57 protein-coding genes, 1 tRNA gene, 3 pseudogenes and 1 riboswitch are annotated in these 55637 nt (G+C 59.3%); of the genes and pseudogenes, 35 read left to right on the forward strand and 26 right to left on the reverse strand.

Going from position 1 to position 55637, the window contains the following annotated elements:
• The 17 genes from QLG12_RS02545 to QLG12_RS02625 form a co-directional block, all read left to right on the forward strand.
• The coding region (locus tag QLG12_RS02545) for a hypothetical protein (protein ID WP_282473821.1) at positions 1-233 on the forward strand (233 nt) is incomplete at its 5' end.
• On the forward strand, positions 230-4936 hold the full coding sequence (locus QLG12_RS02550) for an RHS repeat-associated core domain-containing protein (RefSeq protein ID WP_197871546.1): 4707 nt from the start codon (positions 230-232) through the stop codon (positions 4934-4936). The genes QLG12_RS02545 and QLG12_RS02550, both read left to right, overlap by 4 nt.
• A gap of 16 nt (positions 4937-4952) precedes the next feature.
• Entirely contained in the window at positions 4953-5567 is a 615-nt protein-coding gene (locus QLG12_RS02555; RefSeq protein WP_119429147.1) for a hypothetical protein, read from the forward strand.
• 17 nt (positions 5568-5584) lie between these two features.
• The gene (locus QLG12_RS02560) at positions 5585-6202 is read left to right on the forward strand and encodes a hypothetical protein (RefSeq protein ID WP_197871548.1); all 618 of its coding nucleotides are present in this window, start codon (positions 5585-5587) and stop codon (positions 6200-6202) included.
• A 23-nt stretch (positions 6203-6225) separates the two neighbouring features.
• On the forward strand, positions 6226-6711 hold the full coding sequence (locus tag QLG12_RS02565) for a DUF4265 domain-containing protein (protein WP_197871629.1): 486 nt from the start codon (positions 6226-6228) through the stop codon (positions 6709-6711).
• Positions 6712-6804: 93 nt separating this feature from the next.
• Positions 6805-7068 (forward strand): PAAR domain-containing protein, encoded by a 264-nt coding sequence (locus tag QLG12_RS02570; protein ID WP_282473822.1) that lies wholly within the window; start codon positions 6805-6807, stop codon positions 7066-7068.
• Between the two features lie 15 nt (positions 7069-7083).
• The gene (locus tag QLG12_RS02575) at positions 7084-7599 is read left to right on the forward strand and encodes a hypothetical protein (protein WP_282473823.1); all 516 of its coding nucleotides are present in this window, start codon (positions 7084-7086) and stop codon (positions 7597-7599) included.
• 249 nt (positions 7600-7848) lie between these two features.
• Positions 7849-8901: an isopenicillin N synthase family oxygenase gene (locus tag QLG12_RS02580; protein WP_282473824.1), complete on the forward strand. Its 1053-nt coding sequence runs from the start codon at positions 7849-7851 to the stop codon at positions 8899-8901.
• 27 nt (positions 8902-8928) lie between these two features.
• The gene (locus QLG12_RS02585; protein ID WP_282473825.1) at positions 8929-9738 is read left to right on the forward strand and encodes a MetQ/NlpA family ABC transporter substrate-binding protein; all 810 of its coding nucleotides are present in this window, start codon (positions 8929-8931) and stop codon (positions 9736-9738) included.
• Positions 9735-10535, forward strand: a complete 801-nt coding sequence (locus QLG12_RS02590; protein WP_282473826.1) for an ATP-binding cassette domain-containing protein — start codon at positions 9735-9737, stop codon at positions 10533-10535. The genes QLG12_RS02585 and QLG12_RS02590 overlap by 4 nt, the downstream gene beginning before the upstream one ends.
• Positions 10532-11203, forward strand: a complete 672-nt coding sequence (locus QLG12_RS02595; RefSeq protein WP_011333762.1) for a methionine ABC transporter permease — start codon at positions 10532-10534, stop codon at positions 11201-11203. Before QLG12_RS02590 ends, QLG12_RS02595 begins: the two co-directional genes overlap by 4 nt.
• Positions 11204-11211: 8 nt before the next feature.
• On the forward strand, positions 11212-12768 hold the full coding sequence (locus QLG12_RS02600) for a sugar ABC transporter ATP-binding protein (RefSeq protein ID WP_282473827.1): 1557 nt from the start codon (positions 11212-11214) through the stop codon (positions 12766-12768).
• On the forward strand, positions 12761-13786 hold the full coding sequence (locus QLG12_RS02605) for an ABC transporter permease (RefSeq protein WP_282473828.1): 1026 nt from the start codon (positions 12761-12763) through the stop codon (positions 13784-13786). Before QLG12_RS02600 ends, QLG12_RS02605 begins: the two co-directional genes overlap by 8 nt.
• 31 nt (positions 13787-13817) lie before the next feature.
• Entirely contained in the window at positions 13818-14873 is a 1056-nt protein-coding gene (locus QLG12_RS02610; protein ID WP_282473829.1) for a substrate-binding domain-containing protein, read from the forward strand.
• A gap of 9 nt (positions 14874-14882) precedes the next feature.
• Positions 14883-15548 (forward strand): sulfite oxidase-like oxidoreductase, encoded by a 666-nt coding sequence (locus tag QLG12_RS02615; protein ID WP_282473830.1) that lies wholly within the window; start codon positions 14883-14885, stop codon positions 15546-15548.
• A 389-nt stretch (positions 15549-15937) separates the two neighbouring features.
• Positions 15938-18325 (forward strand): TonB-dependent receptor, encoded by a 2388-nt coding sequence (locus QLG12_RS02620; protein WP_282473831.1) that lies wholly within the window; start codon positions 15938-15940, stop codon positions 18323-18325.
• A 42-nt stretch (positions 18326-18367) separates the two neighbouring features.
• A complete protein-coding gene (locus tag QLG12_RS02625) occupies positions 18368-19726 on the forward strand; it encodes an APC family permease (RefSeq protein ID WP_282473832.1) in 1359 nt (452 codons plus the stop codon).
• Between the two features lie 2 nt (positions 19727-19728).
• On the opposite strand, the gene QLG12_RS02630 is transcribed toward QLG12_RS02625, so the two are convergent.
• The gene (locus QLG12_RS02630) at positions 19729-20190 is read right to left on the reverse strand and encodes a DUF3574 domain-containing protein (RefSeq protein ID WP_282473833.1); all 462 of its coding nucleotides are present in this window, start codon (positions 20188-20190) and stop codon (positions 19729-19731) included.
• 390 nt (positions 20191-20580) lie between these two features.
• On the opposite strand from QLG12_RS02630, the gene QLG12_RS02635 reads away from it, so the two are divergent.
• Positions 20581-21090, forward strand: a complete 510-nt coding sequence (locus QLG12_RS02635) for a hypothetical protein (RefSeq protein WP_007955499.1) — start codon at positions 20581-20583, stop codon at positions 21088-21090.
• 65 nt (positions 21091-21155) lie between these two features.
• On the opposite strand, the gene QLG12_RS02640 is transcribed toward QLG12_RS02635, so the two are convergent.
• The 4 genes from QLG12_RS02640 to QLG12_RS02655 all read right to left on the reverse strand — a co-directional run bounded on the left by QLG12_RS02640 (position 21156) and on the right by QLG12_RS02655 (position 23436).
• A complete protein-coding gene (locus QLG12_RS02640) occupies positions 21156-21746 on the reverse strand; it encodes an XRE family transcriptional regulator (protein ID WP_165369529.1) in 591 nt (196 codons plus the stop codon).
• A gap of 53 nt (positions 21747-21799) precedes the next feature.
• Positions 21800-21961 carry a hypothetical protein gene (locus tag QLG12_RS02645; protein WP_197871576.1) on the reverse strand — a complete coding sequence of 54 codons (162 nt, stop codon included), beginning with the start codon at positions 21959-21961 and terminating at the stop codon, positions 21800-21802.
• Between the two features lie 146 nt (positions 21962-22107).
• Entirely contained in the window at positions 22108-23139 is a 1032-nt protein-coding gene (locus tag QLG12_RS02650) for an NAD(P)-dependent alcohol dehydrogenase (protein WP_282473834.1), read from the reverse strand.
• 51 nt (positions 23140-23190) lie between these two features.
• Positions 23191-23436: a hypothetical protein gene (locus QLG12_RS02655; RefSeq protein ID WP_085655376.1), complete on the reverse strand. Its 246-nt coding sequence runs from the start codon at positions 23434-23436 to the stop codon at positions 23191-23193.
• Positions 23437-23599: 163 nt separating this feature from the next.
• Between QLG12_RS02655 and QLG12_RS02660 the strand changes: the two genes are divergently transcribed.
• From QLG12_RS02660 to QLG12_RS02670, 3 genes are all read left to right on the forward strand, one after another.
• Positions 23600-24247, forward strand: coding sequence for an ATPase (locus QLG12_RS02660; protein ID WP_282473835.1), 648 nt, complete (start codon positions 23600-23602; stop codon positions 24245-24247).
• A gap of 86 nt (positions 24248-24333) precedes the next feature.
• Entirely contained in the window at positions 24334-24675 is a 342-nt protein-coding gene (locus tag QLG12_RS02665) for a hypothetical protein (protein WP_007955484.1), read from the forward strand.
• 154 nt (positions 24676-24829) lie between these two features.
• Entirely contained in the window at positions 24830-25222 is a 393-nt protein-coding gene (locus tag QLG12_RS02670) for a DUF1801 domain-containing protein (protein ID WP_282473836.1), read from the forward strand.
• Positions 25223-25273: 51 nt separating this feature from the next.
• On the opposite strand, the gene QLG12_RS02675 is transcribed toward QLG12_RS02670, so the two are convergent.
• The 6 genes from QLG12_RS02675 to QLG12_RS02700 all read right to left on the reverse strand — a co-directional run bounded on the left by QLG12_RS02675 (position 25274) and on the right by QLG12_RS02700 (position 30516).
• Positions 25274-25348 (reverse strand) — tRNA-Gln (locus QLG12_RS02675).
• Between the two features lie 226 nt (positions 25349-25574).
• Positions 25575-27038: a GDL motif peptide-associated radical SAM/SPASM maturase gene (locus QLG12_RS02680; protein ID WP_282473837.1), complete on the reverse strand. Its 1464-nt coding sequence runs from the start codon at positions 27036-27038 to the stop codon at positions 25575-25577.
• A 103-nt stretch (positions 27039-27141) separates the two neighbouring features.
• Positions 27142-27720 (reverse strand): DUF1842 domain-containing protein, encoded by a 579-nt coding sequence (locus tag QLG12_RS02685; protein WP_064381944.1) that lies wholly within the window; start codon positions 27718-27720, stop codon positions 27142-27144.
• Positions 27721-27759: 39 nt separating this feature from the next.
• On the reverse strand, positions 27760-28386 hold the full coding sequence (locus QLG12_RS02690) for a DUF1842 domain-containing protein (RefSeq protein ID WP_197871586.1): 627 nt from the start codon (positions 28384-28386) through the stop codon (positions 27760-27762).
• 34 nt (positions 28387-28420) lie between these two features.
• A complete protein-coding gene (locus QLG12_RS02695) occupies positions 28421-28606 on the reverse strand; it encodes a DUF1843 domain-containing protein (protein ID WP_085688342.1) in 186 nt (61 codons plus the stop codon).
• A 572-nt stretch (positions 28607-29178) separates the two neighbouring features.
• Positions 29179-30516 carry a 2-hydroxycarboxylate transporter family protein gene (locus QLG12_RS02700; protein WP_282473838.1) on the reverse strand — a complete coding sequence of 446 codons (1338 nt, stop codon included), beginning with the start codon at positions 30514-30516 and terminating at the stop codon, positions 29179-29181.
• A gap of 131 nt (positions 30517-30647) precedes the next feature.
• Between QLG12_RS02700 and QLG12_RS02705 the strand changes: the two genes are divergently transcribed.
• On the forward strand, positions 30648-31565 hold the full coding sequence (locus tag QLG12_RS02705) for a LysR substrate-binding domain-containing protein (protein ID WP_197871590.1): 918 nt from the start codon (positions 30648-30650) through the stop codon (positions 31563-31565).
• Between the two features lie 38 nt (positions 31566-31603).
• On the opposite strand, the gene leuD is transcribed toward QLG12_RS02705, so the two are convergent.
• The 3 genes from leuD to QLG12_RS02720 form a co-directional block, all read right to left on the reverse strand.
• Positions 31604-32212, reverse strand: coding sequence for a 3-isopropylmalate dehydratase small subunit (gene leuD / locus QLG12_RS02710; protein WP_236194704.1), 609 nt, complete (start codon positions 32210-32212; stop codon positions 31604-31606).
• A gap of 3 nt (positions 32213-32215) precedes the next feature.
• Positions 32216-33637 (reverse strand): 3-isopropylmalate dehydratase large subunit, encoded by a 1422-nt coding sequence (gene leuC, locus QLG12_RS02715; RefSeq protein ID WP_282473839.1) that lies wholly within the window; start codon positions 33635-33637, stop codon positions 32216-32218.
• A 122-nt stretch (positions 33638-33759) separates the two neighbouring features.
• Positions 33760-34164, reverse strand: coding sequence for a RidA family protein (locus tag QLG12_RS02720; protein WP_236194797.1), 405 nt, complete (start codon positions 34162-34164; stop codon positions 33760-33762).
• 146 nt (positions 34165-34310) lie between these two features.
• Between QLG12_RS02720 and QLG12_RS02725 the strand changes: the two genes are divergently transcribed.
• Both QLG12_RS02725 and QLG12_RS02730 read left to right on the forward strand, forming a co-directional pair.
• The gene (locus tag QLG12_RS02725) at positions 34311-35258 is read left to right on the forward strand and encodes a LysR family transcriptional regulator (protein WP_197871596.1); all 948 of its coding nucleotides are present in this window, start codon (positions 34311-34313) and stop codon (positions 35256-35258) included.
• 69 nt (positions 35259-35327) lie between these two features.
• Positions 35328-36488 (forward strand): radical SAM protein, encoded by a 1161-nt coding sequence (locus QLG12_RS02730; RefSeq protein ID WP_282473840.1) that lies wholly within the window; start codon positions 35328-35330, stop codon positions 36486-36488.
• On the opposite strand, the pseudogene QLG12_RS02735 reads toward QLG12_RS02730, so the two are convergent.
• The 5 genes and pseudogenes from QLG12_RS02735 to QLG12_RS02755 form a co-directional block, all read right to left on the reverse strand.
• A pseudogene (locus tag QLG12_RS02735) lies at positions 36470-37020 on the reverse strand (LysR substrate-binding domain-containing protein); the annotation flags it as partial. The gene QLG12_RS02730 and the pseudogene QLG12_RS02735 sit on opposite strands and share 19 nt — an antisense overlap.
• 20 nt (positions 37021-37040) lie before the next feature.
• Positions 37041-37703 carry a glutathione S-transferase family protein gene (locus tag QLG12_RS02740; protein ID WP_282473841.1) on the reverse strand — a complete coding sequence of 221 codons (663 nt, stop codon included), beginning with the start codon at positions 37701-37703 and terminating at the stop codon, positions 37041-37043.
• 30 nt (positions 37704-37733) lie between these two features.
• Entirely contained in the window at positions 37734-38141 is a 408-nt protein-coding gene (locus tag QLG12_RS02745) for a RidA family protein (protein ID WP_282473842.1), read from the reverse strand.
• 24 nt (positions 38142-38165) lie between these two features.
• Positions 38166-38660: a PaaI family thioesterase gene (locus QLG12_RS02750; RefSeq protein WP_282473843.1), complete on the reverse strand. Its 495-nt coding sequence runs from the start codon at positions 38658-38660 to the stop codon at positions 38166-38168.
• Positions 38661-38771: 111 nt separating this feature from the next.
• Entirely contained in the window at positions 38772-39056 is a 285-nt protein-coding gene (locus QLG12_RS02755; protein ID WP_064381929.1) for a DUF4880 domain-containing protein, read from the reverse strand.
• 214 nt (positions 39057-39270) lie between these two features.
• On the opposite strand from QLG12_RS02755, the gene QLG12_RS02760 reads away from it, so the two are divergent.
• Positions 39271-41178, forward strand: coding sequence for a tyrosine-protein phosphatase (locus QLG12_RS02760; protein WP_282473844.1), 1908 nt, complete (start codon positions 39271-39273; stop codon positions 41176-41178).
• A 30-nt stretch (positions 41179-41208) separates the two neighbouring features.
• Here the strand turns inward: QLG12_RS02760 and QLG12_RS02765 are convergent, their stop codons facing one another.
• The 4 genes from QLG12_RS02765 to QLG12_RS02780 all read right to left on the reverse strand — a co-directional run bounded on the left by QLG12_RS02765 (position 41209) and on the right by QLG12_RS02780 (position 45148).
• Positions 41209-42183: an AraC family transcriptional regulator gene (locus tag QLG12_RS02765; RefSeq protein ID WP_236194699.1), complete on the reverse strand. Its 975-nt coding sequence runs from the start codon at positions 42181-42183 to the stop codon at positions 41209-41211.
• A 142-nt stretch (positions 42184-42325) separates the two neighbouring features.
• A complete protein-coding gene (gene mntP / locus QLG12_RS02770; protein WP_197871610.1) occupies positions 42326-42889 on the reverse strand; it encodes a manganese efflux pump MntP in 564 nt (187 codons plus the stop codon).
• Positions 42890-42897: 8 nt separating this feature from the next.
• Positions 42898-43067, reverse strand: a riboswitch (yybP-ykoY riboswitch).
• Between the two features lie 30 nt (positions 43068-43097).
• On the reverse strand, positions 43098-44489 hold the full coding sequence (locus QLG12_RS02775; protein WP_197871612.1) for an ATP-binding protein: 1392 nt from the start codon (positions 44487-44489) through the stop codon (positions 43098-43100).
• Positions 44486-45148: a response regulator gene (locus tag QLG12_RS02780; RefSeq protein WP_197871614.1), complete on the reverse strand. Its 663-nt coding sequence runs from the start codon at positions 45146-45148 to the stop codon at positions 44486-44488. The genes QLG12_RS02775 and QLG12_RS02780 overlap by 4 nt, the downstream gene beginning before the upstream one ends.
• Before the next feature lie 170 nt (positions 45149-45318).
• On the opposite strand from QLG12_RS02780, the gene QLG12_RS02785 reads away from it, so the two are divergent.
• The 5 genes from QLG12_RS02785 to QLG12_RS02805 are packed head-to-tail and all read left to right on the forward strand — an operon-like array spanning position 45319 to position 50116.
• Positions 45319-45585: a PepSY domain-containing protein gene (locus QLG12_RS02785; protein WP_114882494.1), complete on the forward strand. Its 267-nt coding sequence runs from the start codon at positions 45319-45321 to the stop codon at positions 45583-45585.
• Complete coding sequence (locus QLG12_RS02790; RefSeq protein ID WP_282473845.1) at positions 45585-46130, forward strand: cytochrome b/b6 domain-containing protein; 546 nt, start codon at positions 45585-45587, stop codon at positions 46128-46130. Before QLG12_RS02785 ends, QLG12_RS02790 begins: the two co-directional genes overlap by 1 nt.
• Before the next feature lie 51 nt (positions 46131-46181).
• A complete protein-coding gene (locus tag QLG12_RS02795) occupies positions 46182-47477 on the forward strand; it encodes a sialidase family protein (protein ID WP_197871618.1) in 1296 nt (431 codons plus the stop codon).
• Positions 47477-48079: a hypothetical protein gene (locus tag QLG12_RS02800; RefSeq protein ID WP_197871619.1), complete on the forward strand. Its 603-nt coding sequence runs from the start codon at positions 47477-47479 to the stop codon at positions 48077-48079. Before QLG12_RS02795 ends, QLG12_RS02800 begins: the two co-directional genes overlap by 1 nt.
• Before the next feature lie 3 nt (positions 48080-48082).
• On the forward strand, positions 48083-50116 hold the full coding sequence (locus QLG12_RS02805; RefSeq protein WP_282473846.1) for an LTA synthase family protein: 2034 nt from the start codon (positions 48083-48085) through the stop codon (positions 50114-50116).
• A 35-nt stretch (positions 50117-50151) separates the two neighbouring features.
• Here the strand turns inward: QLG12_RS02805 and QLG12_RS02810 are convergent, their stop codons facing one another.
• A complete protein-coding gene (locus QLG12_RS02810; protein ID WP_282473847.1) occupies positions 50152-51828 on the reverse strand; it encodes an MFS transporter in 1677 nt (558 codons plus the stop codon).
• Between the two features lie 405 nt (positions 51829-52233).
• Here QLG12_RS02810 and QLG12_RS02815 point away from each other — a divergent pair, with 405 nt between their 5' ends.
• A complete protein-coding gene (locus QLG12_RS02815; RefSeq protein WP_282473848.1) occupies positions 52234-52467 on the forward strand; it encodes a hypothetical protein in 234 nt (77 codons plus the stop codon).
• 50 nt (positions 52468-52517) lie between these two features.
• Here QLG12_RS02815 and QLG12_RS02820 read toward each other — a convergent pair.
• Positions 52518-52652, reverse strand: a pseudogene (locus tag QLG12_RS02820) (transposase); the annotation flags it as partial.
• 249 nt (positions 52653-52901) lie between these two features.
• On the opposite strand from QLG12_RS02820, the gene QLG12_RS02825 reads away from it, so the two are divergent.
• On the forward strand, positions 52902-53153 hold the full coding sequence (locus tag QLG12_RS02825; RefSeq protein ID WP_197868341.1) for a hypothetical protein: 252 nt from the start codon (positions 52902-52904) through the stop codon (positions 53151-53153).
• A gap of 56 nt (positions 53154-53209) precedes the next feature.
• Here QLG12_RS02825 and QLG12_RS02830 read toward each other — a convergent pair.
• Positions 53210-53713: pseudogene (locus QLG12_RS02830) on the reverse strand (transposase).
• A 295-nt stretch (positions 53714-54008) separates the two neighbouring features.
• On the opposite strand from QLG12_RS02830, the gene QLG12_RS02835 reads away from it, so the two are divergent.
• The 3 genes from QLG12_RS02835 to QLG12_RS02850 all read left to right on the forward strand — a co-directional run bounded on the left by QLG12_RS02835 (position 54009) and on the right by QLG12_RS02850 (position 55553).
• Positions 54009-54275 (forward strand): hypothetical protein, encoded by a 267-nt coding sequence (locus QLG12_RS02835; RefSeq protein WP_197868340.1) that lies wholly within the window; start codon positions 54009-54011, stop codon positions 54273-54275.
• 714 nt (positions 54276-54989) lie between these two features.
• A complete protein-coding gene (locus QLG12_RS02845; protein WP_282473849.1) occupies positions 54990-55223 on the forward strand; it encodes a hypothetical protein in 234 nt (77 codons plus the stop codon).
• A gap of 39 nt (positions 55224-55262) precedes the next feature.
• Entirely contained in the window at positions 55263-55553 is a 291-nt protein-coding gene (locus QLG12_RS02850; RefSeq protein WP_197868337.1) for a hypothetical protein, read from the forward strand.
• The last annotated feature ends 84 nt before the right edge of the window (positions 55554-55637 follow it).

Here is a 55637-nt window from a genome sequence, read left to right on the forward strand (position 1 = left end):
TGGGGGCGATGCAGACCGCGCAAGGTGCGATGCAAACGGCGCAGCAGGTGAAAGGTGTGATGCAGGGCGGAGCGGCCGGACTGCCGAAGCTGGCGAGTGCGGCAATGCCGAGTGCGTCGGGGATTCTCGGGGCGGCGAGCAAGGCGGGCAAGTTGCCGAGTCTGCCGGCACCGGCGCTACCGAAATCCTCGCTTAAAACCCCTGGGCTGATTGCAAGTGAGATGCTGTCATGACTACCGCAAGCGCAACACAAAGCCGAGAGTCTCAAGTTGCTGTCGTGCCACTGAATCAGATTCAAGTAGCGGATGTCGGACGCGATGCTGCCAAGTTCGATGCATGGCTGCAGGAAGTCAGTGGCGGTTACGTCACCCTCGAGCGAATCAAATATGTCGCCGGAGCCCTGCCGGTAGTTGGCAACATCATGGCGTTGGTCGATGTCTTGAATGACATCGCTGTTTTATCCCGTAGTGAAAAGCGTGATCCGCTGGATTGGGTCAGCCTGGGCATCGACCTTATCGGTGTAATACCAGTGCCTGCGAATATGGCTGCCGCACGCATGAGCCTTCGACCCACGCTTTATCTGGTCCGGCAGGAAATGAAGGTGGCTGGCAAGGCTCTATTGGGCGATGCATTGATCAATGTGATTGCCGGTCACCTGAACGCAACGATTGTCGGAGAGATTGATCACTTCGTTAAGACCGCCCAATCCGCATTGCCTGATCTGCTGGATAAAGCCGGGCAAAAGGGTGAAGAGTTCCTCAAGCAGATTGCCACGGGATTGAACGCTGTTGTCGATGCTGAACTTGATGCTGGCGCTGACCTCAAGCGAGCAGGGAAAAAAATGGACGGTGTCGGAGGCCAACTCCTGCACGATCCCGGCAAGGCCATCAGCAATATTTTTGACGCAGCCTTCGATGTCTATAAGGCCGCGGGAAAGGGCGTAGTCAATAGCGCTGCAAAGCATCTGTTGCCTCGGGAAGCCAAGAAGCTCGTTCACGATCAAACCAAGATACTGGTTGCCATGGGGCCGGAGCTAAAGGCTCAACTGAAAAAGCTCAGTAATCCGAACATGCCGTTTTCCATCGGCGCGCTGCTGATCGTACTGACAAAGGCTGTCGAGGCCTGGAATCTGCGTAACAGGCGTGGTGTCGCCGGTCACGTGAAAGTCGGCGGAACGAGCCAGGCCAAACACAGGGCAGGTGAGGGCAGAACCGAAGTCAGGAAAACGGAAGTCCCGGCGAAGAAGAAACCCAATGCCGAAAAAAACGGTACCTGCCCGGGTACCTGCGACAGCATCAGCTTTGCAGTGGGCTCCGAAAGCATTGCTCACACGGATTTCAATCTGACCGGCCCGTTCCCGATCGAGTGGACGCGTATCTACAGCTCGGATCTGGATGCCTATGACCAAGGCGATTTGGGTGCACGATGGATCACTTCGTTCACCACACGATTCGACCTCGTTGACGGTGCCTTGCAGTTCCACGATGCGGATGGCCGCAGCCACGACTATCCATTGCCTAAGGTCGATCTGTTCCATTACGACGCGATCGAAAACCTCACGGTTGTCCGTGTCAGTGACGACAAGCTGTTGCTCTGCCGTGGTTTCGAGCGCAAGGAAACCTATGTCCGTCGTGGCCAGCGGTTTCTGCTGGTCGGTGTGGAGTTGCGCAGCGGCGCCGGCATCATGCTGCATTACGAGCATCGCTACGGTGACCGGACAGTACTGTCCGACCTGATTACGTACGAGGGGGATCCGGGCAAGGTGCATCTGCACCTCGGCACGATGATTGATGGACAGGGGCGCTTGACCGGGCTCTGGGAAATCCGTGACGGTGAGCCACTGCGTCAGCTTTGTTCCTATGTTTACGATTCGGCGGGGGATCTGGTTCAGGCACAGGATGAAAACGGTGCTGCATGGCGTTATCAGTACCAGCATCACCTGATCACCCGTTACACCGATCGCACCGGGCGCGGCATGAACCTGCAATGGCTGGGTCATGGTGCAGACGCCAAGGCCGTTCGTGAGTGGGCGGATGACGGCAGTTTCGATACCCGCCTGGAATGGGATGAAAACATTCGACTGGTGTACGTCACGGATGCGCTCGGTCATGAGACCTGGCATTACTTTGACAGTCTGGGTTACACCTACCGTATTCGGCACGCCGACGATCGCTCTGACTGGTTCTTCCGTGATAACGCAAAAAACGTGATCCGCCACGTCCGTGCCGATGGGCGCTCGGATCGCTACAGCTATGATGAACGAAGTAATCTTCTGGAACACATTCGCACCGATGACACGGTGGTCCACTTCGCCTACGACGATCTCGACCAACTGATCAAGATCAGCGATGCCGAGGGCGGGCAATGGAAAAGGGCCTATGACGACGCTGGCAACCTTGTCGAGAGCGTCGATCCACTGGGCAACAAGACCGAATACGTTTACAACCCGGCCGGGATGCCAACCTCGGTCAAAGATGCCAACGGCAATGAAAAGAAACTGGCCTACAACGCTTCCGGACAATTGGTGGAGTACGTCGATTGTTCAGGCAAGACCAGTGCCTGGGAGTACAACGAACGCGGCCAGATGATTTGCTTCACGGACGCTGCCGGCCACAGTACCGAATACCGATACAGTGCCGGGCAGTTGACGTTGATCATGCACCCGGACAAGACCGAGGAGCGCTTCGAGCGTGATGCCGAGGGCCGATTGCTGGCCCATGTCGATGGTCTGGACCGTTGCACAACGTGGAAGTACAGCGCGGCGGGGCTGATCGCCGAGCGGGTGGATGCGCTGGAACATGCCGTTCGTTATCGCTGGGATAAGCTCGGTCGACTGATTGCACTGGAGAACGAGAACGAACGTCGTGCTCACTTCAACTACGACCCGGTCGGTCGTTTACTGGAAGAAACAGCTTTTGACGGACGTTCAACCCGTTATTCGTACGAGCCCGAAACCGGGCGGCTCGCCAAAATCCACAACGGTGAACATTGCGTCGAGGTGCGTTTTGACTCAATGAATCGTTTGATCGAACGCAGAGCAATTTTGGGTGATCAGCAGCAAAGCGAAACATTCGATTACGACGGCAACAGCAAACTGATCATGGCGTGCAATGCTGATAGCCGCTTGCAGTGGTTCCATGATCCGGCGGGCAACATCCTGCGTGAGCATCAACACTATCTGGGCTTGGAAAGCCCGATGGTCGCCATATGGCAGCATGAGTACGATGCACTCAATCAACGCGTTGCAACCCTGCGTCCTGATGGACATCGAGTCAGTTGGCTGACCTACGGCAGCGGACACTTGCTGGGATTGCGTCTGGACGACCATGAACTGGCCGGATTCGAGCGTGATGACCTGCACCGTGAAGTCGCTCGCCATCAGGGAAACCATCTGCTGCATACGCAGAAATGGGACCCGGCCGGGCGCTTGCAAGCGCAAGTTCTGGAGCGCAGTGCCGATAAGTCCGTGCTGCTCAAGCGTGACTACCAATACGATGCCGCTGGCCAACTTACGGACATCAATGACAGTCGTCGGGGCCCGCTTTCCTATCGCTATGATCCTGTCGGTCGTTTGATCAGTGCCGCTACGCGTCTAGGGGTCGAAACCTTTGCGTTCGATCCCGCCGGGAATCTCCTGGATGAACGAGCCTTTGAAATCCGCCGGCCTCTGGACCAAGAGCCGGCGCGAAGCAAGCTGCCGGATAACGTGTTGCGTGAGTACGCGGGCACGCATTATGAGTACGACGAACGCGGCAATCAGATCAAGCGCTGGAGTAACGGCAGTGTCTGCGAAATGCGATGGGACCTGTTCGATCGCCTGGTGCATTTCGAAGATGATCGTCTGTCGGTGGATTATGCGTACGACCCGCTAGGTCGCCGCTTGTACAAAAACTCTCGGGCGCACTACAAGCACCGTCCAGAGGCAGGTTCTCTGTGGAACCGTAATGAACATGCCCGCAAACAGCGTGAGTATGACTGTGGCTTCACGATGTTCGGTTGGGATGGTGACAATCTGGCGTGGGAGAGCAGTCCCCCGCAGCTGGATGGCGATACCGGACGCACGGTTCATTACATTTACGAACCGGGTACCTACAACCCGGTGGTACAGGCGCTGAGTCAGCAGCCCGTTCATCTGGTGCCTCAACCCGAATACGGTGACGTTTACGCTGCGGACGAAGATCCACTGTGGAATCACACTCCGGTTCCGCACCCGTTTGATGCGATTGCCTGGTATCAGTGCGATCACCTCGGTACACCCCAGGAAATGACCGATCAGCAAGGCAATGTGGCTTGGAGCGCACATTACAAAGTATGGGGGCGGGCGGTTGAACAGCGTTCATCATCAGCGCTGCTGCAAGGATTGAAAAACCCTATTCGCTTCCAGGGTCAGTATCACGACCACGAGACAGGACTGCATTACAACCGTCACCGGTACTACGATCCAGACGTCGGTCGCTTCGTTTCTCGTGATCCGATCGGGTACGCGGGTGGTATCAACTTCTATCAATATGCAATCAGCCCCACCCAGTGGGTCGATCCGAACGGTCTTTGCAGCACAGCACTCAATCGGGCACTGGGCGGAAAAACCCATGACAAGATGCAGGCCCATCACCTGATTCCCGAGGAAGTGTGGGGACGGCAGGCCAGCTTCTTCTCGGATATCGGGATGGGTGGAGAACGCGATAAAAAGGAAAACGGCTTGTTGATGCCCGACAGTGCCGATCAGGCCAAGAAAACCAAGCGTGTTTTTTACCATTGTGGGTCGCATGGTAAGGTCTACAGCCCGATGGTTAACAACATGGTAACGACCGTCAGAAGCAAATATGAAGCTGGTGTGATTGACGAAGCGCAGGCGCGAACTCAGATATCCGCGATACAGACAAGACTGAGAGCCAGTCTTTCCGTACCTGGCACAACACAGCGCAGACTTAGATAAGCAGGGAGAAGGGATTATGGAATACTTTGTGCTTTCTCAAAAAGAAGAGTCCGGTTGCCCGGTCGGATTCTTGCAGGCGGATCTTTACGATAAATTCTATTCAGATACCAAGGGCGTCGAGCATGGTTTTTTTCCGTGGTATGCGGAGAAAATTCATTACAAAACTCACACGCCTTATCCAGAAGGCATGGTGCTCATTTCCAAAGACAAGTTCTATGACTTTGATATACGTAGCATTGCCCGCTTTTATATAGTCAGTGACGAATTTATGTCTGTTTGCAGCGAGTTGGATGTTGCTGTTACTGATTCGGTGCCAATCAAGGTGGTTTCCAAAGCTGGAGAAAGTATTTCATCCAGAAACTACAATGCTGTTCTTTTTGAGGAATTGGATGCGCGCTCGCAGACTGACCCGGCATCTACTTTTATAGAGGAGGATGGATTGATTTTCAGATTCAAAAAGCTTGTATTGCCAGCAGGCTTTAATCGGAATCTGTTCAAGTTCAAGGGGCTGATTTCAGGTAGTAATACGCTTATCTGTTCCAGTGAGTTCAAGAAGCTCGCGGAGGGGATCAAAGGGGTGAACTTCACTCCTCTGAAGGATGTGATCTGGTCGGGCGTGAGACCTATTTGACTGCGAGCACAGAGTTTATGAATTTTTATGTGCTTTCACAGAAAGAGGAGCAAGGCTGTCCTGCCGGGATTTTACATGCTGATCTTTTCGACAGATATTATTCCTGCACAAGAGATGTTGAATTTGGTTTTTTTTCCTGGTACGCGGAAAGGGGGAAGCCCGGGCCGCGTACACCCTTTCCGGAGGGCATGGTTTTAATTTCCAAAGATGAAAGCTATGAATTCGATATTCGCAGTGTTTCGAAATTTTTTTATGTGGTGAGTGACGAATTTTTAGCCGTCTGCAATAGCTTCAACGTGAATGTGGTTGATAGCGTCAGGATTGACGTGGTTTCGAAGGGCGGAGAACGCATTTCCTCAAAGCATTACAATGCTGTGCTGTTCGATGAGTTGGATGTGCGGACAAACTGCGATCCAGCCTCTACGTTTGTAGAGGAAAAGGGCAGACCAATCAGGTTCAAAAAATTAATTCTCGGTAATGATTGGAAACTCGATCTTTTCAAGTACAGAAGACAGGTATCAGGAAGTGATAGCTTGATCTGCTCTGAGGCGTTCAGGAACGCGGCAATCGATTTCAAGGGTATTGATTTCACCCCTTTGGAAACGGTTGTCTGGTCAGGGATTAGACGAATATGAAAGATGTAAAACCGGATGTTCGCCTGGTCGATAAAACCAATCCTGTTCATATTCAGGTATTTGCAGGTAATAGCTCTGATGGCCCGGTGTACGAGGAACTCCCGGCTCGTCATGTAGGCGCGACAGCCTATGAACTGCTGTCCTCACCCGGGCTGGCGCTGAATATGGCTCGCGGAGACGTCATATCGATCAAAAACAAAAGCACCCATGCGGTGGTGCTTGAACGAGGTGGTAACTTTTGCATTCACATCTACGCCGATTCCATTCCTGCTGCGGATATCGCTGAGCTGGAAGTCGATGTGCGGCGTGAACTGGGTGGAACGCTGGACGGCGTGTTTGAGGGCAATCTTTCGTTGGCTGTTCCAGCGAGCAACGGGATGAACAAGATCAACGAGGTTTTTGACCGATTTCGCGATAAAACCGGGATTCAATGGTATTACGCCAACATCTATCAGAACCTGGATGACGATGATGACGAGACGCTGTTGAACTGGTGGCTCGAAGGCTGACGACCCCGCGCCACGGGCGCAAAATTCATCATCGATACCCAAGGGTACGAAGACGTGTGGATGGCTGAGTAACCAGGTCAAAGGAGAGACAACATGAAAGACGCAATCCGCCTCGGCGACTCCACCACCCACGGTGGCAAGGTCCTCGAAGCCTTCTCCCAAACCAACCTCAACGGCAAGCCGATTGCCGGGGTCGGTCACAAGGTCAGTTGCCCATTGTGCAAAGGGGTATTCCCGATTGCCGAGGGCAGCAGCACCTACACCGTCGATGGTGTGCCCATCGCGCTCGACGGCATGAAAACCGCCTGCGGTGCAGCGTTGATCGCCAGCGGTCCGAAAGGGGCCGTTATCAGCTGAACCCATGTTTGTGCATTGATTGCCATCTCCATGACGCGGACTATTCGGCGCGTCATTTCAACAAGGCATGCTTCAACTAAAACATGCTTCACCTCAAAAAGAGCTCAAAACCCTCCAACATTTAAAGGAATAAATATGAAGACCGCTTCTTTGATTCTCGCCATGGCCGCCGCTTTTGGCACCTGCACTCTCGCCCAAGCTGAAGGGCAGGACGCCGCCACCCTGAAAGGGATATACGACAACGGTCGCAACATGTCAGGCCTGATCAAAAGCTGTGTCGACAAGGGATTCCTGAAAGCGGACAGCACCGAGAACGCCAACAAGATGGCTGCATTCGTTAGCAACATGCCGGGTGATTTCGACAAGCGTGACGGCGACAAGAACGAACAGTTTGGCCGCAAGGGCGAACTGTTCACGGAGGGGGAATACAAGAGCCTGGCAAGCAATCTGCCACCGAACCTCACCCTCAAACAATGGTGCGAACAGGCGGATCAGGGCATGCGCGAAGGGTTGAAGCGCGTCGGTTTGTAGCCGTCAGCTGATTCAGGGCCGACGGTAACGGCAAGCCGATTGCCGTGGTCGGTCCTGAGGTCAGTCGAGCCGCTCGATAGACCGAACTAAGCTAATGCAAAAAAGATATTTGTTCGGTGTTTTTAATATCGTTTAGTTTTGTTTCATAGACGAATCAAAAGCATCAAACCGACAGACCCCCGATTGCCATGACGGCACACGCTGAATCGATCACAGGCTCTTCAGGTTTGATTCACACGGGAGTGAATCATGCCGCACACCTCAGATATCACCGCATTACCCATCCTCGACCTGTCCCTGCTCGACGGTACGCCGTCGCAACGCCAGGCCTTTCTTGATGACCTGCGCCATGCTGCCCGCGATGTGGGTTTTTTCTACCTGACCGGCCATGGCATCGACGCCGGCCTGCTCGAGCAAGTGCAGGACTACGCACGCCAGTTCTTCGCCTTGCCCGACAGCGAGAAAAACGCCGTCGGCATGATCAATTCGCCGCACTTTCGCGGCTACAACCGCGCCGCTTCCGAGATCACCCGTGGCCAGCCCGATCAGCGTGAGCAATTCGATCTGGGCGCCGAGCGCGACGTCTTGCCGTTGAACGCTGACAGTCCGTTATGGGCGCGGCTGCAAGGGCCGAATCAATGGCCCGGAGCGTTGCCGCAACTCAAGCCGCTGTTGCTCGACTGGCAGCAGGCGATGACCCAAATGTCGCTGCGCCTGCTGCGCGCATTCGCTCAGGCGCTGTCCTTGCCGGAAGACGCTTTCGACCGGTTGTACGGCGACAAACCCAACGAACACATCAAGCTGATGCGCTATCCGGGGCAAGCCTCGACCGCGAGCAATCAGGGCGTCGGTGCGCACAAGGATTCGGGTTTTCTCAGCTTCCTGCTGCAAGACCAGCAGGCCGGGCTGCAAGTGGAGATCGAAGAGGGGCGCTGGATCGATGCGCTGCCTCGGGACAACACCTTGGTGGTGAACATCGGCGAGTTGCTGGAGCTGGCCACCAACGGTTACCTGCGCGCCACGGTGCATCGTGTGGTGTCGCCACCGGTGGGCAGCGAGCGCTTGTCCATCGCGTTTTTCCTCGGCGCGCAACTGGATGCAGTGGTGCCGCTTTATCCCTTGCCGACGGCGTTGCTGCGTGAGGCGCGTGGCCCGGCCAGTGATCCGCTCAATCCGTTGTTTCGCGATGTCGGCTGGAATTACCTGAAAGGCCGACTGCGCTCCCATCCCGATGTCGCGCAGCGCTTTTATGCCGATGCGTCGAATACCAGCACACCGCTTCGCAAGACCGCCAACGCCTGATCCATCACTCGCAGAAGGACTCTTTCCATGTTGAAAAAAGCAGGCTTGACCCTGGCCGTCCTCGGCGCGCTGGTGACTTCGTTCAGTGCCCAGGCGCTCGAACCATTGCGGGTTGCAGCGGACCCGGTGCCACACGCGCAGATTCTGGCGTACATCCAGAAACTCGATCCGCAGCTCAACCTCAAGGTGATCGAAATCCCGCAGGGCGTGAACTCCAACGAACTTTTAGTGCACGGCGATGTGGACGCCAACTACTTCCAGCATCTGCCGTACCTGCAATCCCAGGAAAAGGCCCTTGGCGAAAAACTCGCGGTGGCCGCCACGGTGCACATCGAACCGCTGGGCATCTATTCCCATCGCCACAAAACCTTCGCCCAGGTGCCAGACAAAGGTACGGTCGCCGTGCCGAACAACGTCACCAACCTGAGCCGTGCGCTGTACCTGTTGCAGGACAACGGCCTGATCAAACTCAAGCCTGGCTTCAATGACCCGGCGGCCGATCAGGCGACGCCCAAGGACATCGCCGAAAATCCGAAACAGCTGAAGATCCTCGAAATCGAATCGCCGCAACTGCCCCGTGCGCTGGATGACGTGGACCTGGCGGTGATCAACGGCAACTACGCGCTGGAAGCCGGGCTGGTGCCGGCCAGGGATGCGCTGGGGCTGGAGAAGGCCGAGCACAACCCGTACGCCAACATTCTGGTGACCACGCCGAAACTGGAAAACGATCCGCGCATTCAGCAACTGGCCAGGGACCTGACCTCGCCGCAAGTCGCCAAGTACATCGCCGAGAACTTCAAGGGCTCGGTGATCCCGGTGGCGGATGCCAAGCCATGATCGTCGTCGAGCAGTTGAGCAAGACCTATCCGTCAGCGTCGACCCCGGCGCTGGATCAGGTGTCGCTGAGCATTCCCGATGGCGCGATCTACGGGATTCTCGGGCGCAGCGGCGCGGGTAAATCAACGTTGCTGCGTTGCCTCAATCTGCTCGAACGCCCGGATGCCGGGCGGATTCTGTTGGACGGCGAAGACCTCACCGCGCTGTCCGACCGTGAGTTGCGCCGCCAGCGTCAGCGCATCGGCATGATCTTCCAGGGCTTCAATCTGCTGCATTCGCGCAACGTGTTCGACAACGTCGCGGTGCCGCTGGAAATCGCCAAGGTTGCCAAGCCACAGCGCCATGAACGGGTTCGGGAACTGCTGGATCTGGTGGGGCTGGGCGACAAGGCTGAAGCCTTTCCATCGCAACTGTCCGGCGGGCAGAAGCAGCGGGTCGGGATCGCCCGGGCCTTGGCGGCGCGGCCGGCGTATCTGCTGTCGGACGAAGCCACCAGCGCCCTCGACCCGGAAACCACCGCGTCGATTCTGGAACTGTTGCGCGACATCAACCGCCAGCTCGGTTTGACCATCGTGCTGATCACCCACGAGCTGGACGTGGTCAAGTCGATCTGCGATCACGCCGCGTTCATGGCCAATGGAAAACTGGTGGAGGCGGGACCGGTGGCCCGATTGCTCGCCGATCCGCAGTCCGCCCTCGGTGCTTCACTGCGCCCCAGTTGCGGCTTGCCGCTGGGGCATGACGCGCCCGGTTTGAGTTTTCTGCGGCAATACGGCGTACGGGCGGTCCACTCATGAACCGCGTGATCGACTGGAATGAGATCCTGCAACTGGTGCTCAACGCTACCGGCGAAACCCTGTACATGGTGCTGCTCGCCGGGCTGTTCACCTTGCTGATCGGTTTGCCGCTGGGGGTGTTGCTGTTCATCAGTCGGCGTCAGGGCCTGTACCCGTTGCCGAGGCTCAATCAAGCCTTGGGCGCGATCATCAATCTGGGGCGTTCGCTGCCGTTCGTGGTGATGCTGATTGCCCTGATCCCGCTGACCCGGCTGGTGGTCGGCACCACCCTGGGCAGCACCGCCGCCGTGGTGCCGATCACCATCGGCGCCTTTCCGTTTTTTGCGCGGATCGTCGAGAACGCCCTCGACGAAGTCGAAAAAGGCCGGATCGAAGCGATCCTGGCCATGGGCGGTGACATCCGCCACGTGATTTTCAAAGTGCTGTTGCCCGAAGCGCTGCCGGCCTTGCTGGCGGGCGTCACCCTGACGCTGGTGATGCTGATCGGTTTTTCTTCCATGGCCGGGGTCATCGGTGGCGGCGGGCTGGGCGATCTGGCAATCCGTTACGGCTATCAACGGTTCAACAATGAAGTGATGGTCGCCACCGTCGTGGTGTTGGTCATCCTCGTCCAGGGCGTGCAAAGCCTGGGCGATCGACTGGTGCGTTCGCTGGCTCATCGACGTTAAGGAATTTTATGGGTGCGCCTGTCGCCGGGGTCTCCGAGCCACTGATTCGTGTACGTGAACTGAGCAAGACCTTTGGCTCGAACCGGGCGCTGGACCGGGTCAGCCTGGATATTTTTCCCGCCGAAGTGGTGGCGCTGCTCGGCGCCAACGGTGCGGGCAAATCGACGCTGGTGAAGATCCTCGCCGGCAGCCAGACCCACGATGGCGGCGAGATCCGGATCGATGGCCAGCCCCGGCATTTCAGTTCGCCGCTGTCGGCCCGCCGCTTCGGCATCGTCGCGGTTCATCAACAGATCAATGAAGGCATCGCGCCCGGATTGAGCGTGGCGGAAAACCTGCTGCTCGATGAACTGTGCCGCCCCGACGCCGACTTCTGGCTCAACCGCAAACGCCTGCTGGAACGCGCCGCGAGCATCGCTGCCGGGCTCGGTCTGGTGCTGCCGCTGGAGCAACCGATCGAGCACCTCGGCCAGGCCGAGCGGCAACTGGTGGTGCTGGCTCGCGCCTTCGCCCTGCAACCGCGCCTGCTGATTCTCGACGAGCCGACAGCGGCCCTGTCGGACGCCGAAGCGCAGCGTCTGTTCGGGCTGATCGACACCTTGCGCAGCCGTGGTGTGGCGATTCTGTACATCTCCCATCGCCTGTCCGATCTGCAACGAGTGGCCGACCGCGCCGTGGTGTTGCGAGACGGGCAACTGGCCGGTGAGTTCAGTGCCCGGCAATTGCCCGAGGCACTGGAAGCGATGCTTGGTCAGGCGCTGGAAGCCCACGTCTACACACCGCGAGCGGCGGGGCGCGAAGTACTGAAACTGCGCGACGTGAAAATCCTGCCGCGCACTCAGGCTTTTGATCTGTCCCTGCACGAAAACGAAGTGGTGGTGCTGACCGGGTTGCTCGGCGCCGGCAAAAGCGAGATCGCCGAAGTGCTGTTCGGGCTGCGCAAACCGTTGTCCGGCTCTCTGCAACTGGACGGCATCGAGTGGCAACCGGGCTCGCCCCGTCAGGCAATCCAGAATGGCGTGTTCTTCGCCGCCGAAGATCGCGCGAGCCAATCGCTGGTGGCGGACTTTTCATTGCGCCGAACTCTGACCTTGCCGTTCCTCGAACGCTTCACCCGTGGCGGTTTCATCCGCAACCGCGCCGAAGCGGCGGCGGTGGAGGCGCAAGTCGCAGCGCTGGGAATCAAGACCGCCGGCATCGATGTGCCGATGAGTGCGTTGTCCGGCGGCAATCAGCAGAAAGTCGTGCTCGGTCGCTGGCTGCTCGGCGAGGGCCGGGTGCTGATCCTTGACGAGCCGTTTCAGGGCGTCGATGTGCGTGCCCGGCGCGAGATCGGCCAACTGCTGCGCGACAGCGCCGCTGGCCGCGCCACGTTGGTGATTTGCTCGGACGTCGATGAAGCGCTGGAGATCGCCGACCGGATTCTGCTGGTGCGCGCTCACGCGGTGGTGGCCGAGTACCCGCGTGCCGGGCTGGATCGCGCCACCCTGGTCGCCGCGCTGGCCGGCAGCGATCCGCAAAATTCTATTGTTCACGCCGCGCCAAGGAGTAGAGCGAGTGCCTGATTCGAGTTCCCTGTTGTCATCCGCCCCGGCGCCGTCCGAGCGCTTCGTGCAAGCGCTGATCCGCTACGGCCTGCTGTGGGTGCTGGCGTTGATCGTGGTGTTTTTCAGTGTCGCGGAACCGGCGTTTCTGCGGGTCGGCAACCTGTTCAGCATTCTGCAGTCGGTGTCGATTGTCGCGCTGTTGGCGTTGGGCGTGACGCTGACCATGGCTGTCGGCGGGCTGGATTTGTCGATCGGCGCGGTGGCGGCCATGAGCCTGATGATCGCCAGTTACGTGATGGTGGTGCTCGGCTGGGGCGCGGTGCCGGCGGTGCTGATCAGCCTGGCCGGTGGCGCGCTGGTGGGGCTGCTCAACGGCTGGCTGATCGTGAAGATGCGCGTGCCGGACATTCTCGCCACACTTGGCAGCATGTTCCTGGTGATCGGCGTGCAACTGATCCCCACGGGCGGCCGCTCGATTGCGGTGGGCATGACCTTGCCCAACGGCGATGAAGCCGAGGGTTCGTTCAGTACGCTGTTTCTGGCGCTGGGCCGTGGACGACTGTGGGACATCGTGCCGGTTCCGGTGTTGATCACGGCGCTGGTCGCGGTGGCGGTGTGGCTGTTTCTCGAACGCACGCGCATCGGCCGGTTGTTCTATGCGATTGGCGGCAACGAGCAGGCGGCGCGTCTGGCCGGTGCGCCGGTGCAGCGCTTCAAGTTGCTGGCTTATGTGCTGTCGGCGCTGCTGGCCTCGCTGGGCGGTTTGTTGCTGGCGGCGCGATTGGGGCGCGGCGATGTCAGCTCCGGCAACGGTCTGGTGCTCGATGCACTGGGCGCTGCGCTGATCGGTTTTGCCGTGCTCGGGGCGAAGAAGCCCAACGCGTTCGGCACGCTGGTCGGCGCATTGCTGGTGGCTTCGTTGCTCAACGGCCTGACCATGCTCAACGCGCCTTACTACGCACAGGATTTCGTCAAGGGACTGGTGCTGGTGCTGGCCCTGATGTTCACCTTCGGCCTCGCGCATCGGGCGCGCTGAGCCGGTTCATTGATGCTTCTAGGAAAGATCCATGCACGGTTCAATCAAGCAGTTCGCACGTCATTACCTTGCCGGGGCGTTGCTCTCGGCGCTGGCGCTCAATGCGCAGGCCAAGGCCTTGCCCGGCGCACCGGCGCCGTTCGATAAAGGTCAGGTACAGATCGCGCTGGTGGGCTATCTGTTTTCCGGGGATTTCCCTGAAGCCTACCTGCGCGGTGTGGAGAAACAGACCGAAGCGCTGGGCGCCAACCTGCGGGTGTTCGACGCGCGGCAACAGGCGGCGAGCCAGGGCGAAATGATCGATCAGGCCGCCGACCTCGGTGTCGACGGGATCATCGTGCAACTGGGGCTGGCGGAAACTCTCAAAGGGCCGATTGAGCGGGCGCTGGCCAAAGGCATCAAGGTCGTTGCGTTCGACGTCGACCTGAACACGCCGCAAGTGACTCAGGTCGAGCAGGATCACCATGCACTGGCGCGACTGGCACTCGATCAAGCGGTGAAGGACAACGGCACCCGTTTTGATGCCGGTTACGTCTACATCAGCGGTTTCACGCCGATGGAGCGCCGCGACGAGATCTGGAGCCAGGTCAAGGCGAGCAATCCGGGGATCATCGAGAAGGCGCGCTTCGGCACGCTCAATCCGCCGATTGCCAACTCGGTGGCGGATCAGACCAGCGCCGTGCTGCGGGCCAATCCGGGGATCAGCGTGATCTTCGCGCCGTTCGACGAGTTCGCCAAAGGTGCGAAGATCGCCGTCGATGAGGCCGGTCTCAGCCGCAAGGTGAAGATCTACAGCGCCGACATTTCCACCGCCGACATCCAGATCATGAAAGAGCCGGACAGCGCCTGGGCCGCCACCGCGGCGGTCAATCCGCAAGTGGCCGGGGCGATCAGCGTGCGCAGTCTGGCGATGCTGATTGCCGGGGAAAATCCGGGGCACAAGGTGCTGGTGCCGCCGACTCTCATTACCCGCCAGCAACTACTGGATCTGGACGTAAAAAACGTGCGCGACCTTGGGCAAAAACTGCCGGCCTTCGGTGACACCGCCAATGTCGCGCGGGCACCGTGGATTCCCGTGGCGAACTGAGGAGCCGACATGCACGACAAGGCTGCGCGTCTGCGCAAGAGCTGTTCGCCGAAAGCCGATGCGGCGCTGGGCGAACGCCTCCCGCCGGGGCAGGTGCTGACGGAGCGCTTCCCGATCCTGCACGAAGGTGAGGTGCCGGCCTATGACCTGGCGACGTGGTCGCTGCGCCTGTTCGGCACCTTGGCCAACCCGGTCGAGCTGACCTACGCCGATCTGCAAGCGCTGCCACAGCGCCAGTTGCAATGCGACATTCATTGCGTGACACGCTGGTCGAAGTTCGACACCCGCTGGAGCGGCGTGCACCTGCAAGACCTGCTGCAGGCGCTGGACATCCGCCCGACGTCGTCCTTCGTCATGGCCCATGCCGATCACGATTACCAGACCAACCTGCATCTCGATGACCTGCTGCACCCTGACAGCCTGCTGGCCACCCATTACGACGGTCAGCCGCTGACCGCGCAACATGGCTGGCCGCTGCGTCTGGTGGTGGCGGGGCGGTACTTCTGGAAGAGCGCGAAATGGCTGCGCGGACTCGGATTCACCGATCAGGAACAACCGGGATTCTGGGAGCGCAACGGCTTTCACTTGCATGCCGATCCGTTCATTGAACAGCGTTTCAGTGGTGATGCGCTGGACATTGCCGAAGATGCCTGGCGGGAAAAGGACTTCGACTGACGGCATCTAACTTCGCACCGAAAAAAACCACAGATTAATAACGCTCTCTACAACAACGTGGAGTGCGTTTTTGTGCGTGATTAGTTGTTGGTTAGTTGGGTGTTCATGTTGTTGCGCAAACACAAGTGTTGCTCAGGAAACACTCCGTTCGTCGGGCATAACCTAAGCGTTATTGGTTCTTTTGCGGCAGGCGACCGCTCGTCTAGCATCGGTAATCAGGGGGTTCTACTAACTTTGGGGTTCTTGCGCTCTAACAGCCGATAGTTGCTCAACACACTTGGCTGCCTTTCTGAATATCAAAACTACAGCAGAAATTGCCGTGCACCGATTGCCGACACTTCATGATTCGGCAGCGGCCGGTTATTAACTGCGATTCAAGGAGCTGTCGCATGATTCACCGTTCGCGTTCATTACTCGCCATCGCTGTTGTCAGTGCAATCTGGCAACTTCCTGCGCAAGCCGAAGAGACTTCCGCGCGCGTCGACGATGACACACGGCTGGACACCGTGCTGGTCACCGGCACCCGGGGCACCGCACGCACGGTGCTGGATTCGCCGGTGCCGGTGGATGTGCTGACCGCCGAGGACCTGAAGACCGCCGGCGCCAGTGGCGGCGAGCTGGGCCGGGCGTTGCAGACGCTATTGCCGTCGTTCAGTTTTCCGCGCCAGTCCAACTCCGGCGGCGCCGACCACGTGCGCGCCGCGCAGCTGCGCGGCATGAGCCCGGATCAGGTGCTGGTGCTGGTCAACGGCAAGCGCCGCCACACCTCGGCGGTGGTCAACGACTCGTCGAAAATCGGTCGCGGCACGGCGCCGGTGGACTTCAACTCGATCCCGATCAGCGCGATCAAACGCATCGAAGTGCTGCGCGACGGCGCGGGCGCGCAGTACGGCTCGGACGCGATTGCCGGGGTGATCAACATCATCCTCGACGATGCCCCCGAAGGCGGCGAAGTGTCCACCCGCTACGGCGCCTACCACACCCATCAGGACGCGATCGGCAAAACCACCACCGACGGTCAGAACAGCGTGACCACCGCCAAGATCGGCACGCGGCTGGGCGAGGAGGGCGGCTTCATTCGCGGCGGCACCGAGTACAAGGATCGCAACCCGACCAACCGCGCCGGCTACGACGGTTTCGCCGACACCCCGGGCCAGCGCAACTACGTGATGGGCGACGGCGTGGCGCGGGACGTCAACGCCTGGTTCAACGGCGAATTGCCGCTGGCCGGCGGCAAGGCCTACAGCTTCGGCACCTACAACGAACGCCACACCACCGGCGCCGAGTTCTATCGCTATCCGTCCGAGCAGCCGCAGTTCTACCCCAACGGCTACCTGCCGCAATCGCTGGGCGACAACACCGACATCTCCGCCACCGCCGGTTACAAAGGCCTGATCGGCGACGACTGGGATTTCGACAGCAGCGTCACCCACGGTCGCAACCGCTTCGAATCGGCAACCCGTCGCACCCTCAACGTCAGCCTCGGCGCGGACTCGCCGACCCGCTTCGACACTGGCGACTATGAGTTGCGCCAGACCACCACCAACCTCGATTTCAGCCGCGAATTGCGCCTCGGTGGCCGCTCGTTCGTGCTGGCGGTGGGCGGTGAATATCGCTACGAAAACTACCTGACCTTTGCCGGGGACGAGGCTTCCTATATTGGTTCCGGGGCCGATGGCGCCAACGGCCTGCGCCCGAGTGAGGAGTCGGATCTGGATCGCAACGTGTTCGGCACCTACGCCGAATTGTCCGGTGATCTCACCGACCGTTTCTTCGTCGATGCCGCCACGCGCTGGGAACATTACGACGATGCGGGCAGCAAACTCACCGGCAAGCTCAGCGGTCGCTACAAGCTGACCGATCAATGGGCGTTGCGTGGTGCGGTGTCGAACAACTTCCGCGCGCCGTCGCTGGCCCAGAGCGGCTTCCAGAACACCACCAGCAACTTCGGCGACGGCGGCACGCTCACCGACATCCGCGTGTTGTCGGTCAACGATCCGATTGCCCGTGCCCTGGGCGCTGAAAAGCTCGATCCGGAAACCTCGAAGAACTTCAGCCTCGGCCTGACGTTCCAGTTGAACGAACGCTTCGATGCGTCGCTCGACGTGTTCCGCATCGACGTCAAAGACCGCATCACCCTGTCGCAGCGAATCGGCAGCGACGCGCTGGAAAGCTACATCAACGACAACTTCGGCGTGCCGGGCGTGCACGACGTCAACTTCTTCACCAACGCCGCTGACACCAGCACTGACGGCGCCGAACTGGTGCTCAACTACCATCAGCCGTTCTACGACGGGCAACTGGGCCTGACCACCGCGTACACCTACAACCACACCAAGGTCACCAGCACCAAAGGCACGCCGTCGCAGCTGACCGCCCTGGGGATCGGCAATGACGCGCTGGTCGGCGTCGAGGAACGCAACACCCTGACCGACGCCGCGCCCAAGGATCGCTTCGTGTTTTCCGCCAACTGGACCAGCGAACACTGGGGCCTGCTCGGGCGTCTGACCCGTCAGGGCGAGACCACTCGGGTGTTCGATTTCGGCGACTCGCAGCCTGAGCAAACCTACGGCGCGGTATGGCAACTGGACGCCGAGGTGACCTACAAATTCACCCCGAAGTTCAGCATCGCCCTGGGTGGCAACAACCTGACCGACAACTACCCGGAACGCTCCGGCTCGGCCATCAACTACGGCGGCAACCTGCCGTACGACGTGCTCTCGCCGATCGGCACCAACGGCGCGTATTACTACGCCACCGCCACCTACGGCTTCTGAGTCTTTTCCGCCATGGATGGAGGATCATCAGCGGGAACCTTCATGACTCAAACCAATGGCCCCAAGCGGCACCTGCCGGTGTTCCAGGCATTGCTGATCACGCTGGGCATGGTCATCACCACCGACATTCTCAAAACCGCGCCGACCGTTGCCTTGAACGTCGGGCCGGAACATTTCTATTGGGTCTGGGTGCTCGGCGGACTGGCGTCGATGGCCGGGGCATTGTGCTTTGCCGAGATGGCCACCGCGTTCCCGCATCCTGGCGGCGACTATCATTTCCTGCGCACCGCTTATGGCGAGCGCATGGGGTTCCTGTTTGCCTGGTCGCGTTTCTCGGTGATGCACACCGGGTGGATCGCGTTGTCTGCGTTCATGTTTGCCGACTACTTCAATGCGGTCGTGCCGTTGGGGCATTACGGATCGGGGGTGTTTGCCGGTGCGATCATTGCTGCGTTGGTGCTGCTGAATCTGACGGGCAAGCACATTGGTTTCATGACTCAGACGGTGCTGGTCGGGCTGCTTGCTCTCGGGTTCCTGAGCATTGCCAGCGCCGGGGTCTGGCTGGCGTGGCAAGGGTTCGAACCAACGCTGCCCAGCGATCCGGTGGTGCCCGAACACACCGGCGCGGCAGGGTTTTCTGCGGCGATGATCTTTGTGTTTCTGGCCTTCGGCGGCTGGAGCGATGCGGCGACGTTATCGGCTGAAGTGCGCGACGGTCGACGTGGCATCTTCATCGCCATGCTCGGTGCGCTGACGGTGCTGATGACGATCTATCTGGCACTGAACTGGGCGTTCGTCCAGGGGCTGGGATTCGAAGGCCTGGCAGCGAGCAACGCGCCGGCGGTGGAATTGTTGAACCGCGCCTTCGGTGCGCCCGGCGTGCTGCTGGTCCTGCTGATGGTCGGCATCGCGGCCATCGCCACCATCAACTCGACCTTGCTGGTCGGCGCCCGCACCACCTACGCCGCCGCCCGCGATGTGGCGCAATTGCGCCGCTTCGGTGAATGGGACGAACGCGACGGCGTACCGCGCAAGGCGTTGCTGGCCGAGGGGGCGGTGGCGTTGTTGCTGGTGTTGTTTGGTAGTTTTACTCAAAGTGGCTTCAACACCATGGTTGAGTATCTGACGCCGGTGTATTGGTTGTTTTTGAGCTTGAGCAGCGTGGCGTTGATCATTCTGCGCAGGCGCTTTCCCGAAGTGCCCCGGCCGGTGAGGGTGCCGCTTTATCCGGTTTTGCCGCTGTTGTTCTTCGGGCTGTGCGTGTACATGCTGTATTCCAGTGTGACAGTGGTGGGGTTGGGGGCGTTTCTGGGGATTGGGGTTTTGATGGTGGGGGCGTTGTTGCTGGCCGGGTTGAGCCGCCTGGTGTCGACACCTCGGCAGGCTCTGCAAAAGACCTAGGATCAGAAGGACACCGTCGCCGGCTGAGACAACCGCAGCACCGACAAATCCCCCGTAATCCGCTTGTACGCCAAACGAATCGCCTCGATGTCACTCTCACGTTTCGCGCTGCTTTCGTGCAGGATCACAATCACCTTGGTCGCCAGCCGCTCGGGCACCTTCGCGTCGTGGTCCTTCCACTGCCCGTACGCATCGAACACGCTGAACCCGTCCGGGAACCGCGTCGTCACTTCCTGATCGAGAAACTCGCGCCAGCGCGCCGGGCTCACCACACCTTCCTTGCCTTCCAGCGGCCCCACCGAAAAATACAACTCGGTGCGCACCCACTGCGCCTGCGCTGGCCGCGTGGCATCGCCTTGCAGGGTCGAGCTGACGGGATCCTTGGTATGCACGGAAACCGGAGGAGGGCTGGCACACCCGGCGACCGCCAGGAACAGTGCTGCCAGTAGTAAACGTTGCGGCATGGAACTTCCTTATTGTTAAGAACTGTCCCGAATTATAGAGGGGACGGTTAATAGCAATAAAAGATTAAAAAGTGGACCGTCGCTGAACTAATGGAATAAGCAAACACGGTGAAAATAATGCCCGCTGGTTAGAACGATTATTTCTTTAAGTTATTTGCTTGGTGTTGGATCGCATATCCATGGCATTTAAAAACCTGTTCCCGCATTTGCCGGATCTGTCATGGCGTCTACTCTGCTGCTGCAACGGTTCAAGTCGCACGGAACGCTGCACTTGAAGCGTTTGAGCAGCAGTTTTTGCTGCTCGATGGACAGCTTGTTGCGGATTTCCCAATCCTTAGAATCCGCTCCATCAACTTCTCATCTAGTTCTTAATCCTCAGGGAGCTACACCATGATGAACGCCATGCAGATGCAAATGCCGATGAACGCCAACATGCCGATGATGCCGATGACGGGCATGCCGATGATGATGGCGACCATGAGCTGCGACATGATGGACGACGGCATGATGTGCAAGATGATGCCGGCCGCTGGCATGGACATGGCCATGTTCAAGAACAGCGCTGAAATGATGCAGATGATGATGGACTGCGGCATGCCGATGATGATGCATTGCGGCAACATGAGCATGATGTGCATGTCCCCGGCGGCGATGGCCATGCCGATGATGAACATGATGATGCCAATGCCGATGATGGGTATGCCGATGCCATCGATGAAGTGCGTGATGGAATGCACGATGATGGCCGACTGCATGATGTGCAAAATCATGCCGATGCCGGGCATGAACATGGACATGATGAAAAACTGCTGCGCCCTGATGATGAAGATGATGAACGACTGCAGCATGCCGATGATGATGAGCTGCAACGGCATGCCGATGATGTGCTGCACCTGCTGATTTTCGCCAGCGCATGAAAAAGCCCGACCGGGAAATTCCCGGTCGGGCTTTTTGTTGTCTGTTTGTCAGTCCAGGCGTTCGGGGTAAGTCACCACCAGATACGCCACCGCTTCACTGTCGGCGGGGTTGCGATAACGATGGGGCTGGTCGGCGTAAAACAGAATCGAGTCGCCCGTCGACAGCAGATAGCGCTCGTCGTTGACGCTGATCTCCAGCACGCCCTGAGCCACCACCAGATTTTCCTGGACGCCGGGGCCGTGGCCTTCGGATTGATCTTCGCCCAAGGGGCTCAGACGCAGTTCGTAGAATTCCGATTGGCGCGCCACGTCAAATGGAAACAAGGCGCGACTGACAAACGCGCCGCTGGCACTCACCAGTCGCTTGCTCTGGCTCGCCGACAACACGGCCACGCCTTCAAACGCGCGATGTTCCAGAAACGCTGCCACCGACACCTTCAAACCCTTGGCGATTTTGCACAGCACCTTGATCGACGGCACGCTGCGCCCGGATTCGATCTGCGCCAGCATCGCCCGGCTCACGCCGCACTGGCGGGCGAGGGCATCGAGCGACAGATGCCGCTTGCCGCGCAGCCGTTGCAGGTTCTGCGCGACGCGTTCACAGATCGGGTCTTCTTCCAGGGATTCGAGGTTGTTCAGGTCCAGCACAGGTTCATCGGCGCTCGCCAGAAAGCGCGAGGGTTCACGCGCGTTCACGCTTGACGCGTCTCGCTGGAACGCGCGGCCTGCACCCACTGCCAAGGCTGATAACCGGCATTGCGCGCATACATTTCCCACATCAGCCGGGCCTGTTGCTGGGCGTGGCGGCGTTTGCGGTAGACGGCGAAGTCGATCAGGTTGTCAGTCGGTTTCATGGCGCACTTCACTGTGTTAGATGACGGGATGAGCTGAGAGTACGCCGAGATTTTTATAACGATAAATACTGATTTTTATTTATTAATGCAATCAGCTTCTATGTGAGGCAAGTGACGCGCCGATGACAGTCGGCGCGCCAAATCCTTCATTTGCTGGCGTTCAACACAATCCGGTACCGCGCCTTGCCGCTGCGCAGATGGTCAACCGCCTCATTGACCTTGCTCATCGGAAATTCCTCGACCTGCGGCAGGATCTGATGCCGCGCGCAGAATTCCAGCATGGTCGCTGCCGTGGCGGGCGAGCCGACCGGGGAGGCTGACAGGGATTTCTGTTGCGGGATGAGATTGAATACGTGCACCGGAATCGCGTCGGGCACGATGCCGACGAAGTGCAGCCGGCCTTTGCCGCGCAGGGTGGCGAGCATGGTCGTCCAGTCGAGGTTGGCGTTGGCGGTGATCAGCAGAAAGTCGAGGGTGCCGGCAATCGCTTTCAGCGCTTCGCTGTCGGTCGAGGCGACGACCTTGTGGGCGCCGAGGCGTTTGGCTTCGTCCTGTTTGCTCAGAGAGGAGGTGAAGGCAGTAACGTCGCAACCCCAGGCATTGAGAAAACGCAGCGCCAGGTGACCGAGGCCGCCGATACCCACCACGCCGACCCGGTCGGTCGGCTTGATGTCGAATTCCACCAGCGGATTGAAGACCGTGGAACCGGCGCAGAACAGCGGGCCGGCGAGTGCCGGGTCGAGATTGTCCGGGAGTTTCAGCGCCCAGGCCCAGTGGGTGCGAAGGCGATCGGCGAATCCGCCATGGCTGCCGATGATCGTCGGTTTGGCGGTGGCGCAAAGGTGATGGGAACCGCCGATGCAGGACGAGCAATGCATGCAGCTGCCCTTGTACCAGCCGATCCCAACGCGTTGGCCGACTTCGAGGCCGCGCACCTGCGGGCCTGTGCGCACGATGCGGCCGACCACTTCATGGCCGGGAATGAACGGGTATTGGCTGATGCCCCAGTCGTTGTCGATCAGCGACTGGTCGGAGTGACAGACGCCGCAGTACTCCACGGCGACTTCGACCTCTTCATCTCCCAGCGGGCCGGGGTCGTAACTGAAGCGCTCCAGCGGTGCGCCGGCCGAAGTGGCGGCCCAGCCGGTGAATGTCGTGGGTTCGGTGCTATTGCTCATGGGACACCTCCAGGTCTGGCGCTGCGGGCGCAGCCTGAAGAGTCTAGCGTGTCATCGAGCAGGCGCTAGCCAGGTGTTCAGCACGCGCCGGTCGAGCTCTTCCCAATCCGCCATGCCCAGCACTCGCGTGGTATTGAGGCCGCGCAGATAACCGCGCAACTGATTGGCCACGGCCCGCACCGACTCTGAATCGTTTGCTGACTGGCCCAGCACGGTTTCGTATTCGACCAGGTATTCGGCCACCCGGTCGCGGAATTCGGGCAGGACGGCATCGCGGATCAGGTCAAAGGTTCGCACGGGTAATCCTCATCTGTTTTCGTTGTGATTGAGTGTGCAGCAGTCTGCACGCCGCGCAACTATTGGTTCAAGTAATAGTGACCATCAAGAAACGCAAGTTCTGCTTTGGCGCCGATGGGCGGAAAATCGCCTCCATCGAATACGCCGCTGAAGGAATTGCGCGATGAAGACTTTGACCCGACTGGCTGTAGTCGCCCTGCTGATGGGCGGGGTGGCCGCTACCGTAGCCCCGGCTTACGCAGACGATGCCAACTCGTGCCACTTTCTGCCCGTCGCCGCCAGCAGCGCCGCGCTGCAGCACTCGCAAACCGTCGGTGTGCTGTACAGCGAAAACACTCTGGATAACCTGCAATACCTCGAGCGTTACCACGATGTGGCGGTGAACGGTGCCAAGGATGCGCTCGATGCGCGAATCCGTGACGCCTTCGTCGACAGCTCCGACCCGGAACTGGCCATCGACTGGCTGATGAGTTCGCTGCAACAGCAGTTTCTCTCGGTGACCGTCTACGACAGCCTCGATGCGCTGGTGCAGGCTCATCCGGACGTGGTGGTGATGCTCGACACCCACAACCGTCTGCTGACCCAACGCAACAGTCAGGTCGAAGCGCGGTTCGCCGCACGCTTCTACGACGCCAACCTGCAATACATCGGCAAGGCCGAAGGCGCGGTGGAGAAGCAACTGCCGACGGTGTGGGTACACAACAAGGCAGCGCCCGAAATCGCTGCCGGGATCGAACAGCAGCGCGACCTGCAACTGAGTGCCTTGAAGCAGTTCGATGACTCGCTCAAGGCCCTGGTGAGTGCAGGCTGAACACCTAAAGCAAAAACGGCAACGGCAGTGCCCGTGACACTGAACGTTGCCGAAGAACCGAACCTTTTATTTTCAGGATTTTATCCATGCGTGCCTTTTTTATCCCTGCCATGGCTTCTGCCAGTTTGTTGCTGACCGCTTGCGCCTCTGCGCCGAACGACCCGACGCTGACCCTGCAGACGCACAAGACGCCTGCCCAGTACGCCGAATGCGTGGTGCCGAAACTGCAGGGCAGTGCGCTGAACCCGACCGTGTCGCAGACCCAGCGTAGCTACCGGATCGTGGTACCGAGCAAGGTGGCGGCGGACAACGTCCTGGAAGCCTACAAGGCACAGGACGGCGGCAAGGTGTTTTTGTATGAGCGCCACTTGCTGGCGTCGAGTTTCATGCCGTCGAGTTTTGAACGGGCTGCCCAGGAGTGCCTGTAACGCCTGACGGTTAACGCTTTTGACGATGCTCCTTTGGTTGGCCGCAACCAACCAATTCCTTTGCCCCGCACCTTGCGGGGCTTTTTTTTGCCCGGCGTTTGGCGCAGCCGGCGCTACGCTGGATAGCGGAAAAGGTTTTCGGGAGAACAGGGATATGAAGAAGGACAGTAGCGGCGCGGCGACTGAGAAACCCTCTGTGCTGATCGACGCAAGAATCAAGGAGCTGAACGACTGGCGCGGCCAGAAGCTGGCCGAGATCCGCGCAATCATTCATGAGGCGGACCCGGAGGTCGTCGAGGAGTGGAAGTGGCGCGGCGTTCCGGTCTGGTCACACAACGGCATCATCTGCACCGGGGAAACCTACAAGGCCGTGGTGAAAATGACCTTCGCCAAAGGCGCGGCGCTGGAGGATCCGTCAGGACTGTTCAACGCCAGTCTGGAGGGCAATACCCGGCGGGCGATTGATATTCACGAAGACGACAAGATCGATGCCAAGGCTCTGAAAGCGCTGTTGCGTTCGGCTAGTACATTGAATTCAAAGAAGTGATTTGCCGTTGAGGCGGAGGTAAAGCGGAGGAGGGTGAAACGAGGAAGAAAATGGCAGGGGCGGCTGGATTCGAACCAACGCATGGCAGGATCAAAACCTGCTGCCTTACCGCTTGGCGACGCCCCTGTAGCTATTGGTTTCAGTCCCGGGAGGACCTCTGCAACAGTGGGCGGCACTTTACCAGCGCTCTTTCGTTCTGTGAACCCCTCAAGCCAATAAATTTCATGGAAAACAGCTACTTATTTCCCGAATGGCAGCGCCGGTCAGGTTTTTCGGGCTTTTTCAACGATTGCCCCGAGAATCAGAGCGACCGATGAAGCCCGAAAGACGGGCGAACGGCACTGCAGCCGTCTCATCTCAATGAACCCGGCACTCCCGCCAGCAAACCGGTCAACGTTTTCATGATCGCCTGCTGCCGCGCCCGGTCGGTCAGGTGCCGGGCCTCGGCGGCGGCGACGTCGGCGTGGCAGTGCGGGCAAATCGATTCGTGCGGCTGAATGTATTGCAGGCAGTCGCGGCACAGGGCCAGTTGCGTCGGCAGGCGTCCTTCCTCGGGGGACGACTGGCCCTGATTGATCCAGGCCAGTTTGATCACTTGTCCGCTGTCGCTGACGCTGCTGACTTTTTCGCCGGTGTCGATGCGTTCAGTGATCAGGTCAAAACGTCCGACCGCAAACGAGCGCTGGGCGGCGTCTTCGACTTTGACGATGCGCTCGCGCAAACCCTGTTTCTGCAATTCCAGGGTCCGGTAGTGGCAGTAAGGATTGTTGCCGGGTTTGCCCAACAGCGAGTGCGACGTCCAGGTGCAGCCGCCCCGGCAGACGTCGTTGTAATAGCAGCTTCGGCAGTAGCCCCACAGGTCATCGACCGAGCGCAGGCGGCCGAAGTGCATGCCTTCGCTGTAATGCCAGATGTCGTGCAGGCTCATGTTGCGCACGTTGCCGCCGGAAAACCCGACGGTGGCCAGTGACGGGCAACCTTTCACCGTGCCGTCCGCTTCCAGCGCCAGTACGGTCTGGCCGGCCGCGCAGCCGCTCCAGTGCACGCGCTCGTCACCGAAGCCGCGCCACAGATGTTCGTAAGGGCCGTAATAACCGATGTTATTGCCGACGTTCATCAGCAATCCGCGATCCAGCCCTTCGCGGTACAACCGGGCCAGCAGCGGCATCACTTCCAGCAGCTTATACGGCTGGAGCAGCAGTTCCGGATGGTCGACGGCGTTGCCCATGGCCACCGTGATCTGGATCTGCCAATGGGTGGCGCCGAGCTCGATGATGGTGTCCATCAGCTCCGGCAGGTCCGGCAACGTGGCCGCGCCGATCTGGGTGTTGACGCTCACCGCCAGCCCCGACGCCTTGGCCCGGCACAGGGTGTCCACAGCCTTGTCGAACGAGCCGGGCACATTGCGCACCTTGTCGTGCAGCGGCGCGAGTCCGTCCAGGGAAATGCCGACCCCGTCGAGCCCGGCATCGACCGCTGCCTGCATCTTCGCCGGGGTCAGGTTGCGCCCGCCGGTCTGGATCGCGCAGTACATGCCGTGGTCGTGGATGGCGCGGATCAGTTGCGTCCAGTCCTTGCGCAGATAGGCTTCGCCGCCGATCAGGGTGATCTCGCGGGTGCCGAGGGCGGCGAGGGAATCGATTACCTCGAGGCATTCGCGGGTGTTGAGTTCATCGGGACGCCGATGCCCCGCGCGGGAGCCGCAATGCAGACACTTGAGGTCGCAGGCGAGGGTGATTTCCCAGACCACGTGCACCGGCACGTAGCGTTTGAGATCGGTGTCGCTGAGGTAGCGGGCAGGGCGGTTGTCTGTCATGGGAGATCCTTGCGCACGGGCCTGTGCGCGGCACGATTGGACTGACCTCGATGGGCTGGAAGACCGGGCGCGGTCATCCAGGACCGCGCCCGGGCCGTACGACTTAGCGTGCTTCCAGTCGCGCGATTTCCGCATTCAACTGCTCAAGGGCACTGCGCAAGGCGCCCTCGTGGGCCAGCTGTTGCTCGCCTTGCTGCACAGCGACTTTCAACTGCGCCAGATCACCGCTGGCCTGTGCCGTTTGCACGGCCACGGCATACAGCGGCTGGACGTGATGCTCGGGCGGCAGTGGCTCGACACTTGGTGCCTGATGCACGGCGACGTGCCGCACGTCCTGCCACTGGCCGCCTTCGTTGTAGCGGTAATCGACAAAGCCGCTGGTCCAGTCGCCCAGAATGCCTTTGAGGTGGAAGGTCTGGGCGATCTGACTCAGCGGACCGCTCGGGCTGCCGTCGAGGGTGAGAATGATGTAATTCTCGGCCGACGGCGTCAGCCTGGCCTCGGAATAATCGCCCCAGACCCGGGCATGGAAGTTGACCGGAGGCCAGGTGCTTTGAAACACGCTCGCGGTGCCGCTGACTTTTTTGCGGACAGTATCGACCACGATATCGAGGGTCAGAACCGGTGCGCCCAGCAGTGAATTGCTGGCGATGAGGCGGGTGTGAAAAAGTCCGATCGACATGATGCTGCTCCTTGTGAAAGTAGGGGTTCCAGTAGCCGATCAGCGACTTTGCGAGCGGCTGATTTCTGTCTTGGCGGCGTCCACCGCTATGCGTAATTGCGGCAATTGCTCCAGCTGCTGTCTGGCCTGTGCGGACAGGCTCTTCATTTGGGCCAGGTCACCGCTGGCGATAGCGCCCTGAATCGGCGCGGCATACAGCGGCAGGACCGGTTTGTGCGGCTCGATCACCGGGCCGGGATTGAACGGCTGAAGGACGTTCGAGGGCACCTCCAGCAGATGCGCCGGCACGTTGTTGATTTCGTGCCAGCGCTGGCCGTCGAAGTACTCATAGTTGGCCACGCCTTCGCGCCAGTCGGTGCCGACCACCAGGTGGATCTTGAAGTTGATGATCGAGTTGGAGCCGGGGCCGCCATGGTTGCCCTGGGCGGTGATCAGGATCTTGCTGACACCGGGCTTCATCACCGTCATGTAGGTGTATTCGCCCCAGACGTCCGAGTCGATGTCGAGCGGCGGATTGGTCGCCTGCGTCACGGCGGCGTTGCCGGTGACATGCTGCTGTGGCGTGGATACCAGCAGGTTCAGCGCAAGATTCTGCGCCCCCGGCTGGCCCGTACCGATCCGGTAGCTCACCGGGAACAAGCCGACATTTTGCTGAGTAGCTGACATGTTGATTGCCTCCATTGCAGTGTGGGAATCGGCCTTAAGGTTTTTCCAGTCGAGAAACTTCTTTGGCCAGGTTTTCGTACGCGGTTTGTAGCTCCTTCGCTTCCGGCTTCGTTGAATCGCGCTGCTTCAACAAAGTCTTCATCTGCTGCAGATCGCCGCCGGTGATCGCGCTCTGGATGGCGACGCCGTAGGGCGGGATGTTGTGGTTTGAACCGGTCATATCGAGGTCTTCCTCGTGGGTGTGTGCCGCTCGACCCCTTGCGCAGAAGGGGCGCCTTTCCTGACAGGCAGGCGAACGACATCCGCCAGAATCACCGGCAGCCGGGATTCTCGGTGACGTGACAGCCTGATCCGTCGGGATCTGATCAATCCGCAAATTCGGTTCGCGCAGGGGCGACGCCGCAGCGCCGGCTCACGCGCAAGCGTCGTCAGCCAAAACCGTCGGGTCTGGCCTCGGGCGTCAATGAAGGGGGTTGCCGGTGGGGCAAACGGGGGAATCTCGCCTGTACGTTGGTCATCTTTCTGTCCTTGATAGAAAGCAACGAAACACAGGGATAGGTCGTTCACTCTTCAAGAGTGCAATACCCGCGCAAGCACAAAAACCATCCCTGATTTTTTTCCAGTGCCGCTGATGGCGCTCGTCGAGCGACGTTTGCCAAGTGGCCAGCATTTCGCCAGCTACGCAACCCTAGACCCGTTTGTGCAGGGCTGCCAGAAAAAGCGCCGAACGGTCATTCTGGCCGTTGCGGTGTGCGCCACCGCAACGGCTATCACTTGGCATTGATCCAGTGTTCAGGCAAAGAAACCGAGCAACAGCGTCGCCAGAATCACCGTCGAGGCGCCGCCGATCCGGGTGGAAATCTGCGCGAAGGGCATCAGCGACATCCGGTTCGAGGCCGACAGGATCGCGACGTCGCCGGTGCCGCCCAGACCGCTGTGGCAGCAGGTCACAATGGCCGATTCAATGGGGAACATCTTCATCAGGTTGCCAATGAAAAAACCGGCGACGGTCATCGACACCACCACGCTGAGGCACACCAGCACATAGCCGATCGAAAACACCTTCACCACGCTGTCGAGCGGCACGTACAGCATGCCCAGGCCAATCATGACCGGCCAGATGAAGGCGGCGGACACCAGTTTGTAGAAAGACTGCGCACCTTTTTCCAGTTTCTCCGGCAACACGCGTACGTATTTGAACAGCACCGCCGCGAGAATCATCATCACCGGACCCGGAATCCCGACGACCTTTTCCAGCAGGCCACCGAGCACGAAGAACGTGCAGATCACCAGCACCCCGGCGCCCATGACCCGCAGGTCGATGCTGGAGCCGGTTTCTTCCTTGACCTTGAATTTGTCGTTCTCGGCCCGGGCCCGGATCAGTGCACCTTCACCATTGATTGCCGGGCGCTTCAGCGCCAGCCGTGCCAAGTAACCGGCGCAGATGATCGCTGCAATGTTGCCGACCACGGCCGCCGGGACCAGTTGCGCGACGTAGATGTCCGGCGTGCCGCCGAGGATCGCCGAATAGGCCAGGGACAACGGCAGGATGCCTTCGCCGATGCCGCCGCCGATGATCGGCACGATGATGAAAAAGAACGTGTGGTAGACGCTGTACCCGGCGAGCTTGCCGACGATCAGCCCGCTCGCGACGGCGGCCAGGGTGCCGGCCAGCAAGGGGATGAACATGCGGATCATGCCCTGGACCAGAATGAACCTGCTCATGCCCAGGATGCTGCCGACTACCAGGCTGGCGATCACGAAGTACAGGAAGTTGGCCTCCTTCATCAGCATTTTGGTCGCATCGATCGTCGGCGCGCCGAAGAAGCCGTAGAACACCAGCACCGACGGCAACATCAGGCACAGGATGGCGCCGCCACCGATTTCCCGCAGGATCGGCAGACGCGAGCCCATCTGGCCGAAGAACACGCCCATGGTCATGATCACGGCCAGTCCACCGATCATGTTCTTCGGCAGAAAGCCGAGGTGGGCCGACAGAAACACGATCACGGCGATGCCGAGGAAGATCGGCAGCGGAATCACGCCGATCTCATAGCTGCGCAGGCGCTGGATGAAGCCGCCGGCGCGCGGGCCGTCGACGTTCAGGGATTGCTCAAGGGAGTCGCTCATGACGCATGTCCTCATGTTTGTTTTTATCGAGGATTGACGGGAAACCACGGTGCACCGGGCTCGGGTGGTGAGGCGGTGATTCGATGGTATCCTTCGCAAAATGCGTGATAAACAGCGGAAGCATGCGGCCTATGAACACGAATCGTGACCAATTTCCCTTGCCCGAAGACCTCAAGGTGTTCCTCACCGTCATTCGCAAGAACAGCTTTGCCAGCGCCGCCGACGAGTTGGGCTTCTCACCGGCCTACGTCAGCAAACGCATCTCGGTGCTGGAAACCACGCTGGCCACCAAGCTGTTGCACCGCACCACCCGGCGCATTGCGCTGACCGACGATGGCGAGCGGGTGCGGATCTGGGCGGAGAAACTGCTGGGGGATTTCGATCAGTTCCTCGGCGAGATTTCCCAGGCCCGACACCAGCCGGCGGGGTCGCTGCACATTTGCAGCAGTTTCGGTTTCGGCCGCAATCATGTAGCGCCGGCGATCAGCCAGTTGTCCCGCGCGTGCCCGAAACTCGACATTCGGCTCGATGTGTTCGACCGGGTGGTCGATCTGGTGGGCGAGGGCTTCGACCTGGAGATCCTCGTCGGCGATGACCTGCCGGGCCAGCATCTGGCGCGCAAACTGGTGAGCAACCGGCGCGTGCTGTGCGCCACGCCGGAATACCTCGAACGCCGGGGCACGCCGCAATCTCTCGAAGACCTGAAAGACCACGATTGTCTGGTGCTCAAGGAGCGCAACAACGCGTTCGGCATCTGGACCCTGAGCAAGGACGGACAGGAAGAAACGGTGCGGGTGAATGGCCCGTTGTCCTCCAACAGCGGCGAGATCGTGCTGGAGTGGGCCTTGAGCGGCGCAGGGATTCTGTTGCGCTCGATGTGGGACGTCAAACCGATGCTCGAGCAGGGCAGGCTGGTGCAGGTGCTGGACGACTACACCCAGAGCGCCAACGTCTGGGCAGTCTATCCGACCCGGCTCAGCGAGTCGGCGAAATTGCGCGTATGCGTGGAGTTTCTGGAAGAATACTTCCGCGATTTGTCCTTGGAGTAAAAGCGGGCGGTTCAATGAACCGCCCGTTTTTTTTGCCATCAACCCAGCCAGGGATTGTCCGCCAGATGCCGTGCCTCAAAGGCGCGGATCTGCTCGGTGCGTTGCAGCGTGGTGCCGATGGCGTCCAGCCCCAGCAGCAGCGATTGCTTGCGCAACTGATCGATCTCGAATTCGATCAGCGTGCCGTCCGCCAACTCAATGGTTTGCTGCGCCAGATTCACGCTGATCCGCGCGGTCGCCGTAACGCTGATCGCCTCGGCTACACGCTTGAACTGCGCGTCGTCCAGCTGAATCGCCAACACACCATTGCGCTGGCAGTTGTCGTAAAAAATCCCGGCGAAGGTGGTGCCGATCAAGGCCCGGATTCCCACTTGCTTCAAGCCCCATACCGCGTGTTCGCGGCTGGAACCGCAACCGAAGTTGGGGCCGGTCACCAGAAACGTCGCGTCCTGCCAGGCCGGCTGGTTGAGCACGAATTCAGGGTTGGGTTCGCCGGAAGCGAGAAAGCGCAGATCGAAGAACAGCCCGCGATCCAGCCCCTGACGATCAATGCCCTTGAGAAACTGCTTGGGCATGATCACGTCGGTGTCGATGTTGGACGCGAGAAACGGTGCGGCGCTGCCGCTGACGGTGTCGAAAGGTTGCATGGTTCAAGCCTCCAGCGCGATGGTGCGCACGTCAGTCAAATGGCCGCTGATGGCGGCGGCGGCGACCATCGCCGGGCTCATCAGGTGGGTGCGCGCACCGGCGCCCTGACGGCCTTCGAAGTTGCGATTGGTGCTCGACGCACAGCGATCACCCGGCGCCAGCACGTCGTCGTTCATCGCCAGGCACATCGAGCAACCCGATTGCCGCCATTCGAATCCCGCGTCGAGAAAGATCTGCGCCAGGCCTTCGTCCTCGGCCTGATTGCGCACCAGCGTTGAGCCTGGAACGATCATCGCCCGCACGTGGGCCGCCACACGCTTGCCGCGCACCACGCGGGCGACATCACGCAAATCTTCGATCCGCGCATTGGTGCAGGAACCGATGAAGGCATGGCTGATTGTCACTTCGTTCAGCGGCATGCCGGGTGTCAGGCCCATGTAGTCCAGGGCGCGTTGCAGGCCCTGACGCAGGATCGGATCGGGCTGAGCGGCCGGGTCCGGCACGTGTCCTTTGATCGGCGCGGACTGATCGGGGCTGGTGCCCCAGGTCACCATCGGCTCCAGCCCGGCGACATCAAGGCTGACTTCGCGATCGAACACCGCACCCTCGTCGCTGTGCAGGGTTTTCCAGCGCTCGACAGCCTGTTCCCAGACCTTGCCCTTGGGCGCACGTGGCTTGTGTTGCAGGTAGGCGAACACCTTGTCGTCCGGCGCCATGAACGCACCCCGCGCGCCGGCCTCGACGGCCATGTTACAGATGGTCATGCGCGCCTCGACGCTGAGGGCGCTGATGGCCGGGCCGGTGAATTCGATGGCGTAACCGGTGGCGCCGGACGCGCCGATCTTTTCGATCAGCGCCATGATGATGTCCTTGGACGTGACGCCCTCGGCCAGTTCGCCGTTGACCGTTACCCGCAAGGTTTTCAGGCGTTTGTAGACCAGCGTCTGGGTCGGCAGCAGGTGCTCGATTTCCGAGGTGCCGATGCCGAAACCGAAGGCGCCCAATGCGCCGTAAGTGGTGGTGTGGCTGTCACCGGCCGCAACCACCATGCCGGGCAGAATGAAACCCTGTTCCGGCGCCACGACGTGTTCGATGCCCTGGCGCTTGTCCAGTACATCGAACAGCTCGATGCCGAAGTCGCGGCAGTTTTCTTCGAAGTACGACACCTGACGCGCGCCCCCGGCGTCAGGCATGGTTGCGATGCGTTTCGGTGCGGTGGGGTTCACATGATCGACCACCGCCAGCGTCGCCCCGGGCCGCCACACCGTGCGCCCGGCATCACGCAGGCCGCTGAAGGCTTGCGGGCTGGTGTATTCGTTGGCGACCTGGCGATCGATGTAAAGCAGCACGTGGCCCTGATCGTCGAGGGTGCAGACGGTGTGACTGTCGATGTGCTTCTGGTACAGCGTTCTCGGGCTGGGCATGGCTTGCGCTCTTTTCTGGCCGGGGCAAAAACAACATGACGCCAGCATATTGATCGCGGAAATGGCATCAAGAGCGCTTCAGTAAAGCCGTTAAACACGGATTGTGAGCAATTGCCGCAAGCCTACGCCCGTGTCTCCTCCGGCAACCTGGCAATCACCTTGATCTCGAACTGAAAGCCATACAGCCACGTCACGCCCACCGCCGTAATGGTCGGGTGCGGTGCCTCGCCCCAGAACTCGGGCACCACTTCCCAGATGGTTGCGAAGGTCGATTGCGGGTCGACCATGAACACCGTCACGTCCACCACGTCATCGAAGCTGCCGCCGGCCGCGCCGAGAATCGCATTGAGGTTGGTGAAGGCCAGTCGCACCTGTTGCTTGAGATCCGGTTCCGGCGAGCCGTCCTCGAGGCTGCCGACCTGGCCGGAGACGAACAGAAAACCGTTGGAACGGACCGCCGGGGAGTAGCGATTGCGCTCGTAAAGGGCATGGCGTCCAGGCGGGAAAACCACGTCGCGTTTTGGCAGGGCACGGGTCATAGGGTGTCTCCTTCAATGGGTTGAAAACCTGTGATGGAGAAACTCTAGGGACTTGCCTCGGCGCGATAAACGCGCAACCTTGGCGATCACTGTTTGTTAATACCAAACAATCGAGCCGCTATCAGAGGTGGGATATGGACCGTTTTGACGCGATGCAAGCCTTCGCCCGGGTGGTGGAGGCGGGCAGTTTCACCAAGGCTGCCGAAACCCTGCACATGAGCAAGACCACCGTGACCCAGCTGATTCAGCAACTGGAGGCGCGGCTGCGAGTGAAGTTGCTCAACCGGACCACGCGCAAGGTCAACGTCACGGCGGACGGTGCGGTGTATTACGAGCGGGTGATCAGGTTACTCGCGGACATGGACGACGCCGAAACCAGCCTTCCCGGCGCGGCGACCCAGCCGAAGGGGCGCTTGCGAGTCGACGTACCCAGCCCCTTGGCCAATCTGATTCTGGTGCCGGCACTGCCCGAGTTCTGTGCGCGATATCCGGAGATCCAGATCGACATGGGTGTCAGCGACCGGATCGTCGACATCATCGATGAAAACGTCGATTGCGTGATCCGCGGCGGGGAGCTGCGGGACCAGTCATTGATGGCCCGTCGGGTCGCCGATCTTGAGCTGGGTGTTTATGCCGCGCCGAGCTATCTGGCCCGGGCCGGCACCCCGACGCATCCCCTGGAACTGGAAGACAGCCATCACCGGGTGGTCGGTTTCCTCTGGGCGCGCACCGGCAGGCCGGTGCCTTACGCCTTGCGCAACGCAACCGAAAATCTGCTGATCAAGGGCCGGCATGTCCTGGCGGTCGATGACGGCAACGCCTATCTGGCGGCAGGCCTCGCCGGGCTCGGTGTGCTCTGGCTGCCGCGCTACATGTCGGCGGAGCATGAGGCCCGGGGTGAGTTGGTGGCGTTGTTCGAGGGCTGGGCGCTTGACCCGATGCCGCTGTACGTTGCGTACCCGCCGAACCGGCATATCAGCCAAAAGCTGCGGGTATTTATCGATTGGATCGTGGAATTGATGGCCAAGCGTGCCAATGGCGCGGAACTTGCTCGCGGCGCTCTCGGACTGTCAAAAAAATAGCGAATAACGGCAATCACAAAAGTCGACAGTCTGGATGCACCGCTATTCACCCCAGGAGCGTCACTCGCAATGAATATGTACATCGATATTGTCGGCGCGTGCAATTTGAGCTGCCCTTCGTGTCCGATGGGTAACTCGGAAAACGTTAACTTCAAGAAAGCCATGCAAGTTGACATGTTCAGGCAGATCGTCGAGAAGGCCCGAAACGAAGGGGTCGAGTCGATTTTTCTTTATAACTGGACCGAGCCGTTGATCCACCCGCGGATCGGCGAATTTGTCGAGATCATCAATGCCGCCGGTTTGCGCAGCGGCATCAGTTCCAACCTGAATCTGGCGAAAAACATGGAGACGGCGATGCTCGCCAATCCATGGTTCTTCCGTATCTCGCTGTCCGGGTTTTATCAGCAGACGTACGAACAGGGACACGTGGGCGGTGACATTGAGGTCGTGAAGGCCAACATGATCAAACTGCATGAGCTCAAGCAGCAACATGGCTTGAACACGCGGATCGAGGTCTATTACCACCGCTACCTGGACAACATGGAAGAAGAAGGGCTGATGCGCGAATTCAGCCAGCGTCTTGGCTTCGAGTTCTCGACTGGCTATTCAGTGATGATGCCGCTGGAGAAGACGCTGGCGCTGATCGAGCGCGCCCCGTCGGTGACCGACACTGATCGCGAGACCCTGCAGCGACTCGCGCTGCCGCCCTACGACGACCTGGTCAATCTGGTTCGCCAGTACCCTCAGCAGGCCTGCACGCTCAAGGATGACTGGCTGGTGCTCGACTGCAATGGCAACACCATCCTGTGTTGTTCGATTTTCAATCAGACCGAATATCAGGTGGGCAAATACCTGGATATGCCGCTGGCGCAACTGACCGAACGCAAGTCCACTCAGTCGAACTGCATCGACATGTGCAATCGCTGCGCGAACAACGGATTGCACATCTACTCGGCGCACTCCAACCGGGGACCGCTCGAAAGTCACGCCGTCAACCGGATCATCGACTTTCAGCGACGCACGATCATGGGGTTGCCAGTCGACAGCGACAGGCTTGGTCGCAATGGCGAAGTCAGTGCCGAGAACTTCGACGAAGCGCAATATCTGCATATGAATCAGGACGTCAGGAATGCGATTTCCACGGGTGCCTTCACCAGCGGTTATCAGCATTACGTACTGTTCGGTCGACTGGAAGGCCGGCTCGGCGCCGGTCATTTCACGGCGGTCTGAACCTGCGGGTCGGGTTCTGCCAGCTGAGTTGTCAGCCATTGACTGAAGCATCGCGCCATCGGGTCGTTCTCGCTGTCGCGATGCGTCAGCAGCGCCCAGTTCGGGCCGCGAATGGTTTGTTCCACCAGTGGCTGCAACAAACCGTTTTGTTGCGCCTGGCGGCTGAGCAACTGACTGACCAGTGCAATCCCCAGACCTGAACATGCCGCGTCCAGCAGCAGGCCCGGATCAGAGAAGTTCAAGCCCTGATCCTGCTGGCCGACATCGATCCCCGATTCCACCGCCCAATGGCTCCAGTCCATTTCCCGCTCGCCGTGATGGTCTGGGTCGCCATGTCCGGCACCTCATCGGTGCTGAAAATCCACAGATCCACATTCGGATGCTGACAGCGGAATTCCGCCAGACGCGGCAGCCAGTGCAGGGCAAACGCCGGCGTGGTGTTGAGCACCCGTTGATTGGGTTTCTGGTATTGCCCCAGCCGCCGGATGCCCACCGACAGTTGCTGCAGCATGGCCTGGCTGGTGCTGAGCAGAGCCGGCGTAAACCTGAGCCTCAGCGGAAACGTTGCGGCAGGGCCTCGGCAAAGGGATAGAAGTCGAACCACGGTTTGGCTTCTTCGATGACCCGACTGAACGACGGGCGCTGCACCAGCCGTTCGAAGTAGGCGCTCAGGCGCGGTTGCTCGGCGGCAAACGGCACCAGTGTGCTGGCGTAGAACAGGGCCGGTGCGGCGGAGCAATCGGCCAGGCTGAACTCTGCGCTGGCGATCCATTCGCGGTCGGCGAGTTGCTGTTCGAGCATGCCGTACGCCGTGGCCAGCAGCGCCCGCTGACTGCTCAGGTCGCCATTGGCGGACTGGATGCGGTCGGCGACGATCTGCTGCATCGGCGTCATCACGTAATGATCGAAGAACCGGTCCCACAGACGCACCTCAAGTGCGATCTCCCAGTCCTCGGGAACCAGTCGCTGCGACTGCCCAGGTTGATGGTCCAGGTACTCGATGATCACGCTCGATTCCGGCACTGTGCGCTGGCGCGCTTGATCGCGCAGTACCGGGAATTTGACCAGCGGCCACAACGCCTGAAGCTCGGCCCGTTCGGCTTCGCTGGACAGATCGATCAGGCGTTTTTCGAAGGCGACGCCGTGTTCGTAGAGGGCGATCAGCGCCTTATGGCAGTAGGACGACAACGGGTGGTAATAGAGGCTCAAGTCCATCGTTCAACACCTCGATGAGGGGGAATGGCGTTACTCAGGTATAGCGCGCCTGCGCACCGCCACGCATTTGATTTCCACCAGCAGCCCCGGATGGGCCAGTTCGCTGACACCGATGCAGGTCCAGGCGCAGAAGCCTTTGGGGAACACGCGGTTTTTCACTTCGCGAAACACCGGCATGTGCCGGCTCATCTCGACGTGATAAGTGGTCATCTCCACCACATCATTGAACGTGCAGCCACCGGCCTGTAGCACCTCCTCGAGGTTTTCCCAGGCGCGGATGAATTGCTGCTCGGGGTCTTCGATGACTTGCAGATCAGCGGTGCGGCCCACCTGGCCGGCGCAATAAAGTGTGTCGCCGACCAGAACCGCCGGGGCGTAGCCGGCGCGTTCGACGATGATTTTCATGGAGTCGGGGATGATGATTTTGCGATCGGGCATCGTGTTTTCCTTCAATCACGGATTTCAGCGACCGTGCGCGGCCGCCGCCAACTGCTCGGTATCCACCCTGACGAACACCGAATCACCCACCGCCGTCAGCACATCCCCGGCGTAGACCTCGCAGATCACCCGGGTCTTGCGTCCGACTTCTCCTTCGACTTTGGCCTTCAACGTCAGCGGTACGCCCATCGGCGTTGGCTTGATGAACTTGATGCCGAGGTGGCCGGTGACGCAGTTGATGCGTGGCTGGCTTTCGGGTTCGCGTTGCTCGTCGCGGTAGTGATAAGCCATCGCCGTCCAGTTGGAATGGCAGTCCACCAGCATCGCGATCAGGCCGCCGTAGACCAGCTCCGGCCAGCCGCAGTATTTGGCTTCGGGCACGTGCTCGGCCATGACGTGCACACCGTCTTCGTGCCAGAAACTCTTGATGTGCAAACCGTGCGGGTTGCTGCTGCCGCAGCCGAAACAAACGCCCTCGGGGGCGGCGGTGTCTTGCAGGGAGGTGTCGGGGGTGGCCATGCCGGAGTCATCCTTAAACTGTTAGCTGAACCGCGCGGATTCTAACCCCGAACCAGGACAATGCGTTGCCGAGGATGAGTGGTGATGCCGTTTGCGTCGGCCGGCGCGATGCTAGCCCCGCTGCGTCAAGTTGCGTTGAAACTCTTCAAAACTGCACGGCAGGCTGGTGGCTTTGCGTTTTTTCGATTTGTCGTGCTCGTCGGGCAATTGATCGCTCAATTCCCAGACCTCAAGCATCTTCGCGTATTCGAAGGCGTGGCGCGGGCTGCTCTGAATCCATTGCTGAAACGCCTGACGCTCGTCAGGCGTGCAGGTTTCATCTTGCAGACGCAGGCACCAGTGCGCCGCTTGATTGAGGATTTCATCATCGGCGTCTTGAGGGTTTTGGAGGTTCATTGACTGCTTCCAGGTTGGCCGGTGAGGGCACTTTACCCTGACTCTTGCAAAAAAAACGTCAAATGTCGGCGGGGATTTAGCCCGTTTGACGGACAGAACGCGCAGCCGAAGGACAGATCGCGCCGGGATTGGCTGTCTTCGACGTTTTGTCATATTCAGTCACATTACCTTGCAGATAGTGGGCAGCCCAACCGGTTTTCAATGAGGCTGCATCGTGTTTCCACGTTTTCTGTGTTCGCTGTCCGTGTTGAGTCTGTCCATCGCCGCCCACGCGGCAGACCTTGCTACCCCGCGCCTGCAGGGCATCGACAACTTCCGCGATATCGCCGGTATTACCACGGCTTACTCCACGACCCATGACGGCACGATGCGCGCCGGGGTGTTCTACCGCTCCAATGCGCTGACGCCGACGGCGTCGGATCTGGCGACCCTCAACGGTCTGGGCATCAAGGCCTTTTACGACTTGCGCACCCCAAGCGAAATTGCGGCCACGCCGGACACAATGATCAGCGGGGCGACCTACCAGAACATCGACATCATCGGCGCCACCACCTCGGGCGCGAACATCACCACGGTCTCGTTCAAAAGTGCCGCCGATGCGATTGCGATGATGCAGGAAACCAACCGCGCATTTGTCAGCGACGCCGGCATGCGCGGGCAGCTGGGCGTGCTGTTCAACGAACTGGCCGGTGTCGACGGCGCCGCGTTGTTCCATTGCACCGCCGGCAAGGACCGCACCGGCTGGACCGCCGCCGTGCTGCAAAGCATCGCCGGGGTCGACAACGCCACGATCATGAGCAATTACCTGGCGACCAACGACTACACCTCTGCACGGGTGGCCAAGACCCTGGCGATGATGCCGCCGAGCATGGCCGCGGTTTACGCGCCGCTGCTGGGTGTGGAGGCCAGTTACCTGCAAGCCGGTCTGGATCAGGTGACCGCGCAATACGGCAGCATGGACAACTACCTCAAGCAGGGGCTGGGTCTGTCCCAGGAAACGATCTATGTGCTGCGCGGCAAAATGGTCGAGTACAACAGCCTGCCCGGTCAGGCCGGCATGCTCGGCAACGCTGCCGCCGGTGCGCAGCTGTTGCAGGAATTGCAGAACAGCAAGCTGTCGGGCACTTACAGCGCCTACAACTACTACCTGCAATCGGCCATCGACGCCGGCACCCTTGGCGGCGTTGAATCCACCGTGGGCGGTCAGGTCCATGCGGATGCCGCCAGTTACTTGCTGCTTCAGAACGCAATGATCGAACAGGCCGCCGCGCCATTCGCCAGCGGCACTGACCTCAAGGTCGGTCAATACCGCTTGTGGAGCACCGCGCTCGCCGGTTACCTGGGCACCGACGGCTCGGCCCATGCGCAAAGCAGCAACGAACACAGTCAGGGCCTGATGGTCGGCGTCACCCAGCGCTTCTCCGAACAACTCAGCGCTCGCGGCGGGATCGGTTACAGCAAAGGCACTGTCGGCGGGGCGGGCGGCGAGGCCGATACGGATTTCACCTTCCTCAATCTGGGTGCCCGTTATGGCTTCACCAGCCTGGAACGTGGCCTGTTTGCCGATGCCAATATCAGCGCCGGTTACGTCGACTACGACAGCAAGCGCGACCTCGGCGGTGGCCTCGGCTCGGCGAAGGGTGACACTCATGGCAATCTCAGCGGCGCCACCCTGGCTCTGGGGTATCGCTTGCCGTTGAGCACTGTGATTCTGGAGCCGAGCCTGGGCGTGCGGGTCAGCCGCCTGGACCTGTCGGGCTTCCAGGAGAAGGGCAGCGAACTGGCCCTCGACGTTGACGACATCCAGCAAACCCGCCGCAGCGCCGTGGCCAATCTCGACGTCTGGTTCGCCCCGATGCCCATGGGCGCGTGGCAACTGGTGCCGGGCGTGCGGGTCGGTTACGAGCGTGTGCTGGGCGATCATCAGGTCGACAGCGAAGGCCATCTGCTGGGGCTGGATATCGAACAACGCGCGGCGTTCGACAACCGCGATCAGTTCAGTGGTGGCGTCAACCTGATGGCCAGCCTTGGCGCCCTGAGCCTGCGTGCTGAAGTCGGTGCCAGCGGCGGCGGTGATAGCCACGGCTTCAACGGCGGGCTCAAGGCCAGTTACCAGTTCTGACCAATCTGAAGATGAAGAAAAAGGACTGCCTCAGCGCAGTCCTTTTCGCATTTCTGCGGGGCTCACGCCGTAGGCGTCCTGAAAGTATTGGCAGAACCGGCCGACGTTGCTGAATCCGTACTGCAGAGCCACATCGGTCACCGATGACGACTCACCTCGTTTCAGCGCATCGCAAGCACGCTCCAGTCGCACCTGCCGCTGGTACGCGACAATCGAGGTGCCGATGAACCGCCGGAAGCCTTCTTGCAAGGCCCGCAGACTGACATTCACCAGCCCCGCCAGATCCGTCCCGCTGACCAGTTGCTCGGGATGCGCCTGAATGTATTCGATGGCCTGTTTCACATGTCGAGGTGCAATCGATGCTTCGGGGCGGCGCAACGCTTCGCTGAAATTGTGCGGCCAGGCTTCCAGCACTGCGTCCACCAACATCTCCCTCAGGCGTGACGGCATCAGCGAACCGGCGTTCAACAACAGGTCGAACTCGGTGCCGGTGGCCAGATCGATCAATGCGCGAATACCCTGAAACGCCGGGCTGTTGAGGTCCACCCTCGGCTCGAAATGCAGCTTGTGCACGATCGGTCGGCCCAGCAGTGACGACAGTCTTTCGGTGAGTGCTGCGCGGCTGATCGACATGCCGTGTTGGGCATGATTGTCGACGAAGCGCATCGAATGCAGATCCGCCTTGTCGATGGCCAGCCCGATATGCGGCAGACCCAGCGACTCGGTCGAATCGTTGAAGATGATCCTGCCGGCGGTGGGAATGACAAAGGTGATTTCGTCGTAGGGCTCGGGGAACGCCACGGTGAAGTCGCCCCGGTAATGCATGCGCCGGAAACTGACCCCGTCGTGCCGGCCGTAGACGCCGCCAATGATGATGTCCTTGGGCGGCGGCGGTGTATCGCCATAACGATTGCCGAACATGCGAGAGAACAAAGCACCGAAGTCGTCGCAGGACATGTCGGCGGATCTGAGAATGATGGTCTGGCGCGTCGGGCTTGAGTACACCGGGAGGGTCACCTTGGCAGTCGGGGCGAAGAGGCGCGACGACGTTAGCAGCCCCGAATGACAGCGACATGACACAAACGGATTACGCCTTGCCGCACCGCTGCCGGGGCGCTGGCAAACGCCCTGGCATCGGTACTTGGGATCAGGCCGAAAGGTGTTCGTAGAGAATCGTCGCGCCGACGATCATCAGCACCACGCCACCGACGATTTCCGCACGCTTGCCGACCACGGAGCCCAGCACCCGACCGAGCATCACGCCAATGGTAACCATGGTCATGGTCGCCAGGCCAATGGCAGCCGCGGCCACCCAGATATTCACATCGACGAACGCCAGGCCGACACCGACGGCCAGCGCATCGATGCTGGTGGCCACGGCAGTGACGGCGAGAATGAAGAACGAGTGCTGACCGGGTTTTTCTTCTTCCGCTTCCTCATGCTTGAGGCCGTTGTAGATCATGTGCAGGCCCAGCGCGACCAGCAGGGTGAAGGCGATCCAGTGGTCCCACTGCGCCACCCAGCGAGTGGCGGCCTGGCCGATCAGCCAGCCGATGATCGGGGTGATCGCTTCGATGACACCAAAAATCAGGCCGGTGCGCAGGGCTTCGGTGAGGCGGGGTTTGTGCAGGCTTGAGCCCTTGCCGATGGCGGCCGCGAAGGCATCCGTGGACATGGCGAGTGCGAGGAAGATCAGGGAAACAGGATTCACGGGCAATACTTCCAGTCGGGCTATGAGTCAACGACACAACCACACGCCCGACTTGCGGCATGGATGTGTCGTCGGTCTCACCAACCAGAAGGTGTTCGCACCACGGCATGTTGCCGAATATGTTGATACGAACGCTTCCGAGGGGCTCGGAAGCAGGTTACTCCCCAACGAGGCCCGGGATCATAGGGAGGCAAACATGAAAATTTCGTTAAATGCCCGGCGCAGGTTCTGTTGATCCCGGAGGAATTCGCAGCTCGGCGCACAGCCCGCCCTGAGGTCGGTTGTACAGCTGCAAGGTGCTGCCGATCTTGCTCACGATCATCTGCACGATGGCTAGCCCGAGACCTGCGCCATTGGCGTGGCCCTCACTGTAGAAACGTTCGAACAACCGCGCATATTGCTGCTCATCGATGCCGGGGCCGGCATCTTCGACGCTGATCGACACCGCACCGCAGGCCTGTGGTTGCACCTGAATCCGCACCTCGCTGCCGGGCGGGGCGAAATTCAGCGCATTGGTTACCAGATTTTGCAGAGCGATCGCCAACGCCACCGGATCGGTGTCGACCGGGCAGTGATGATCGCTGTCGAGGATCAGTTCGACGTCTTTTTCCAGGGCCAGCGGCGTCAGTTCGGCCAGTTCCTCGCGCACCAGCGCGGTCAGTTCTACGCGGGAGTTTTGCGGGGACGCCAGACGCGGTTCGATACGCGCCATGGTCAGCAATTGGCTGGCAATGCGCGTGGCGCGGTCTACGGCGCTGACCAGAAACTCCAGTGCTTCTTCGCGTTGTTGCGGGGTGTTGGCCCATTGCGCGTTTTGCGCATGAATCCGCAGGATCGCCAGCGGCGTGCGCAGCTCATGGGCGGCATCGGCGATAAAGCGTCGCTCCCGCGCGAGCAGGCTGTCGATCTGTTGCAGCAAGCGATTGAGCGCGGTCTGCATGGGTTCCAGATCTTGGGGCAGGGGGCTCAGGTGCAGCGGTTTCAGGGTCTCGGTGTCGCGGCCGCGAATCGACCGGGCCATGGCCCGCAACGGCTGCAAACCCCAGCCGATGGTCAGCCAGATCAGGGTGGCCAGCAGCGGTACGCCGATCAGGCTCGGCCATAGGGTATGGCCGACGATACGGGTGATCAGGTCCTGGCGAATGTCGTCGCGTTCGCCGACCCAGATCAGCAAGTCCTGTCGCGGGTCCTTGAGCAGGAAGGCGCACCAGTCGCGCCCGTTTTCCATCAAGTCATGGGCGCCGAGGGTAGCGGGCGGCGCATCAAGTATCGGGGCTTCGGCCGAGCGCATCAGCAACTGGCCGTCGTTGCGCCAGACCTGAAAGGTCAACCGCGTCTCGTAAGGATGCGCCGCCTCACCATCGCCGACTCGGCTCATCGCTTCGTCGAAGGCCTGATGCAGTCGCTCCCAATCATTGTCGCCGGGTGCACGCTGGGCCAGCACGCCTTGCAGCAGGCGGGCACTCTGCGCCAGTTGGGCGTCGTAGATTTCTTCGATTTCGTGGTGGCTGTAGCGCAGCACTGCCCAACTGATCAGCACATCGCCGAGCAGCACGATCATCAGCACTGGAAGCAGAATCCGCGCGCGGATCGAGTTCATGGCTTGAGCTCCAAGACGTAACCCACGCCGCGCACGGTGCGGATCAATTCGGCGGACAGTTTCTTGCGCAGATTGTGGATCAGCACTTCCAGCGTGTTGCTTTCGACCCGTTCCTGCCAGCCGTACAAGGTGCGCGACAGGCGCTCGCGGGTGACGACCTTGCCGGGGCGGGCCATCAGTTGATGCAGCAATTGATATTCCATCGGCGTGACCACTATGTTGTTGCCCTGCCAGATGACCTGTTGGCTGATCGGGTCGAGACAGACGCCGGCGTGCTCCAGCACCGGTTGCGCACGGCCCTGACTGCGTCGCAACAGAGCGCGGATGCGCGCCTTGAGTTCATCGACATCGAACGGTTTGACCAGATAATCGTCAGCCCCGGCGTCCAGCCCGGCGATGCGTTCGGCGGTGCCGTCGCGGGCGGTAAGGATCAGCACCGGCAAATCGTGTTGCGTGGCCCGCAATTGTTGCAGCAGCGTCAGCCCGTCGAGCCTTGGCAGGCCGAGGTCGAGCAGCAACAGATCGAAGCTTTCGCTGCGCAACGCGTGCAGCGCACTGACGCCATCCTGCAGCCAGTCGAGGGTGTAGCCCTCGTTGCTCAGGGCGACGCGGATGCCCTGGCCGAGGGCGTGGTCATCTTCGACCAGAAGTAGGCGCATGGCATGTTCTCTGTGGGAAATCGGGCGCGTGATCGGCGGCATCATGCCGCTCGCTTTGCTGCCGTGGCAGCCCTTGTGGCGGCGAAGATGTAACGACTCGTTGCCAACTAAGCTTTCATTAAGCTTGGTTTTGCACAGTGAGGCCTTTCCCATCCAGCGAGAGTGCTTCCATGCGCAAACTTGTGCTGTTGTCCCTGATTGTCGCCAGCCCCCTGGCCGTCGCCGGCCCGCAATGCACCACGGCCGAACGTTCGCAGTGGCAGGACCAGAAGGCGTTTCAGGAACAACTGAAATCCCAGGGCTATGAAATCAGCAAGTTCAAGGTCACCGATGGCAACTGCTACGAGATCTACGGCTTCGACAAGGACAAGCGCAAGGTCGAGATCTACCACGATCCGGTCAGCGGCAAAGCGGTGAAAACCGAGATCAAGGGCTGATGCCACGCGAGTCCCTGCGCCTCTGGGATCCGCTGGTGCGGGTGTTTCACCTGTCCATCGCCGGGGTCTTTGCCGCCAACTACTTCTTCAATGAAGCCGGTGACGACTGGCATGTCTGGCTCGGTTATTACGCCATGGGCTGGCTGCTGGTGCGTCTGGTGTGGGGATTCGTCGGGCCGCGCAGTGCGCGCTGGTCGGACTTCTGGCCGACGCCGTCACGGCTGGCAGCCCATGCCCGGTCGCTGATCGCCGGGCGGCCCGAGCATCGTCTCGGGCATTCACCGATCGGCGCACTGGTGATGATCGCGATGCTGCTGGCGATGCTGACCGTCGGCCTCAGCGGCTGGGCCATGGAAGAAATCGATGCCCTCTGGGGTGCCGACTGGCCGCTGCAAGTCCACGAAACCGCCGCTGACGCCTTGCTGGCGCTGGTCATCGTGCACATCGCGGCGGCGCTGTTTGAGAGTTTTCAAGTGCGCGACAACCTGCCGTTGTCGATGCTCACCGGGCGCCGGCGTCGCTTGCCGGACGACACGGGCCAGTGACAGGGATGTTCTTTCGATGGTTTGCCATCTCGTAACTGCCATGAGCTGCCTATGCGTGCCTTGTCCTTTCGCTTGAGATTCGTTGTCGCCGCGCTCGCCGTGAGCCTGATTTTTATCGCGGCGTGGCGCAGTCACCCGGAACATGTGCTGGCGCCGTTTGCGGTGGAAGCGCCTGCCAATAAGGCCTCGGCGAACGCTGCCGAGCCGTTGTACAGCAGCCGTTTTGTCTCCTCGGAACTCGATGATTTCGTGCATTCGTCGTCGGTCACCGCGTTGCCCGGCGGCGACCTGATGGCGGTGTGGTTTGCCGGCTCCCGCGAAGGCGCCGCCGACGTGCAGATCCGCACTGCGCGTTTCAACGCCAAAACCGCGGAGTGGGGCGCCGAACAGGTGCTGGCCACCCGCGAATCGACCGTCGCCGGCACCCAGCGCTACATCCGTAAACTCGGTAATCCGGTGATCGCCCTCGCGCCGGATCAGCGCTTGTGGATGTTCTACGTGTCGGTGTCCGTCGGCGGCTGGGCCACCAGTGCGATCAACGTGATGGTCTCCGATGACCTGGGGCGCAACTGGACGGCGCCGCGACAGCTGATCACCTCGCCGTTCTTCAACATCAGCACACTGGTGCGCGCCGCGCCGGTGTTCCATGCCGACGGCTCCATCGGGCTGCCGGTGTACCACGAATTCATGGGCAAATTCGCCGAGTACCTGTACCTGAGTGCGGACGGCGCCGTGATCGACAAATTCCGCATCAGCCGAGGCAAGCATTCGCTGCAACCGACCATCGTGCCGCAGGACGAACGCCGCGCCGTGGCGATGCTGCGTTATGCCGGTGAAACCCATCACAAGGTACTGGCCAGCCGCACCGAGGACGCCGGGCAGACCTGGAGCGAGCCGTATCCGCTGGAACCGGCCAACCCCAACTCTTCGCTGGCGGCGGTGGGCACGGCTGATGACGGTTTGCTGGTGGCACTCAATGACCTGCGCGACGGCCGTTTCAAGCTCAGCCTGTACGGCACCGATGCCGACCTCAACCATTGGCGCAACGTGATCGAACTCGACCAGTCCCCCGATCCCCTCGGCCAACCATTTTCGCCCGAGGCCTACAAAGCAATCATCGGTGAAGGCTTTCGCGCCTCAAGTGGCGCGCAGCGTCTGCCGCTGGAGCAACGTTTCCTGAGTAACCTCGACTACCGCGTGTGCAAGCCCGAAGGCTGTGAATTCGAGTACGAATACCCTTACTTCAGTCGTGGCAGCGATGGCCTCTATCACCTGGTTTATTCCTGGAACAACACCTTCATCAAACATGTCAGCTTCAACGATGCCTGGCTGGCGGAGCGCCTGTGATGCTGTTTCTCTGGCAAGCCCATTTGAGTTTCATCCTGCTCGGTTTTGTTCTGCTGGGTTCCTTTCAATTCACCCAACGCTGGCGCCCGTGGCTGTTGCCGGCGCTGGCGCTGGTCAGCTTCATTCCGCTGGGCGGCCTGCCACTGGCGGCGTATGTGCGCAGTTTTACCGATGATCTGGCGATCACCACGCTGGTGTTTCTTGGCTGGGCCGCGTTGTTGCGCCTCGGTGTGGTTCCTCAACTGAAACCGCTGACACGGGTGCAGATTCTGGGACTGTTCGTGGTGCTGGCGGCGCTGTTGTACCCGGCGACGATGGGCCTGACGTATGTCGATCCTTATCGTTGGGGCTTCAATCCCCGACCGATGATCGTGGTTGTCGGGCTGGCGACACTGGTGCTGTTGTGGCTGCGTAATGCGCTGGGCGTGGCGATGCTGGCCCTGGCCACGTTGGCATTCGCACTGCGCCTCAAACCTTCGGAAAACTATTGGGATTACCTGATCGATCCGCTGCTGGCGGGTTATTGCCTGATCGCCGGATTCGGACTTTGCATTAAGGCTGCGTGGCAGTTCCTGCCATCTCAACGAACAACACAGAGGTAAACGATGGGGTGGTTGCAATCGCGCCGCCTGCGCTATGGCGTGGGCGCGACAGGTTTGGCGTTTCTGCTGTTTGCCCTGCTGCGGCTGGTGTTCCTGATCGGGTTTTCCGGGGTGGATGTCGCGCAGTTCTTTGCCGACCCGCAATGGCTGCAAACCCTGGGCATTGGCTTTCGTTTCGACCTGAGGCTGGCGCTGTTGCTGGTGCTGCCATTGGCGGTGCTGGCGTGGCTGCCGCGCTGGAATCTGACCACGGTGCCATTACTGCGCAGCATGGCCCGGGTTTATCTGTTGCTGGCGTTGGGACTGATCGGTCTGGTGTACATCATCGACTTCGGCCATTACGCCTACCTCGGCGTGCGGATCAACGCCACGGTGCTGCGTTATCTGGACGATGCGCAGATCTCGCAGCAAATGGTCTGGGAAACCTATCCGGTGCTATGGATTGCGTTGGGTTGGCTCGCGGTTCTGGCGCTGTGGTTCTACGGGTTTGTGCGGCTGGAACGGCTGACGTTGACCCGTGAACCTCAAGTGATTCGTCGCAGGTCAGTCGCCGTGGGCGCGGGGCTCGGGTTGGTGGCCGTCCTACTGGCGTTGTTGGGCCGGGTCGACAAGCTGAATCTGGAAAACCCGGTGCCGCTGCGCTGGAGCGATGCGTTCTTTTCCGGCAATGGACAGATTGCTGCCGTGGGCCTGAATCCGGTGCTGTTCCTCTACGACACACTCAAGGCCGGGCAGGCGCAGTTCGACGAGGCGCAGGTGCGGGCGCATTACCCGGTGATCTCCAGGTATCTGGGGGTGGATCGGCCGGATATGCAAAGCCTTGCGTTCGAACGCCGGCAATCCGTGCAGCCATATAGTGTTCCGGCGGGTCGCGCGCCGAACGTGATGTTCGTCATGCTCGAATCTCTCGGCACCAGTGCGGTGGGCGCATACGGAAATCCGTTAAATCCGACGCCCAATCTGGATCGGCTGGCGAACGAGAGTTGGTTCTTCAAACACTTCTACGTCCCGGTCACCGGCACCGCGAAAACCGTGTGGGCGAGCATCACCGGCGTCCCCGACGTGACCCGGCAGGAGACCGCCACCCGCCACCCGCTGATCACCAACCAGCGCACGCTGATCAATGCCTTCACCGACTACCAGAAGCTCTACATGATTGGCGGCAACGCCGGTTGGGCCAACATCAATGCGCTGATCCAGCAAAGCATTGATGGAGTGCGCTTGTACGAAGAGCGCGACTGGCGTTCGCCACGCGTCGATGTGTGGGGGATTTCCGATCTGGACCTGTTCAAGGAAGGCGATGAGATTCTGCGCGCACTGCCCAAGGACAAACCGTTCTTCGCCTATGTGCAAACCTCGGGCAATCACCGGCCGTTTACCATCCCGAAAGACAACGACGGTTTCGAAGTCAGCAATCTATCGCTGGAGCAGGTGCAAGGCGCCGGCTCACGCAGCGTCGAGCAATACAACGCAGTGCGCCTGCTGGACTTCAACATCGGTCGCCTGATGGAGCTGGCCAAGGCCGGCGGCTACTACGACAACACGATTTTCGTGTTCTTCGGCGACCACAACACCCGCATCAGCCGCATCCCGCACATGCCGCCGGCGTTCGAACAACTGGGGCTGGAAAGCAACCATGTGCCTATGCTGATTCATGCGCCGGGGCTGCTGAAACCCAAGGTGATCGAAGAGGCTGTGGGGCTTGCCGACTTGTTGCCGACGGTGGCGGGCATGGCTGGCGTGGCCTTCGAGAACCGCGCCATGGGCCGCGACCTGCAGCAGCCGGCGCCCGAAGGCGAGCGGGTGGTGCCGCTGGTGTTGCGCGAGGGGACGTTCCCGCTGATCGGCGGGGTGACCAAGGATCACTTGCTGCAAATGCAACACGACGGCAGCGCGCCGACGTTGCATGACCTGAAGTCGGCGAAACCGCTGGAAAACGTCGCCGATGCGCATCCTGAGGAATTTCAACGATTGGTCGAGCTGACCCGGGGACTGCACGAAAGCGCACGGTTGATGCTGTATCGCAACGTGCGTTGACGGCCCTCTTTCGATGAAAGAGGGCCGCCACGGTTTCAGGTGTGGTTGATGTCGCGATCCTTGGTCTCCGGCATGAAGAAGATCCCCAGAATCGCCGTCATCACCGCAATCACGATCGGGTACCACAAGCCGTAGTAGATATCCCCGGTGGCCGCGACCATCGCAAACGCCACCGTCGGCAGGAACCCGCCGAACCAGCCGTTGCCGATGTGATACGGCAGCGACATCGAGGTGTAGCGGATGCGCGCCGGGAACAGCTCGACCAGCCACGCGGCAATCGGACCGTAGACCATGGTCACGTAGATCACCAGAACGGTCAGCAGGAGCAGCACCATCGGGTAATTGGTCTTGGCCGGGTCGGCTTTTTCCGGATAACCGGCTTCTTTCAGTGCAGTGCCCAGGCTAGCGGTGAAGGCGTCGTTACGGGTCTTGAAGTCAGCGGCCGGCAGGGTCGTGCCTTCGAAGCTTTCGATGACTTTGTCGCCGATACGCACCTGGGCCACGGTGCCCGGTTCCGCCACCACGTTTTCGTACGGGATCGCCCGTTTGGCCAGGATGGTTTTTGCAAGATCGCAGGAACTGGTGAATTTGGCCTTGCCCACCGGATCGAACTGGAACGAGCACTGGTCGGGGTTGGCGATCACTTTGACCGGATTCTTCTCCTGGGCGACGAACACGTCGGGGTTACCGTACTGAGTCAGCGCGTGGAAGATCGGGAAGTAGGTCACCGCCGCCAGAATGCACCCGGCCATAATGATGCCCTTGCGCCCGATGCGGTCGGACAGACTGCCGAAAATCACGAAGAACGGCGTGCCGATCAGCAGCGAACCGGCGATCAAAAGATTGGCGGTCTGCGGGTCGATCTTCAGGGTTTGCAGCAGGAAAAACAGCGCGTAGAACTGCCCGGTGTACCAGACCACTGCTTGGCCTGCGGTGCCGCCGAGCAGGGCCATGATCACGATTTTCAGGTTGTCCCAACGGGCGAACGACTCGGTCAGCGGGGCTTTCGACGACTTGCCTTCTTCCTTCATTTTCTTGAACACCGGCGACTCGTTCAACTGCAACCGGATGTACACCGAAACCGCCAGCAGCAGGATCGACAGCAGGAACGGAATCCGCCAGCCCCAGGCCTCGAACGCTTCGGTACCGAGCGCGGTACGGCAGGCGAGGATCACCAGCAACGACATAAACAGGCCCAGGGTCGCGGTGGTCTGAATCCAGGAAGTGAAATAGCCGCGCTTGCCCTTGGGTGCATGCTCGGCCACATACGTTGCCGCGCCGCCGTACTCGCCGCCCAGCGCCAGGCCTTGCAGCAGGCGCAGGGTAATCAGAATGATCGGCGCCGCCACGCCGATGGTCGCGTAACCCGGCAGGAACCCGACAATCGCCGTCGACACACCCATGATCACGATCGTGATCAGAAACGTGTGCTTGCGCCCGATCATGTCACCCAGTCGCCCAAACACAATCGCCCCGAACGGCCGCACCGCAAAACCGGCGGCAAAGGCGAGCAGGGCGAAGATGAACGCCGTGGTCTCATTCACCCCGGCAAAGAAATGCTTGGCGATGATCGCCGCCAGGGAGCCGTAGAGATAAAAGTCGTACCACTCGAACACCGTGCCGAGGGACGACGCAAAGATGACCTTGCGTTCCTCTCGGCTGACGCTGTGGTGCGGGGCACTGCCGGTGGACATGCTGTCGAGTACGGCCATGGGTGTTCTCCGTCGAGCTTGTTGTTATAGGCCGGAGCACTTCATCAACGTCGCGTACCCGAGGCCTGTGGCGGATGCCGGATCAGGTGTTTCGTGGAGCGTGCACAGAATCACCGCCCCGCGCGGGAGGGCGGGGGTACTTTGAGCATAATTGGGATTGGGGGGATATCCAGTTGGGGGGGGAGCGGTGCCGATGGAACGGAATTGGCTGGTTCTGGGGGAATGATTTAAAGGGGCTTGCGTTGGTGATTTCTTATAGTTATTCAGAATTCTGGTTGTTCTGAATCAGTATTAAAAACTGTCATTTCTATCAGGTGCGATGGCGGCTGTTTGTACAGATACTTTGTCTTGTAAAGGGAAAGAGCATAAATCTGTTTCCATTGTTTGTTTTTAAGGAGATTACTCATGACGACTGTAACGGTTTCGGATTTGCCGGAAAAAATAACTGATGCTGAAGTTGTAAAAAAGTTACAGGAGACGTTCGGAGCGTTATCTGTTGACAGTTTTGAGAGAAGCGGTGATAGAACTCGTGCGAGAGTTGTATGTGTGCTTCCACAGCCGAAGCAAACTCAAGAGAAACTGGTGATTGGATTATATTCTGCTCAAAACAATGTTAAATGGCCGGAAATCGCGCGCTGAACCAAACCAATCAAAAGGGGACAAATTTATTTAGTCGTCCCCTTTTGATGTCAAGCACTTTTCTCTGTTCGTCCTCGGTCTCTGAATTGAATGCGTCTCCCGGTGATGTTCTCAATTTCGTCGACGAATCTCAGGTTTCCAGTCAGTTGGCCCCGCTGACGTGCTCCTCTTATGAGTTGCAATTCACCATAAGCTCGAACAGGTCAATGTATCCGCCTGGGGGGGGAGGAAGTCATTAAATGAATCTGCATTGTTTGCTTCTTATGATTTTTTAGAATTTCTGTGGTTCTGAATAGGTATTAAAAACTGTCATTTATGTCAGGTGCGGCTGCGGGTGTTTGTGTTGATACTGTTGGTAGGTGGGGTTGGAAAATAAATCTGTCCCCCTTTGTTCCTGTTTTCCGTTGTTCAATAGAGTTCAAGGAGGTGCGGCAATGGCTACTGATGAGAGAATTCTTTTCTATACTGGTGTGCCGCTGAGTAAAAGCGATAAGGAAATTCTCAATATTATTAGGGCGCGTTCTTCTGATACTGTTTTGAGGTTTGAGCGAGAGCCGGGTGCGACAACTGGAAAGGTATACTATGTGCCCGCTGCTAATACTGTCAGAAGCTCGGCGACAGTTGATAAAATTCGTTTGGCTGACTATGGGGGTAGTGTTGATTTCAGTAAGTTGGAAGAGTCTTGAGTTTGAGTGGTTTTAAGCAAAAGGGGGCAAATTTATTTAATTGTCCCCTTTTGAAATCAAGCACTTTTCTCTGGTCGTCCTCGGTCTCTGAATCGAATGCGTCTCCCGGTGATGTTCTCAATTTCGTCGACGAATTTCAGGTTTCCAGTCAGTTGGCCCCGCTGACGTGCTCCTCTTATGAATTGCAATTCATTGGTGGGTGTCGCCATCTCAACAAACGATTTATAGCGTTAACGCCGTTTGGCATCCGTAGGCCTTGGCTCCATGTCCCGGTTCTCCCCCTTAACTTTGTTGCGATACCGCGTCATCCACCCGGCGAGGGCCTTCCTGAGCTGTCCAAGGCTGGATGTTGACTCCCCTGGGGCGAGCAGCAAGTGGACGTGGTTGGTTATCAAGCAGTAGGCATAAACTTTTATACCTAATGCTTCTTTGAGTTCGCGCAGATCAGAGAGGTAGCGCTCAAAGTCCGCTGGCCCTGCGAAAACGACCTGCCTGTTGTGGCCGCGCTGCACGATGTGATGCGGGTAGTTCGCTAGCACGATGCGTCCTGTTCTGGGTATGAGTCTTCTTACGTCCTTGTATTGATGGATGAAGTTTAGAAGCTGGCGAGGCTGAGACAGGCAGGATGTGTCAGCGAATGGATCTGCTTGGGCTGAGGAGGATTAAATAAGTCTGTGTCCGTTGCCTCCTTATGGTTATTCAGAATCTTGGTTGTTCTAAATAAGTATTAAAAACTGTCATTTCTATCAGGTGCAGTTGTGGGTGTTTATGTTGATAATTTTTTTGCCAAAGGGTCGAAAAACAAATTTGTACCCTTTTTGTTTTTATTATCTTGAACGGATGAGGAAAAGGAAAATGGCGCGCGAAGAGGGAAAAAAATATTCGAATATCAGGTTTTCGGGTTATGGAAGTCGCACTGAGCTTGATCAGTATTTCAATGCGAACTACAGTATTTTACAAGCAGAGGTGACGTCGGAAGGTACGGATTTTTTAGTTTGGTATGCGGATGATATTAATGGGGAAGTCTATACTGTTAAGTTAGCACCGGATCCGGATCAGGAAAGTTCGGACATGGGCGACCATATGGGTATAGTTACGGATTCTCAGATGTGGAGAAGATAAACTAAAAGGAGATATCTATTGCTCCATTCAATGGGTTAAGATGAAAAAAGTGGACCAAAAAGGGGGCGGATTTATTTAATCGTCCCCTTTTGATATTAAGTTGTTTTCTCTGGTCGTCCTTGTTCTCTGAAAGGAATACGTCTTCCGGTGATGTTCTAAATTTCGTCGACGAATTTCAGGTTGCCAGTCAGTTTGCCCCACTGAAGCGCACCGCTTATGAGTTGTAATTCATTTGAGGGAGGGGGTATCTCGACGACTCGTAGCGTTCACGCCGTATGGCATCGGCAGGTCCTGGATCCAGGAAGCAAAGGTCCTTATGAAGCGACTTTCCCATAGCGTGCCTGTCCGCCCCTCAACGTTGTTGCGATACCGAGTCATCCGCGCGGTGATGGCTTGCATGAGTTGTCCAGAGTTGCACGGCGCTTCTTCGGGGGCGACAGGCAGGTGGACATGATTGGTCATCAAGCAGTAGGCAATAACTTTTATGCCCAATGCTTCCTTAAGCTCGAACAGGTCAATGTATCCGCCTGGGGGAGCGAGTCATTAAATGAATCTGCGTTGTTTGCTTCTTATGATTTTTTAGAATTTTTGTGGTTCTGAATAAGTATTAAAAACTGTCATTTCTGTCAGGTGCGGCTGCGGGTGTTTTTGTTGATGCTTCTGGTAGGTGGAGTTGGCAAATAAATCTGTCCCCTTTGTTGAAGGAGATTGCTAATGGCGATTGTAACGATTTCGGATTTGTCGAAAAACATAACTGATGCTGAAATTGTGGAACAATTACAGAAGCGCCATCCGGTGTTTGTTACTGGAGTTAAAAGAAGTAGTGACTGGACTAGTGCGGAGGTTGAGTATTCGGTTGTGCAGTCGAAGCAAGGTCAAGGCTTCCTCCTGGATGGCAACGTTGTTCCCCTGATAAGCAAGACTAAATGGCAGAACATAGCGCGCTGAAAAAATCAAAAGAGGATCAAAAGGGGAGAGATTTATTTAATGGAAAATAAATCTGTCTCCTTTGTTGCTGTTCCCTTTGTTGCTGATGTGGAGAAGATCATGGAAAGCACCATAAAAATCACCATAGTTGACTTGGGGCAGGAATACAGTCAATCATTCTTGTGTGAGCGGATTGCGGAAAAATATGGGGTTACGGTTGTTGGTTTACAGTATGTCGCGAATGGAGTTAGCGCTATTGTGTCTGTGGTAGTTTCGCAAACTAATAGAAAGCTGATAGGAGTGTCGTTGTTGCCCGCGCAAGTCAGTTATAAAAGTTTGATGGAGCAATAAGCAACAGAGAAAAGAAAATCAAAAGGGGATCGATTTATTTAATCGTCCCCTTTTGATCTTTATTGGCAGCAAAGATAACTTTCG

Source organism: Pseudomonas sp. V88_4, from assembly GCF_029967985.1.
Lineage (GTDB): Bacteria > Pseudomonadota > Gammaproteobacteria > Pseudomonadales > Pseudomonadaceae > Aquipseudomonas > Aquipseudomonas glycinae.

What these genes read in the sequence shown, in the direction of transcription:
- QLG12_RS02550 (WP_197871546.1), top strand. Translation starts at nt 230, where the DNA reads ATGACTACCGCAAGCGCAACACAAAGCCGAGAGTCTCAAGTTGCTGTC.
- QLG12_RS02555 (WP_119429147.1), top strand. Translation starts at nt 4,953, where the DNA reads ATGGAATACTTTGTGCTTTCTCAAAAAGAAGAGTCCGGTTGCCCGGTC.
- QLG12_RS02560 (WP_197871548.1), top strand. Translation starts at nt 5,585, where the DNA reads ATGAATTTTTATGTGCTTTCACAGAAAGAGGAGCAAGGCTGTCCTGCC.
- QLG12_RS02570 (WP_282473822.1), top strand. Translation starts at nt 6,805, where the DNA reads ATGAAAGACGCAATCCGCCTCGGCGACTCCACCACCCACGGTGGCAAG.
- QLG12_RS02580 (WP_282473824.1), top strand. Translation starts at nt 7,849, where the DNA reads ATGCCGCACACCTCAGATATCACCGCATTACCCATCCTCGACCTGTCC.
- QLG12_RS02585 (WP_282473825.1), top strand. Translation starts at nt 8,929, where the DNA reads ATGTTGAAAAAAGCAGGCTTGACCCTGGCCGTCCTCGGCGCGCTGGTG.
- QLG12_RS02590 (WP_282473826.1), top strand. Translation starts at nt 9,735, where the DNA reads ATGATCGTCGTCGAGCAGTTGAGCAAGACCTATCCGTCAGCGTCGACC.
- QLG12_RS02595 (WP_011333762.1), top strand. Translation starts at nt 10,532, where the DNA reads ATGAACCGCGTGATCGACTGGAATGAGATCCTGCAACTGGTGCTCAAC.
- QLG12_RS02600 (WP_282473827.1), top strand. Translation starts at nt 11,212, where the DNA reads ATGGGTGCGCCTGTCGCCGGGGTCTCCGAGCCACTGATTCGTGTACGT.
- QLG12_RS02610 (WP_282473829.1), top strand. Translation starts at nt 13,818, where the DNA reads ATGCACGGTTCAATCAAGCAGTTCGCACGTCATTACCTTGCCGGGGCG.
- QLG12_RS02615 (WP_282473830.1), top strand. Translation starts at nt 14,883, where the DNA reads ATGCACGACAAGGCTGCGCGTCTGCGCAAGAGCTGTTCGCCGAAAGCC.
- QLG12_RS02620 (WP_282473831.1), top strand. Translation starts at nt 15,938, where the DNA reads ATGATTCACCGTTCGCGTTCATTACTCGCCATCGCTGTTGTCAGTGCA.
- QLG12_RS02625 (WP_282473832.1), top strand. Translation starts at nt 18,368, where the DNA reads ATGACTCAAACCAATGGCCCCAAGCGGCACCTGCCGGTGTTCCAGGCA.
- QLG12_RS02630 (WP_282473833.1), bottom strand. Translation starts at nt 20,190, where the DNA reads ATGCCGCAACGTTTACTACTGGCAGCACTGTTCCTGGCGGTCGCCGGG.
- QLG12_RS02635 (WP_007955499.1), top strand. Translation starts at nt 20,581, where the DNA reads ATGATGAACGCCATGCAGATGCAAATGCCGATGAACGCCAACATGCCG.
- QLG12_RS02645 (WP_197871576.1), bottom strand. Translation starts at nt 21,961, where the DNA reads ATGAAACCGACTGACAACCTGATCGACTTCGCCGTCTACCGCAAACGC.
- QLG12_RS02650 (WP_282473834.1), bottom strand. Translation starts at nt 23,139, where the DNA reads ATGAGCAATAGCACCGAACCCACGACATTCACCGGCTGGGCCGCCACT.
- QLG12_RS02660 (WP_282473835.1), top strand. Translation starts at nt 23,600, where the DNA reads ATGAAGACTTTGACCCGACTGGCTGTAGTCGCCCTGCTGATGGGCGGG.
- QLG12_RS02665 (WP_007955484.1), top strand. Translation starts at nt 24,334, where the DNA reads ATGCGTGCCTTTTTTATCCCTGCCATGGCTTCTGCCAGTTTGTTGCTG.
- QLG12_RS02670 (WP_282473836.1), top strand. Translation starts at nt 24,830, where the DNA reads ATGAAGAAGGACAGTAGCGGCGCGGCGACTGAGAAACCCTCTGTGCTG.
- QLG12_RS02680 (WP_282473837.1), bottom strand. Translation starts at nt 27,038, where the DNA reads ATGACAGACAACCGCCCTGCCCGCTACCTCAGCGACACCGATCTCAAA.
- QLG12_RS02685 (WP_064381944.1), bottom strand. Translation starts at nt 27,720, where the DNA reads ATGTCGATCGGACTTTTTCACACCCGCCTCATCGCCAGCAATTCACTG.
- QLG12_RS02690 (WP_197871586.1), bottom strand. Translation starts at nt 28,386, where the DNA reads ATGTCAGCTACTCAGCAAAATGTCGGCTTGTTCCCGGTGAGCTACCGG.
- QLG12_RS02695 (WP_085688342.1), bottom strand. Translation starts at nt 28,606, where the DNA reads ATGACCGGTTCAAACCACAACATCCCGCCCTACGGCGTCGCCATCCAG.
- QLG12_RS02700 (WP_282473838.1), bottom strand. Translation starts at nt 30,516, where the DNA reads ATGAGCGACTCCCTTGAGCAATCCCTGAACGTCGACGGCCCGCGCGCC.
- QLG12_RS02705 (WP_197871590.1), top strand. Translation starts at nt 30,648, where the DNA reads ATGAACACGAATCGTGACCAATTTCCCTTGCCCGAAGACCTCAAGGTG.
- leuD (WP_236194704.1), bottom strand. Translation starts at nt 32,212, where the DNA reads ATGCAACCTTTCGACACCGTCAGCGGCAGCGCCGCACCGTTTCTCGCG.
- leuC (WP_282473839.1), bottom strand. Translation starts at nt 33,637, where the DNA reads ATGCCCAGCCCGAGAACGCTGTACCAGAAGCACATCGACAGTCACACC.
- QLG12_RS02725 (WP_197871596.1), top strand. Translation starts at nt 34,311, where the DNA reads ATGGACCGTTTTGACGCGATGCAAGCCTTCGCCCGGGTGGTGGAGGCG.
- QLG12_RS02730 (WP_282473840.1), top strand. Translation starts at nt 35,328, where the DNA reads ATGAATATGTACATCGATATTGTCGGCGCGTGCAATTTGAGCTGCCCT.
- QLG12_RS02740 (WP_282473841.1), bottom strand. Translation starts at nt 37,703, where the DNA reads ATGGACTTGAGCCTCTATTACCACCCGTTGTCGTCCTACTGCCATAAG.
- QLG12_RS02745 (WP_282473842.1), bottom strand. Translation starts at nt 38,141, where the DNA reads ATGCCCGATCGCAAAATCATCATCCCCGACTCCATGAAAATCATCGTC.
- QLG12_RS02750 (WP_282473843.1), bottom strand. Translation starts at nt 38,660, where the DNA reads ATGGCCACCCCCGACACCTCCCTGCAAGACACCGCCGCCCCCGAGGGC.
- QLG12_RS02755 (WP_064381929.1), bottom strand. Translation starts at nt 39,056, where the DNA reads ATGAACCTCCAAAACCCTCAAGACGCCGATGATGAAATCCTCAATCAA.
- QLG12_RS02775 (WP_197871612.1), bottom strand. Translation starts at nt 44,489, where the DNA reads ATGAACTCGATCCGCGCGCGGATTCTGCTTCCAGTGCTGATGATCGTG.
- QLG12_RS02780 (WP_197871614.1), bottom strand. Translation starts at nt 45,148, where the DNA reads ATGCGCCTACTTCTGGTCGAAGATGACCACGCCCTCGGCCAGGGCATC.
- QLG12_RS02785 (WP_114882494.1), top strand. Translation starts at nt 45,319, where the DNA reads ATGCGCAAACTTGTGCTGTTGTCCCTGATTGTCGCCAGCCCCCTGGCC.
- QLG12_RS02790 (WP_282473845.1), top strand. Translation starts at nt 45,585, where the DNA reads ATGCCACGCGAGTCCCTGCGCCTCTGGGATCCGCTGGTGCGGGTGTTT.
- QLG12_RS02795 (WP_197871618.1), top strand. Translation starts at nt 46,182, where the DNA reads ATGCGTGCCTTGTCCTTTCGCTTGAGATTCGTTGTCGCCGCGCTCGCC.
- QLG12_RS02800 (WP_197871619.1), top strand. Translation starts at nt 47,477, where the DNA reads ATGCTGTTTCTCTGGCAAGCCCATTTGAGTTTCATCCTGCTCGGTTTT.
- QLG12_RS02805 (WP_282473846.1), top strand. Translation starts at nt 48,083, where the DNA reads ATGGGGTGGTTGCAATCGCGCCGCCTGCGCTATGGCGTGGGCGCGACA.
- QLG12_RS02810 (WP_282473847.1), bottom strand. Translation starts at nt 51,828, where the DNA reads ATGGCCGTACTCGACAGCATGTCCACCGGCAGTGCCCCGCACCACAGC.
- QLG12_RS02815 (WP_282473848.1), top strand. Translation starts at nt 52,234, where the DNA reads ATGACGACTGTAACGGTTTCGGATTTGCCGGAAAAAATAACTGATGCT.
- QLG12_RS02825 (WP_197868341.1), top strand. Translation starts at nt 52,902, where the DNA reads ATGGCTACTGATGAGAGAATTCTTTTCTATACTGGTGTGCCGCTGAGT.
- QLG12_RS02835 (WP_197868340.1), top strand. Translation starts at nt 54,009, where the DNA reads ATGGCGCGCGAAGAGGGAAAAAAATATTCGAATATCAGGTTTTCGGGT.
- QLG12_RS02845 (WP_282473849.1), top strand. Translation starts at nt 54,990, where the DNA reads ATGGCGATTGTAACGATTTCGGATTTGTCGAAAAACATAACTGATGCT.
- QLG12_RS02850 (WP_197868337.1), top strand. Translation starts at nt 55,263, where the DNA reads ATGGAAAATAAATCTGTCTCCTTTGTTGCTGTTCCCTTTGTTGCTGAT.